43 protein-coding genes and 2 tRNA genes (2 of these 45 cut by a window edge) are annotated in these 57,671 nt (G+C 43.9%); 25 read left to right on the top strand and 20 right to left on the bottom strand.

Translation table 11 applies throughout. The features are described from left to right. From GGE08_RS13465 to gcvT, 3 genes are all read right to left on the bottom strand, one after another. Positions 1-262, bottom strand: partial view of a hypothetical protein gene (locus GGE08_RS13465; RefSeq protein ID WP_179385407.1) — the 5' end (the start) only. 1,358 nt of this gene lie to the left of the window's left edge; the window shows 262 of its 1,620 coding nt (coding positions 1-262); the start codon lies at positions 260-262; its stop codon lies off the left edge, out of view. Between the two features lie 205 nt (positions 263-467). Further along, positions 468-1,295 carry a sugar nucleotide-binding protein gene (locus GGE08_RS13460; protein ID WP_179385406.1) on the bottom strand — a complete coding sequence of 276 codons (828 nt, stop codon included), beginning with the start codon at positions 1,293-1,295 and terminating at the stop codon, positions 468-470. Positions 1,296-1,302: 7 nt separating this feature from the next. Continuing rightward, on the bottom strand, positions 1,303-2,391 hold the full coding sequence (gcvT, locus tag GGE08_RS13455) for a glycine cleavage system aminomethyltransferase GcvT (RefSeq protein ID WP_179385405.1): 1,089 nt from the start codon (positions 2,389-2,391) through the stop codon (positions 1,303-1,305). Between the two features lie 141 nt (positions 2,392-2,532). Here gcvT and GGE08_RS13450 point away from each other — a divergent pair, with 141 nt between their 5' ends. Continuing rightward, positions 2,533-4,149: an aminopeptidase P family protein gene (locus GGE08_RS13450; protein ID WP_179385404.1), complete on the top strand. Its 1,617-nt coding sequence runs from the start codon at positions 2,533-2,535 to the stop codon at positions 4,147-4,149. Here GGE08_RS13450 and thrC read toward each other — a convergent pair. The 3 genes from thrC to thrA are packed head-to-tail and all read right to left on the bottom strand — an operon-like array spanning position 4,146 to position 8,818. Continuing rightward, positions 4,146-5,441, bottom strand: a complete 1,296-nt coding sequence (gene thrC, locus GGE08_RS13445; protein WP_179385403.1) for a threonine synthase — start codon at positions 5,439-5,441, stop codon at positions 4,146-4,148. The two genes, GGE08_RS13450 and thrC, sit on opposite strands and share 4 nt — an antisense overlap. A 5-nt stretch (positions 5,442-5,446) precedes the next feature. Beyond that, entirely contained in the window at positions 5,447-6,370 is a 924-nt protein-coding gene (locus tag GGE08_RS13440; RefSeq protein ID WP_179385402.1) for a homoserine kinase, read from the bottom strand. A 3-nt stretch (positions 6,371-6,373) separates the two neighbouring features. Beyond that, positions 6,374-8,818 carry a bifunctional aspartate kinase/homoserine dehydrogenase I gene (gene thrA / locus GGE08_RS13435; protein ID WP_179385401.1) on the bottom strand — a complete coding sequence of 815 codons (2,445 nt, stop codon included), beginning with the start codon at positions 8,816-8,818 and terminating at the stop codon, positions 6,374-6,376. Positions 8,819-9,075: 257 nt separating this feature from the next. Here thrA and GGE08_RS13430 point away from each other — a divergent pair, with 257 nt between their 5' ends. Beyond that, complete coding sequence (locus GGE08_RS13430) at positions 9,076-10,611, top strand: NAD(P)H-hydrate dehydratase (protein ID WP_179385400.1); 1,536 nt, start codon at positions 9,076-9,078, stop codon at positions 10,609-10,611. 3 nt (positions 10,612-10,614) lie between these two features. Here GGE08_RS13430 and GGE08_RS13425 read toward each other — a convergent pair whose 3' ends face one another. Next, positions 10,615-11,034, bottom strand: coding sequence for an STAS/SEC14 domain-containing protein (locus GGE08_RS13425; protein ID WP_179385399.1), 420 nt, complete (start codon positions 11,032-11,034; stop codon positions 10,615-10,617). Between the two features lie 161 nt (positions 11,035-11,195). Beyond that, positions 11,196-13,751, bottom strand: coding sequence for an ATP-dependent Clp protease ATP-binding subunit (locus GGE08_RS13420; protein ID WP_179385398.1), 2,556 nt, complete (start codon positions 13,749-13,751; stop codon positions 11,196-11,198). A 261-nt stretch (positions 13,752-14,012) separates the two neighbouring features. On the opposite strand from GGE08_RS13420, the gene gyrA reads away from it, so the two are divergent. Both gyrA and GGE08_RS13410 read left to right on the top strand, forming a co-directional pair. Then, on the top strand, positions 14,013-16,535 hold the full coding sequence (gene gyrA / locus GGE08_RS13415) for a DNA gyrase subunit A (RefSeq protein WP_179385397.1): 2,523 nt from the start codon (positions 14,013-14,015) through the stop codon (positions 16,533-16,535). A gap of 57 nt (positions 16,536-16,592) precedes the next feature. Continuing rightward, a complete protein-coding gene (locus GGE08_RS13410; RefSeq protein ID WP_179385396.1) occupies positions 16,593-17,855 on the top strand; it encodes a tetratricopeptide repeat protein in 1,263 nt (420 codons plus the stop codon). Positions 17,856-17,905: 50 nt separating this feature from the next. Here the strand turns inward: GGE08_RS13410 and GGE08_RS13405 are convergent, their stop codons facing one another. Together GGE08_RS13405 and GGE08_RS13400 are read right to left on the bottom strand one after the other, a co-directional pair. Then, on the bottom strand, positions 17,906-18,658 hold the full coding sequence (locus tag GGE08_RS13405) for a C40 family peptidase (protein ID WP_179385395.1): 753 nt from the start codon (positions 18,656-18,658) through the stop codon (positions 17,906-17,908). Positions 18,659-18,678: 20 nt separating this feature from the next. Beyond that, entirely contained in the window at positions 18,679-19,854 is a 1,176-nt protein-coding gene (locus GGE08_RS13400; RefSeq protein WP_179385394.1) for an acetyl-CoA C-acyltransferase, read from the bottom strand. 111 nt (positions 19,855-19,965) lie between these two features. Here GGE08_RS13400 and GGE08_RS13395 point away from each other — a divergent pair, with 111 nt between their 5' ends. The 4 genes from GGE08_RS13395 (at position 19,966) to GGE08_RS13380 (ending at position 23,939) form a co-directional block, all read left to right on the top strand. Further along, a complete protein-coding gene (locus GGE08_RS13395) occupies positions 19,966-22,002 on the top strand; it encodes an HD family phosphohydrolase (RefSeq protein ID WP_179385393.1) in 2,037 nt (678 codons plus the stop codon). Positions 22,003-22,113: 111 nt separating this feature from the next. Then, positions 22,114-22,197, top strand: a tRNA-Ser gene (locus GGE08_RS13390). Between the two features lie 136 nt (positions 22,198-22,333). Then, positions 22,334-22,408, top strand: a tRNA-Pro gene (locus tag GGE08_RS13385). 226 nt (positions 22,409-22,634) lie between these two features. Continuing rightward, the gene (locus GGE08_RS13380) at positions 22,635-23,939 is read left to right on the top strand and encodes a site-specific integrase (protein WP_179385392.1); all 1,305 of its coding nucleotides are present in this window, start codon (positions 22,635-22,637) and stop codon (positions 23,937-23,939) included. A 238-nt stretch (positions 23,940-24,177) separates the two neighbouring features. On the opposite strand, the gene GGE08_RS13375 is transcribed toward GGE08_RS13380, so the two are convergent. Together GGE08_RS13375 and GGE08_RS13370 are read right to left on the bottom strand one after the other, a co-directional pair. After that, positions 24,178-25,035 (bottom strand): nucleotidyl transferase AbiEii/AbiGii toxin family protein, encoded by an 858-nt coding sequence (locus GGE08_RS13375; protein ID WP_179385391.1) that lies wholly within the window; start codon positions 25,033-25,035, stop codon positions 24,178-24,180. Beyond that, entirely contained in the window at positions 25,032-25,670 is a 639-nt protein-coding gene (locus tag GGE08_RS13370; RefSeq protein WP_179385390.1) for a hypothetical protein, read from the bottom strand. The genes GGE08_RS13375 and GGE08_RS13370 overlap by 4 nt, the downstream gene beginning before the upstream one ends. 931 nt (positions 25,671-26,601) lie before the next feature. On the opposite strand from GGE08_RS13370, the gene GGE08_RS13365 reads away from it, so the two are divergent. Beyond that, entirely contained in the window at positions 26,602-27,384 is a 783-nt protein-coding gene (locus GGE08_RS13365) for a membrane metalloprotease (protein ID WP_257024039.1), read from the top strand. 53 nt (positions 27,385-27,437) lie between these two features. Here GGE08_RS13365 and GGE08_RS13360 read toward each other — a convergent pair whose 3' ends face one another. Further along, the gene (locus tag GGE08_RS13360; protein ID WP_257024038.1) at positions 27,438-28,355 is read right to left on the bottom strand and encodes a DUF4382 domain-containing protein; all 918 of its coding nucleotides are present in this window, start codon (positions 28,353-28,355) and stop codon (positions 27,438-27,440) included. Between the two features lie 864 nt (positions 28,356-29,219). On the opposite strand from GGE08_RS13360, the gene GGE08_RS13355 reads away from it, so the two are divergent. Genes GGE08_RS13355 through GGE08_RS13345 form a run of 3 tightly spaced genes read left to right on the top strand, consistent with a single transcriptional unit; the run spans position 29,220 to position 31,816 of the window. After that, a complete protein-coding gene (locus GGE08_RS13355; protein ID WP_179385388.1) occupies positions 29,220-30,806 on the top strand; it encodes a PAS domain-containing protein in 1,587 nt (528 codons plus the stop codon). Between the two features lies 1 nt (position 30,807). Further along, the gene (locus GGE08_RS16205; protein WP_179385387.1) at positions 30,808-31,410 is read left to right on the top strand and encodes an ATP-binding protein; all 603 of its coding nucleotides are present in this window, start codon (positions 30,808-30,810) and stop codon (positions 31,408-31,410) included. A gap of 4 nt (positions 31,411-31,414) precedes the next feature. Next, the gene (locus GGE08_RS13345) at positions 31,415-31,816 is read left to right on the top strand and encodes a two-component system response regulator (RefSeq protein ID WP_179385386.1); all 402 of its coding nucleotides are present in this window, start codon (positions 31,415-31,417) and stop codon (positions 31,814-31,816) included. 622 nt (positions 31,817-32,438) lie between these two features. Here the strand turns inward: GGE08_RS13345 and GGE08_RS13340 are convergent. Beyond that, a complete protein-coding gene (locus tag GGE08_RS13340; protein ID WP_218847545.1) occupies positions 32,439-33,302 on the bottom strand; it encodes an alpha/beta hydrolase in 864 nt (287 codons plus the stop codon). Between the two features lie 786 nt (positions 33,303-34,088). Between GGE08_RS13340 and GGE08_RS13335 the strand changes: the two genes are divergently transcribed. The 9 genes from GGE08_RS13335 to GGE08_RS13295 all read left to right on the top strand — a co-directional run bounded on the left by GGE08_RS13335 (position 34,089) and on the right by GGE08_RS13295 (position 48,379). Continuing rightward, positions 34,089-34,643, top strand: coding sequence for an RNA polymerase sigma factor (locus GGE08_RS13335; protein WP_166250123.1), 555 nt, complete (start codon positions 34,089-34,091; stop codon positions 34,641-34,643). 154 nt (positions 34,644-34,797) lie between these two features. Beyond that, complete coding sequence (locus GGE08_RS13330) at positions 34,798-35,976, top strand: FecR family protein (RefSeq protein WP_179385385.1); 1,179 nt, start codon at positions 34,798-34,800, stop codon at positions 35,974-35,976. A 62-nt stretch (positions 35,977-36,038) separates the two neighbouring features. Beyond that, a complete protein-coding gene (locus GGE08_RS13325) occupies positions 36,039-39,560 on the top strand; it encodes a TonB-dependent receptor (RefSeq protein ID WP_179385384.1) in 3,522 nt (1,173 codons plus the stop codon). 18 nt (positions 39,561-39,578) lie between these two features. After that, positions 39,579-40,958 carry a RagB/SusD family nutrient uptake outer membrane protein gene (locus GGE08_RS13320; protein ID WP_179385383.1) on the top strand — a complete coding sequence of 460 codons (1,380 nt, stop codon included), beginning with the start codon at positions 39,579-39,581 and terminating at the stop codon, positions 40,956-40,958. A gap of 202 nt (positions 40,959-41,160) precedes the next feature. After that, complete coding sequence (locus GGE08_RS13315) at positions 41,161-42,048, top strand: PIG-L deacetylase family protein (RefSeq protein WP_179385382.1); 888 nt, start codon at positions 41,161-41,163, stop codon at positions 42,046-42,048. Positions 42,049-42,101: 53 nt separating this feature from the next. Beyond that, complete coding sequence (locus GGE08_RS13310; protein WP_179385381.1) at positions 42,102-43,358, top strand: MFS transporter; 1,257 nt, start codon at positions 42,102-42,104, stop codon at positions 43,356-43,358. Then, positions 43,358-44,203 (top strand): ROK family protein, encoded by an 846-nt coding sequence (locus GGE08_RS13305; RefSeq protein WP_179385380.1) that lies wholly within the window; start codon positions 43,358-43,360, stop codon positions 44,201-44,203. Before GGE08_RS13310 ends, GGE08_RS13305 begins: the two co-directional genes overlap by 1 nt. Before the next feature lie 18 nt (positions 44,204-44,221). Continuing rightward, positions 44,222-46,864: a hypothetical protein gene (locus tag GGE08_RS13300; protein WP_179385379.1), complete on the top strand. Its 2,643-nt coding sequence runs from the start codon at positions 44,222-44,224 to the stop codon at positions 46,862-46,864. 78 nt (positions 46,865-46,942) lie between these two features. Continuing rightward, positions 46,943-48,379, top strand: a complete 1,437-nt coding sequence (locus tag GGE08_RS13295) for a DASS family sodium-coupled anion symporter (protein WP_179385378.1) — start codon at positions 46,943-46,945, stop codon at positions 48,377-48,379. Positions 48,380-48,464: 85 nt separating this feature from the next. On the opposite strand, the gene GGE08_RS13290 is transcribed toward GGE08_RS13295, so the two are convergent. After that, positions 48,465-49,397, bottom strand: a complete 933-nt coding sequence (locus GGE08_RS13290; protein WP_179385377.1) for a nitrilase family protein — start codon at positions 49,395-49,397, stop codon at positions 48,465-48,467. Positions 49,398-49,945: 548 nt separating this feature from the next. On the opposite strand from GGE08_RS13290, the gene GGE08_RS13285 reads away from it, so the two are divergent. The 4 genes from GGE08_RS13285 to GGE08_RS13270 all read left to right on the top strand — a co-directional run bounded on the left by GGE08_RS13285 (position 49,946) and on the right by GGE08_RS13270 (position 52,318). Continuing rightward, positions 49,946-50,707, top strand: a complete 762-nt coding sequence (locus GGE08_RS13285; RefSeq protein ID WP_179385376.1) for an SOS response-associated peptidase — start codon at positions 49,946-49,948, stop codon at positions 50,705-50,707. After that, positions 50,707-50,958 (top strand): hypothetical protein, encoded by a 252-nt coding sequence (locus tag GGE08_RS13280; protein WP_179385375.1) that lies wholly within the window; start codon positions 50,707-50,709, stop codon positions 50,956-50,958. The genes GGE08_RS13285 and GGE08_RS13280 overlap by 1 nt, the downstream gene beginning before the upstream one ends. 22 nt (positions 50,959-50,980) lie before the next feature. Beyond that, positions 50,981-51,220, top strand: coding sequence for a hypothetical protein (locus GGE08_RS13275; protein ID WP_179385374.1), 240 nt, complete (start codon positions 50,981-50,983; stop codon positions 51,218-51,220). Positions 51,221-51,481: 261 nt separating this feature from the next. Then, on the top strand, positions 51,482-52,318 hold the full coding sequence (locus GGE08_RS13270) for a DUF932 domain-containing protein (protein WP_179385373.1): 837 nt from the start codon (positions 51,482-51,484) through the stop codon (positions 52,316-52,318). A gap of 271 nt (positions 52,319-52,589) precedes the next feature. Here GGE08_RS13270 and murQ read toward each other — a convergent pair whose 3' ends face one another. From murQ to GGE08_RS13245, 5 genes are all read right to left on the bottom strand, one after another. Continuing rightward, positions 52,590-53,429, bottom strand: coding sequence for an N-acetylmuramic acid 6-phosphate etherase (gene murQ / locus GGE08_RS13265; RefSeq protein ID WP_179385372.1), 840 nt, complete (start codon positions 53,427-53,429; stop codon positions 52,590-52,592). Beyond that, entirely contained in the window at positions 53,426-54,880 is a 1,455-nt protein-coding gene (locus GGE08_RS13260) for a sodium:solute symporter (RefSeq protein WP_257024037.1), read from the bottom strand. The genes murQ and GGE08_RS13260 overlap by 4 nt, the downstream gene beginning before the upstream one ends. A gap of 37 nt (positions 54,881-54,917) precedes the next feature. Next, complete coding sequence (locus tag GGE08_RS13255) at positions 54,918-55,994, bottom strand: anhydro-N-acetylmuramic acid kinase (protein ID WP_179385371.1); 1,077 nt, start codon at positions 55,992-55,994, stop codon at positions 54,918-54,920. A 1-nt stretch (position 55,995) separates the two neighbouring features. After that, a complete protein-coding gene (locus tag GGE08_RS13250; RefSeq protein ID WP_257024036.1) occupies positions 55,996-56,658 on the bottom strand; it encodes a class I SAM-dependent methyltransferase in 663 nt (220 codons plus the stop codon). Positions 56,659-56,778: 120 nt separating this feature from the next. Continuing rightward, positions 56,779-57,671, bottom strand: the 3' portion of a protein-coding gene (locus GGE08_RS13245; RefSeq protein ID WP_179385370.1) for a RagB/SusD family nutrient uptake outer membrane protein. 442 nt of this gene lie beyond the right edge of the window; only the last 893 of its 1,335 coding nucleotides appear in the window; its start codon lies off the right edge, out of view — the gene reads right to left on this strand; it ends in the stop codon at positions 56,779-56,781.

Raw genomic sequence — 57,671 nt, 5'->3', positions numbered from 1 at the left:
CGTCCAAAACATTAAAGTTATCTGATATATCAAACGATTCAGTTCCATTTGTTACTATTGCAGAAGATACTTTCCAAACTTTTAAATCTCCATTGTTTGTCAAAAAATCGACAGTTTTGTCCTGTAATTCAGATGTTGTTGGTTCGTTTTCGGTTGGTACTTCATCAGAAATAGGATCTTTAACAGGTGTGGCATCATCGGAACTACATCCATAGACAAATAACCCCAAGGTACATACAATTAAGTTTGCTTTAATTTTCATTTTTTTTGATTTAATTAATCGGGGTTATCTGCGGATGCTGGCAATTTATATTTTTCAGTTGGGATTTTTCATTCCCAATTGACGGATGCCCCTTTTCAATTGACGGATGCCCCTTTTAAATTGACGGATGAATATTTGTTTAAAATGATGTAAGAATAAAATGACCTCTTCCTTGGATTTTTATGAGTTGGAATCCATGAAGCAATTAAACATCATTTCCGGTAAAATGCTTCTCAATGATCTCCTGACAACTGATACGAAGGTTCTTGGGCAGGATATTATCCTTGGGCAAAGCGGCCAAATACCTATCCTCATTGGTAGTGTACACCCTTTTGTACACAGGATGATAATTGCCCAAGTGGGCTATAACCTCTTTGATGAACTCCTCATGCTGGATAAGGTCACTGCTCCCCAAATGATAGATTCCCGTCTTGTTCCTGTTGATCAGGTAATGGATTTGTTGGGTAAGCCTATCGTCGTTGGTCACATTGATGATCAGGTTGGGAAATACCTCAATCGGTTCATTGTTTTCAATATGTTCCTTGATTTCCCGAATTCGGGGAGAAGCGTTGCCAAATACCATGGGCACCCTTAAAATGGCCGTTTTTTCCTTGGGTAACCGCATCATCATATTTTCAATCTTGATTTTTAGCCTACCATAAACACTCAACGATAAGGTCTTGTCATATTCGTAGGATGGAAATTTACTGTAAGCATCGAACACATTGGCCGAAGAAATAAAGTAGAGTTTGGCCTTGGTCCGAATCAAATACTCCATCAAATGCTGATGCGCCTGTATCTGGGCGGGAAAGTTACCGCGAATAGCTGAAATAATTACGTCTGGGCTGACTTTCTCCAAAACCTGAAAAATGTCGTCCTCTTCCAGGTCGTAGCGCATAAACTGCTTGTTCTTGGCAAACGAACGATTGGAATAATAGGTGCCATAGGTATCAAAATAGGAGCAAAGCTCTTTGTATATGGCATTGCCCACAAATCCGCTCGCTCCTAATATCAATATCTTTTTTTTATCCAAAGGCTAACTAAGTATTTTTATAAAATGGCAGTTTTACCACCGTTGCAGGAACCTTGTTGATTCGTATTTGAATAAAAATTGGGGAGTCGACCTTGGAATGTTCCATGGTGACATAGCCCAAACCGATTCCTTTGGAAAGGGAAGGGGACATGGTACCCGAAGTCACCTTGCCAATTTGATTGCCCTCGCTATCCAGAATCGGATATCCAGCCCTTGGAATCCCCCGTTCCTCCATCTGGAAGGCAACGAGCTTTCTTTTGGATCCATCGGCTTTTTCTTTGGACAAGTTTTCACTGTTCACGAATTCCTTGGTGAATTTGGTGATCCAGCCCAACCCAGCTTCAAAAGGGGAGGTGGTATCGTCAATGTCGTTTCCGTAAAGGCAGTAGCCCATTTCCAAACGTAGCGTATCCCGTGCCGCCAAACCAATAGGTTTGATTCCAAAGCTGGCCCCGGCCTCCAGTACCTTGTCCCATACCTGCTGTACTTCGGAGTTTTTGCAATAAATCTCAAAACCGCCAGAACCCGTGTAGCCGGTCGCAGAAATGATGACATGCTCGATGCCGGCAAAATCGCCGACGACAAAACTGTAAAAGTTGATGGAAGCCAAATCGACCGAAGTCAAACTTTGCATCGCCTCCACCGCCTTTGGACCTTGAATGGCCAAAAGTGAATACTCGTCTGAGATATTTCTCATGTCGGCACCAATGGCCTCGTTGTATTTGGAAATATGGTCCCAGTCCTTATCAATGTTGGATGCGTTCACCACTAAAAGATAAGTTTCTTCCTTGACTCGATAAATGATTAAGTCGTCCACAATACCCCCCGTTTCGTTGGGCATGCAACTGTACTGCGCCTTGCCGACGGTCAATTTGGAAGCGTCGTTGGTCGTCACTTTCTGGATCAGTTCCAAAGCTTTGGGCCCTTCGACCAAAAACTCGCCCATATGTGACACATCGAACACCCCTACCGCCTTGCGAACGGTTTCATGTTCCACATTTACACCTTCATAAGAAACGGGCATGTTATAACCCGCAAAGGGCACCATTTTGGCTCCCAACGCTTTGTGCGTTTCGGTAAGTGCAGTATTTTTCATTGACTCTAATTTTACGATGGGCAAATTTATAGAATTAATTAAGGATACCCTTATTTTCGGGTATTATGATTTTGCTAAAACTGACTTCATATTGGATATATCGTATGTCCAAAATTTGTATTTTCATCAAAATATGTAATCATGTCAAAAATCAAATGGAGCCTTTTGTCGGCTATTTTATTCATAACCGCTGGGATTTCCCAGGATTTGCCCACTGACTATCTTCCGGCCGATTTTCATAAGGATAGAAGGGATGCCGTAAGAGCTAAACTACCTCCTAATACCGCAGTAGTGCTTTTTGCCAACGCAGAACGCAATCGGGCAAACGATGTGGACTACGTGTACCATCAGGACCCCAATTTTTACTATTTGACAGGGTACAAGGAGCCGAATGCCGTGCTGATTCTTTTCTCCGAACCCCAGACCGATGCCTCCGGAAATACGTTTGATGAAATATTTTATGTGCAAGAGCGAAATGCAAGAGCCGAGCAATGGACCGGAAAACGCTTGGGTGTTGAAGGCGTCAAGGAAAAGCTGGGTTTCAATATGGTTTTTAATGGTAGTGAATTCGAGAATTTCCCCTTGGATTTTGAATCTTTTGATAATGTTTCCTTCGTTGATTTTCATAACGACTATCGTGATAAACCGGGAACGGCAGATTTGTTTGATTTGGTCAAAACCTTCAAGATAAAGGCAAACTACCCTGCCGATTATAACCCTATACGAAACCAGTTGTACAAAAGAATTGCTGGGGCAACCGCCGATAATTCCGCTGAGGTCGCTGAAACTATCCAAAGATTTATGGAGCGGAATCCCGAATTGCAAGAAGATGATTTGCTCAACGATTTCGTGGAGGCGAATTCCGATGAGATCCGCGATGAAATCAAAAACAAAGTGCTCGTAGTCCAAAGATCTTCCAATCTGGATTCCAGCATCCTGCCTTCGGTGATGGCCGAATTGCGACAGGACAAAACCCCAGAGGAATTGAAATTGCTCAAAAAGGCCATCGAAATTTCCGCAGTCGGTCAAATAGAGGTGATGAAGGCCATGCACCCCAATATGTCCGAGACCGAGATACAGGGCGTTCACGAATATGTGTACAAAAGGTATGGTGCCGAGTATGAAGGCTATCCCTCCATTGTGGGTGGTGGACACAACGGCTGCATTCTTCATTACATTGAGAACAATAAGACGAAGGTGGGAGACGATTTGGTACTGATGGATTTGGGAGCGGAATATCACGGGTATACTGCTGATGTGACCCGTACCATCCCTGCCAACGGCAAATTTTCACCGGAGCAAAAGGCCATCTACGATATCGTCTATGATGCGCAGGAAGCAGGGATCGCCGCAAGTGTGGTCGGCGCATCCTTCGGAGAGCCACATAAAGCCGCTTTGGAAGTGGTGACCCAAGGCTTGTTGGACCTTGGAATCATTAAGGATGCCAAAGAGGCCCGGACCTACTTTCCACACGGAACTTCCCATTACTTGGGATTGGATGTGCATGATGCAGGTACGTACCAGGCCTTTAAGCCCAACCAAGTAATTACTGTTGAGCCAGGAATTTATATACCCGAAAACAGTGCCTGTGATGAAAAGTGGTGGGGCATTGCTGTCCGAATCGAAGATGATATCTTGATTACGGAAGATGGGCCTGTCAACCTTTCCGGCATGGCACCACGTACCACTGAGGCCATCGAGGAAGTGATGAAGCAGCCTAGTCCGTTGGACAGTTTTAAACTGCCCAAATTAGATTAATGCTGAAGCAAGTGCTGTTTCAGCTCTTCGTAACTCGTAATTCGATGTGACTTTTTATCCTTGTCCATCACTTTCATGATTTGTGGTGGAATTTCTGGACGTACTTCCAATGTGTCTTCGACCACATCCAAAAATTTAACGGGATGCGCCGTTTCCAAGAAAATACCAAAGGTATCGGGCTGTGATTTTTGATATTCCTTTAACCCAAGATACCCCACTGCACCGTGGGGGTCCATTAGGTAGCCTGTTTTGGCATACACCTCTTGCATGATTTGTTTGGTTGCCGTATCCGAAAAGGAATAGGAGGAGAGGTTGTTTTGTAGTGTTTCCAGGTTGTTTTGGTATAACTGCCTGATGCGAACAAAATTACTTGGGTCTCCCACATCCATAGCGTTGGAAATGGTCGCTACGGAAGGCATGGGTTCATATACCCCTTTTTTCATGTATTTGGGAACCACATCGTTTACATTGGTAGATGCCACAAAATGTTTGACGGGCATGCCCAATTTTTGGGCCACCATCCCGGCACAGATATTTCCAAAATTACCCGAAGGCACAGAAAATACAATATTCTTTCCCTTTGATTTGGCTTGCTTGTAGGCAAATAAAAAGTAAAACAGTTGGGGCAGCCATCGGGCCACATTGATGCTGTTTGCCGAGGTCAATTTTTTATGGTCCGTGATTTCAGTATCCAAAAACGCTGTCTTCACCATACGCTGGCAATCGTCAAAAACACCATCCACTTCCATGGCCTCGATATTTTGGCCCAAGGTGGTCAGTTGTTTTTCTTGGATTTCACTCACCTTGCCGCTGGGGTAGAGGATAACCACTTTTACCCCATCAACCCCTAAAAAGCCATTGGCAACGGCACCGCCGGTATCTCCAGAAGTAGCCACCAATACCGTAACATCCTGTTTTTGCCCTTGTGAAAAGTAGCCCAAACAATTCGCCATAAAACGGGCACCAACGTCCTTAAAGGCCATGGTTGGCCCATGGAAAAGTTCCAAGGCCGCCACATTTTCCTCAATCTCCACCACGGGAAAATCAAAATCCAAGGTGTTGGCTATGATTTCTTTCAGGACTTCATCGGGAATATCGTCGCTCACAAACTGATGAATGGCTTTGAAAGCTATTTCGTGATTGGAAATCTTTTCAATATTCTCAAAAAAATCGGGATTGAGTGGTGTAATTTTCTCCGGAAAGTATAGCCCCTTGTCGGGTGCAATTCCTGCTATGACCGCCTCTTTGAACGATGCCTGTATGTCCTTATCGTTTAGACTGTAAAACTTCATGGGATTTAGGTTATTTTTTTTACGCCTTGGCTGTTGACTTTCGAAATATGGATATCGAAATCGATGCCTATATTTTGATATGTTTCCTTCATGGATGCTGCCACTTGTTGGGCTATCGTTTCACCTTTGCTCAAGGCAAAAATAGAGGGTCCGGAGCCTGAAATACCACTGCCGAGTGCCCCTGCGCTGAGAGCATTGGCCTTGATGTCATCAAAAGCGGGAATCAAAATGGAACGGATGGGTTCTACGATATGGTCCTCCAAGGAACGACTTATCAAATCATAATCATTCTGAAAAAGCCCAGCGATGAGTCCGCCCAAATTGCCCCATTGCCGAATGCCTTGTTGCATGGAAATGGTCGTCTTCAAAATTTTTCGGGAATCGGATGTCTTGATTTCAATTTGCGGGTGGATTACCGTTGCGTACAATTCCGAAGGTGTCGGTATGGGGACAATGTCCAAAGGTTCGTAGCTCCGGACCAACGTAAAACCACCATAAATGGCCGGGGCCACATTATCGGCGTGGGCCACATCGCTTGCCAGTTTTTCTCCCTGCATGGCAAACTCGACCAATTCGAGCTTTGAAAAGGGCTTCCCTAAGAGTTCGTTCATGGCCCAAACCGCTCCAGTGGAGCTGGCTGCGCTGCTGCCAATACCGCTCCCAGGTTTGATGCGCTTATCAATTTCAATCTCAAATCCGCCCTCGTAATCACTTTTGTCCAAAAGCGCCAAACCAGCAACACCTGCAACATTTTTTTCAGCTTCCAAAGGAAGGTCTTGCCCCATAATCTTTGAAATACGAATCCCTTTTTCGGGAATCTTGCGAACCGTCATTGCATCACCCACCGAATCCAACGCCAAACCGAGCACATCAAATCCGCAGGATACGTTGGCTATGGTCGCTGGGCAAAATACCTTGATTTCTTCCATGGGTTAAAAGTTTCCGATTCGTACAATATCTGCAAAGATACCCGATGCAGTCACATCTGCCCCCGCTCCGGCACCTTTTATGATCAAGGGTTGGTTCACATAACGGTCGGTAAAGAACAAAACGATATTGTCACTGCCTTCCAAATTATAAAAATCGTGCCCCTTGGGAATTTGCTGTAGGCCCACTTTCGCCTTTCCATCCTCAAACTGTGCAACATATTTTAATTTGCAGTCCTTCGCAGCTGCGTCGCTGTACAATTTTTGGAAATCGTCCTCATATTTTTTCAAGCTTTCAAAAAAGGCTTCATTGGAATCGGTATCCAAGCTTTCTTTCGGCAGAAAGGATTCATTTTCAATGTCATCGATATCCAATTGATGGCCGCTCTCCCTAGCCAATATCAAAATCTTTCGCATCACGTCCACGCCGCTCAAGTCGATGGTCGGGTCCGGTTCGGTGTACCCTTGTTCCTGTGCCTGTTTTACCACATCGTGAAAGGTGGTGGAATCATCGAAGGTGTTAAAGACAAAATTGAGACTGCCCGATAACACAGCCTGTATTTTTCTGACCCTGTCCCCGGAGGCAATCAAATGCTTTAAGGTGTCGATGATGGGCAATCCCGCACCAACATTGGTCTCAAAGAGGTAGGGGGCATTATACTGTTTGGCCAATTGTTTCAACTCCTTGTAGTAGGCATAGTCCGAAGAAGAGGCAATTTTATTGCAAGTCACCACCGAAATGCTGTTCTTGAGATAGCTCGCATAACTTTTCGAGACTTCTTCGCTCGCCGTGTTGTCCACAAAAATACTGTTGCGGTAGTTCAAGGTATTGATGCGGTCGAAAAATTTCTGCTTGTCCGCCGGTTCGCCTTGCTCCAAGATGCTTTCCCAGTCCTTGAGGGAAATCCCGTTTTCATCAAACGCCATGGTTCTGGAGTTGCTCATGCCGATGACGCGTACATTCAGTTTTAGCTCTTCTTTTAAATATTTTTTCTGCTGACGGATTTGTGCCAGGAATTTGGAGCCTACGTTTCCAACGCCCATTACAAAAAGGTTGAGCTGCTTGATGTTTTCCTCAAAAAAGGTCTCATGAAGCGAATTGAGCGCCTTTTTGACGTCCTCTTTTTTGATGACCGCCGATATGTTTCGCTCGGATGCTCCTTGTGCAATGGCCCGAATGTTCACGTTGTTTTTGCCCAAGGTGCTGAACATTTTACCGCTCAGTCCTTGATGGCTCTTCATATTATCACCGACCAAGGCTACAATGGTAAGGTCTTTTTCAACGATGACCGGCTTTATCTTTTTGGTGGAAATCTCGAATTCGAAAGTTTCGTTTACGGCCTCCGCTGCCACATCCACATCTTGGTCGGCAATACCTACGCAGATGGAATGTTCGGATGAGGCTTGGGTAATCAGCACAATACTGATGTTCTTGACCGAAAGCGTCTCAAAAAAGCGTTTGGAGATGCCCGGAATTCCAATCATCCCGGGACCTTCAAGCGATAATAGACTAATGTTGCCCACATGACTGATGCCTCGGACGGTTTTGCCATTTCCATTGGTGTTTTTGGCCACTAGCGTACCTGGATTTTCAGGGTCGAAAGTGTTTTTTATGGCTATCGGTATTTCCCTGCCCAATACGGGTTGAATGGTAGGCGGATAGAGTACCTTGGCCCCAAAATGGGAAAGTTCCATCGCCTCTTGATAGCTGATGTGGGCCACGCACTTCGCCTGTTTCACCAACTTGGGGTTGGCCGTGTACATTCCGCTTACATCGGTCCATATTTCCAGCATATCGGCATCCACAGCGGCGGCGATGATGGCAGCCGTGTAGTCGGAACCTCCCCTGCCCAAAGTAGTCAAATTGCCACTTTTACTGGAAGCGACAAAGCCGGGCAATAGGGTGATTTGATGTTCGGCGGATTCAAAATAGGCCTTGCAATTGGCATTGGTGGTTACAAAGTCAACATTGGCCTTGCCAAAATGGTTGTCGGTTTTGATGAGTTCCCTACTGTCCTTGTAAACTGCATCCAATCCTTCGGATTTCAAAAATTCACTGATGATAAATGAGGAAAGGAGTTCCCCATAGCTGACGATTTTATCGGAAAGTTTTGGCGTTATCTCCCCAATCAAAAAAGAACCTTCCAAAAGGGTTTCCAGTACGTTCAGCTCGCTTTTTACCTTGCTCAACGCCGCACTTTGTGACTTGACGGGAATCAGTTCGCGAATGGCCGATATGTGCCGGTCCTCAATCGCCTTGAGGCTATTTTTATAGTTGATATCTTGTTGGGAAGCCGCTTGAGAGGCGTTAAGAAGCACGTCGGTCACCCCTCCAAAGGCGGAAACGACTACCGCAATTTGCTGCTCTTTCTGTTGGGCCAAGATAGATTTGACCTTATTGATGTTTTCTGGATTGGCTACGGAAGTGCCTCCAAATTTTAGAACTTTCATAAATAAAAGGTGTTGAAAAAAGTTGTAAACAGATTAAAAAACGGACGGATTGATATATAGCAGACTTACCCCAAAGGGGTGGTAATGTTAATGGTGAAGATAGATGAACTAGTATTCATCAAATTCCAGTTGTTATCCGTTTGTTTTATCTCCATTGCTCACAATTGAGGTGTTAAATGTAGTATTTTTGATAACCGCATCAAATCATACGAGTTGGTTTTGCGAAATCTGTATTAATACACCATATTTTTTGCTGAATGAAAATATTTTCTGCCAATCAAATCTATCAAGCTGATAAATCCACAATTGAAAAAGAACAGATAAAGAGCGAGGAGCTTATGGAACACGCTGCTACACAACTTTTTGAATGGTTGCATTCCCGTTTGCGGGGCACCCAAGTAAATATTCAATTGTTTTGCGGCATTGGTAACAATGGTGGCGATGGTTTGGTACTGGCTCGGATGTTGGAGCAACATGGTTATTCCATCAAGGTACATGTGGTGAATTATAGCGATAAGCGTTCGGAGGATTTTCTGCTGAATCTGAAACGCTTAAAAGAGAGCAAAGTCTGGCCCAATGTGATCGCTGAGGAAAGTGATCTGCCTGAACTATCGGCCAATGACATAATTGTAGATGCTATTTTTGGAATAGGTCTCAACCGTGCCCCAGATGATTGGGTGGGAAATTTGATTGCCCATATCAATGCTTCCCAGGCCTTTGTTTTATCCGTTGATATTCCCTCGGGGTTGCCTGTGGACAAAGCTCCATGGAAACCCGAATACGTGATACAGGCCAGTTATGTGCTTAGTTTCCAATTTCCAAAGTTGGTGTTCTTTTTGCCAGAGACAGGTGTGTATCTCAACCAATGGGAAATTTTGGATATAGGTCTTGATGCTGATTACATTGCCAAGACCGAAACTGCGTTTGAATTGATTGGCAGACCAGAGGTTTTGCCGCTTTATCGACCTCGATTAAAATTTTCACATAAGGGAAATTATGGCCATTCGGTCATTATAGGAGGAAGTTATGGGAAAATTGGGGCCGTTCAATTGGCGAGCAATGCCTGTTTGAGTGTTGGTAGCGGCTTGGTTACGGCCTTTGTGCCCAAATGCGGTTACGATTCCCTACAAACTGCGGTTCCAGAGCTTATGGTTTTGACAGGTTCCCGTGAAAAGTATATTTCAGATATTGAAATCCCTTTTGAGGCCACCGTTATTGGGGTAGGTATGGGAATGGGCATGGACGATGATACGGTTTCGGCCTACGCCAGTTTTTTGAAGAGTTCCGACGCGCCCATGGTAATCGATGCCGATGGGTTGAACATTTTGTCCCAAAACCCGGAAATGTTGAATGATGTGCCGAAAATGTCGGTACTGACCCCCCATCCGAAAGAATTGGCTCGCCTAATGGGCTATTGGAATTCAGATTTTGAAAAATTGGAAAAAGCCATGGCCTTTTCGGCGAAGTATGACGTGGTCCTTGTACTTAAAGAGGCGCATACGATTACCGTATACAAGGATAAAGGCTATGTAAACACTACGGGGAATCCCGGTATGGCAACCGCTGGTTCGGGAGATGTGCTCACTGGAATGATCACGGGTCTTATCGCGCAAGGATACGAATCCTTAGAAGCTGCGATGTTTGGTGTTTACCTGCACGGCTTGGCGGGAGATTTGGCGGTGTCTGTAAAAGGATATGAGGCCATGAAGGCATCCGATTTAGTGGAACATATCGGGAACGCTTATAAGGAGCTATTTCGTCAACCCGAAGTGGAACAAAAGGACAATGCTTGAGGATTAAGCGCTGTTCCGGCCTTTTTTGAGACCTAGTCTTTTTTGTACCCAAGCCAGGGCATTGTCATATTCGATAAAAAACTCCATGGGTTTTTTGTAGAACATCTTTTCAATATTGAAATTGTGCATATCAATTTCTTTCTTGGAAACGATGGCGAAGGCCTTGAGGTTGTCCAACCCCCTCAAATAATTGTACACGGTAGGGTCTATCGCATAGGAATTCTTTCTCAGGCTGATGTAACCAAAGTCCTTGTCCCTAAAATGTATTTCCGAAATACCAATGATTTGATAGGTCCTCTCCAGTGTTATGGTGGCACCTTCATCGAAAGAAGCGACCATGTAGTTGTCAAAGACCTGCACGGTTCCCACCTCCAGCTGATACTCGCGTACCACCACAGTCTTCTTATTAGAAGTTATTTTCATCCCCAAGTGTAATTATAGTGTCTCGCTCACGAAAGTATGTGCGGATCACACTTAACGAAAAAATAATAGATTAAACGCTAAAATATCGTATGTACGGTAATTACGGGCATAAAAAAAAGCTGACGACTGTCAGCTTTCTTTTTTATCATCATCCTATGAAGTTACTTTTCGGCTTCAGGTGATTTCTCTGCTTTTTTAATCTCGATGGTGAGTTCCTCTTTTTTCTCGTCAAGTTCCATAAAGATGCTATCACCCTCTTCCAATTTGGAATTTACGATTTCTTCCGCCAGAGCATCCTCAATATACTTTTGGATGGCTCTCTTTAGCGGTCGTGCCCCATATTGTTTATCGAAACCTTTGTCAGCAATATAATCCTTGGCTTCATCGGATAGTTTTAGTTCGTAACCAATATCCTTGATGCGCTGGTACAGTTTGTTGAGTTCGATATCGATGATTTTGTGGATATCCTCCCGCTCCAACGGGTTGAAGACCACTACATCGTCTATTCTATTCAAGAATTCAGGGGCAAAAGCTTTTTTCAGGGCGTTTTCAATGACACTTTTCTGGTGGGTGTCGGCCTGCGCTTTTTTGGCAGCTGTTCCGAAACCAACGCCTTGCCCGAAATCCTTCAGCTGTCTGGCCCCAATATTGGAGGTCATGATGATGATGGTATTCCTAAAATCGATTTTGCGCCCAAGGCTATCCGTTAGGAAGCCATCGTCCAATACCTGCAGCAACATATTGAATACATCCGGGTGTGCTTTTTCCACCTCATCGAGTAGCACAACGGAGTATGGCTTGCGACGAACTTTTTCCGTCAATTGTCCACCTTCTTCGTAGCCTACGTATCCGGGAGGCGCTCCCACCAATCGCGATATGGCGAACTTTTCCATGTACTCGCTCATATCGATTCTTATAAGGGCATCTTCGGAGTCAAAGAGTTCCTTGGCCAAGATTTTGGCCAGCTGGGTCTTACCGACACCGGTCTGTCCCAAGAAAATGAACGAACCTATGGGTTTGTTCGGGTCTTTAAGTCCTGCTCTGTTCCGTTGTATGGCCCTGGCAACCTTGGATACCGCTTCATCTTGACCGATAACAAAACCTTTGATGAGGTTGGGCAGTTCGGCCAGTTTGTTGCTTTCGGTTTGTGCAATTCTATTTACGGGAATTCCGCTCATCATGGAAACTACATCGGCCACATTGTCTTCGGTAACGGTTTCCCGGTGCAGTTTGCTTTCTTCTTCCCAGCGTTCCTGAGCGGTGGCCAATTCCTTTTCAAGACGTTTTTCGTCGTCCCTCAGTTTGGCCGCCTCTTCGTATTTCTGTTTTTTGACGACACTGTTCTTTAGTTCGCGCACATCTTCCAATTGGCTTTCCAGCTCCAAGATTTGTTTGGGAACATCCATATTGACGATGTGTACACGCGAACCAGCTTCATCCAAGGCGTCTATGGCCTTGTCTGGTAGAAAACGGTCGGTCATATATCTGTTGGTCAATTTGACACAGGCCAAAATGGCTTCGTCCGTGTAATTGACATTGTGGTGCTCTTCGTACTTGGCCTTGATGTTCATCAAGATTTCGATAGTTTCCTCCACAGAGGTGGGCTCAACCATTACCTTTTGGAAACGACGTTCCAAGGCACCGTCTTTTTCAATGTACTGTCTGTACTCGTCCAGTGTGGTGGCACCGATACATTGTATTTCGCCCCTTGCCAATGCAGGCTTGAACATGTTGGAAGCATCCAAACTGCCCGTTGCCCCACCGGCTCCTACGATGGTATGAATCTCATCAATGAAAAGTATGATGTCATCGTTTTTCTCCAATTCGTTCATCACGGCTTTCATCCGCTCCTCGAACTGTCCACGATATTTGGTTCCAGCTACCAGAGAGGCCAAATCCAAGGTCACAACTCTTTTGTTGTACAGGATTCGGGAAACCTTTTTGTTGATAATGCGCAATGCCAATCCTTCGGCGATGGCACTTTTACCCACACCGGGCTCACCAATAAGGAGTGGATTGTTCTTTTTGCGCCTGCTCAATATTTGGGAAACGCGCTCAATTTCCTTTTCCCTGCCCACAACGGGGTCCAATTTGTTTTCCTCGGCCAAGCGGGTAAGGTCCCGTCCAAAATTGTCCAGAACCGGGGTCTTGGACTTTTTGCTTCCTTTTTGGGAAGCACCGGAGCCAAAGGAACTTTCTTTGCTATCTCCCATATCGTCTGTGTCCCCAGGGAAAGATTCCGCTTGGGGTGTGTCTATATAATCATCGTCGCTGGTGATCATGGATTTGAATTGTTCCTTGACATTATCGTAATCCACTTTCAGTTTGTGCAACAGCTTGGTAGTCGGATCGTTCTCGTTACGCAGAATACAGAGCAACAGGTGCGCTGTGTTGATGGAAGAACTCTGGAAAAGCTTTGCTTCCAGAAAAGTGGTCTTCAACGCCCGTTCCGCTTGGCGGGTGAGGTGAAGGTTCTTCTTATCTTTCTGCATAGTGCCCGTATTTGGGTTTGCCGGGCTCAGGATTTCCACCTTTCTACGCAGGTGGTCCAAGTCCACATCGAGTGCATCCAATATATTTATGGCTTTGCCATTTCCGTCTCTTAAAAGACCAAGCATCAAGTGTTCCGTGCCAATAAAGTCATGGCCCAGTCTGAGGGCTTCCTCCTTGCTGTATGCTATAACGTCCTTTACGCGGGGGGAAAAATTATCGTCCATACGTTTCTCTTTCAGCAATTAAAATTAATAAAAGTATTGTTATGGTGGTCAAATACCGTACCCTTATTCGATAAAGTAATGGTAAATGTCGGAATAATTAATGTTTTTTGGCGATTTAACAAACCTTTATTATGGCAACTTCCGCAATAGCCCAACTGTTGATAATTTTTTTAATAAAGTATTCGCAAAGGGCTATAAAGGCTGCTATTTTCTGTATATTGCCATGATAATTTAACCACAAAATAACAATACAAAATAAGGATGGCGGAAGGAGAAAAGTTAATTCCTATCAACATTGAGGATGAGATGAAATCTGCCTACATTGATTATTCAATGTCGGTCATTGTGTCACGTGCCCTGCCAGATGTTCGTGATGGTTTAAAACCGGTCCACCGAAGAGTGCTCTACGGAATGCACGATTTAGGGGTAAGGGCCAATAGTTCGCACAAAAAATCGGCCCGTATTGTAGGGGAGGTTTTGGGTAAGTATCACCCACATGGTGATTCTTCCGTTTATGATACCATGGTCCGTATGGCCCAGGAATGGAGCCTTAGGTATATGTTGGTCGATGGCCAAGGTAACTTTGGTTCCGTGGACGGTGACAGTCCAGCGGCCATGCGTTACACCGAGGCCAAAATGCGCAAGATCGCCGAAGAGATGTTGGCCGATATCGATAAGGATACCGTAGATCATCAGCTCAATTTTGATGATACCATTGAGGAGCCCACAGTACTGCCTACCCGTATTCCCAACCTTTTGGTAAATGGTGCTTCGGGTATTGCCGTAGGTATGGCCACCAATATGCCGCCCCACAATCTTTCCGAAGTGGTGGACGGTACCGTTGCCTATATTGATAACAATGACATCGAAATCGATGAATTGATTACGCACATCAAAGCTCCCGATTTCCCAACAGGGGGAATCATTTATGGGTATGATGGTGTAAAAGAGGCCTTCCATACTGGCCGCGGTCGCGTAGTGATGCGTGCCAAAGCCAATATCGAAGAGGTGCAAGGAAAGGAATGTATCGTTGTTACCGAGATTCCTTATCAGGTCAACAAGGCGGATATGATCAAAAAAACCGCGGACCTGGTCAACGAAAAGAAAATAGAAGGCATATCCAACATTCGTGATGAGTCCGACAGGAACGGAATGCGTATCGTTTACATTCTAAAGCGCGACGCGATTCCGAACATTGTGCTCAACATGTTGTACAAGTACACGGCGCTTCAGTCCTCTTTTAGTGTGAACAATATCGCACTTGTCAACGGAAGGCCAGAATTGTTGAATCTCAAGGACATTATCTACCATTTTGTAGAGCACAGGCATGAGGTTGTTGTAAGACGTACCAAATTCGAGCTGAAGAAAGCTGAAGACAGGGCCCATATCTTGGAAGGACTAATCATAGCCTCCGATAACATAGATGAGGTCATAGCCATCATCCGAGGGTCGGCCAATGTGGAAGAAGCCCGAAACAGTTTGATGGAGCGTTTCAAGTTGACAGAAGTCCAAGCCAAGGCCATTGTGGAAATGCGTTTGCGTCAATTGACAGGTCTGGAACAGGACAAACTGCGCGAAGAACATGCCGAATTGTTGAAAACCATTGAAGACCTTAAGGACATTCTGGAGAAGAAAGAGCGCAGAATGCAGATCATCAAAGATGAACTTTTGGAAATCAAGGATAAATACGGTGACAACAGAAGGTCTGAAATCAATTATGCCGGTGGAGATTTGAGCATTGAGGACATGATTCCTGATGAACAAGTGGTCATTACCATTTCCCACGCAGGTTATATCAAAAGAACACCACTTTCCGAATACAAGACCCAAAACAGGGGAGGAGTGGGGCAAAAAGCCTCATCCACCCGTAATGAGGACTTTTTGGAACACCTATTTGTGGGTACCAACCACCAGTATATGCTGTTCTTTACCCAAAAAGGAAAGTGTTTCTGGATGCGTGTTTTCGAAATACCGGAAGGAAGCAGGACATCCAAGGGTAGGGCCATCCAAAACTTGATCAATATTGAGCAGGATGATAAGGTGAAAGCCTTTATCTGTACCCAAGACCTAAAGGACGAGGAGTATGTGAACAGTCATTTTGTGATTATGGCCACCAAGAAGGGTACGGTCAAAAAGACATCTTTGGAGCAGTATTCCAGACCACGACAAAATGGTATCAATGCCATCACCATTCGTGAGGATGATGAGCTTTTGGAAGCTAAACTGACCACAGGTACCAGTCAGATATTCCTTGGTCTTAAATCAGGGAAAGCCATTCGCTTTGAGGAATCCAAGACAAGGCCAATGGGCAGGAATGCATCCGGAGTTCGTGGTATTACCTTGGCCGATGACAACGATGAAGTTGTAGGTATGGTTTCGGTACACAATTTTGAGGACGATATCTTGGTGGTTTCCGAAAGAGGCTACGGGAAACGTTCCAATATAGAGGATTACCGTATTACCAACCGTGGCGGAAAAGGAGTGAAAACCATTTCCATTACCGAGAAAACTGGCGGTTTGGTCGCCATTAAGAATGTGACGGATACGGATGACCTGATGATCATCAACAAATCGGGAATTGCCATACGAATGGGGGTTGAGGACCTAAGAGTTATGGGAAGGGCTACCCAAGGGGTGCGCTTGATCAATCTTAAGGATAACGATTCCATCGCCGCAGTGGCCAAAGTCGTTAAGGAAGACGATGATGTCGATGAGGTCGATATACGTGACATCGAGGTAAAAGGAGAAGATGGCACGGCTATTGATGAAAATAGGGACGAATAACAATAATTTGTATATTAAGGAGTAATCGATAAACACTAAATAATTTCAATTTTAAACATGAAAACAAGATTATTAATACTAACAGCCATAGGAGTATCCGCAATGGGTTTTGCCCAAAAGGATGAGATGAAGACGGCGGAAAAGGCGTTAAAGGACGGTGATGCCGCAGCAGCAAAAGCTGCATTGGTAAGTGCTGCTTCTACCATTGATTCGGCCAAGGAAAAAGATCAGGCCGAGTATTATGCCCTTTTGGGAAATGCCAACTACGAATTGGCCAAAAAAGGCGACGTAGCCTCCTTCCAATCCGCTTTGGATGCCTATAAAAAGGTGATCGCCGTGGAAGAAGCCAGCGGAAAGGAAAAGTATACTTCTGTTGCCCGGGAGAAAATGGGACAAATGACCGCTGATTTGGTCAACGCCGCCGTTGAGGACAACAACAACCAAAAGTTTGCCGAAGCTGCCGAAAAGTTGTACATGGGTTATAAACTTAGCCCTCGCGATACCGTGTATCTATACTACGCGGCCAGTAGTGCCGTGAATGGACAACACTACGATGAAGCCCTTAAATACTATAAGGAGCTTAAGGACCTCGGTTATAACGGTGAATCTGTGACCTACACAGCAGTGAATGTGGAAACTGGAGAAACAGAGACCATGGACAAGTCGACCCGAGACCTTTATGTAAAAGCGGGAACGCACAAGGATCCCAAAGAAGAAGTGAATCCATCCAAAAAGCCAGAAATCGTTAAAAATATCGCGTTGATCTACCAACAAATGGGAGAAAATGAAAAAGCGATTGCAGCTTATGCCGATGCAAGGGCGGAAAATCCGGACGATGTCAACTTGGTTTTGGGCGAGGCTAACTTGCACTACACCATGGGCGATAAGGAGAAGTTTAAGGAATTGATGGGACAGGCATCTGCCATGGCCCCGGACAATCCAGATTTGCTCTACAATATTGGTGTAATCAACATGGAGCAAGGCAATTTGGAAGATGCAAGGGATGCCTATAAAAAAGCATTGGCCATTGATCCTGGATACATCAATGCATTGTTGAACCTTTCCACAACCTACGTAAACGAAGGTAACGGCCTTATCGACGAAATGAACGCTTTAGGTACTTCCAAGGCCGATATTGCCAAGTATGACGAGCTTAAAGATAAAAAGGACAGCCTGTTTAGGGAAGGTGCTACCGTTTTGGAAGATGCGCTACAATCCAATCCAGACAACGAAAGCATCCTTACTCAATTGAAGAATATCTACGGCGCCTTGGGCGACAATGAAAACTTCATGAGGATTAAAAAGCTATTGGGAGAGTAGTCATCATCCCAAAGATTATAAAAAGAAAGCCCCATATGTTGGGGCTTTTTTTATATCACTTTTTTAATGACCCTAAGTTGATGGGTGTACAGTTTTTCCTCGGTATTGAATATGCCAGTATGGTCTATTCTGTCAATCCGGACATGACCGTTCACATGGATAATGTAGTTGTCCTTCAATATGATGCCTACATGGTCGATAATCCCTTCGTTATCATCAAAAAAGGCTAAATCTCCCGGTTCACTCTCCTCTATAAAACTCAACGCTTCGCCTTGCTTGGATTGTTCCACGGCCTTTCTGGCCAGCGTATATCCATTTATTTTATAAACCATTTGCGTAAAGCCCGAGCAGTCTATCCCAAAAGGGGTCTTACCTCCGGCCAAAAAGGGGGCCTTTAGGTATAAGGTGGCCGTGTCGACCAAACTCTCTTTCGATTTTTTACCATGGCATACGCTGCCCTCAAAGGAATGTTGCAGTAAAGTCGGCGCATTGACCATGGAGCCTATTAAAATGGGCAATAACATGCCATCATGCGTGCAGATATGGGAAATTAGGTCGGAACAGACTTTTTGGGTCTCCAAGCCCTCCAATTCATGGTAAACAGGTTCGGAAATGAACGTTAGCTGATTATTGGCTATCCAACCTTCAAATTTATCATAAGCGGTCCGTATACGGCTCCATTTTTTTCGACTTTCCAAAACTTTGAAATGCTCCCCATATAATAATTGGGATGACATTTCGGCACCATCGTCCGGATTTGTTCGAATAGGAACAACGCTTAGAGGACAAATTCCATATTGCATTTACGGTACGGATTGAATCACTAATTTCTTTCCAGAACAATGGACGACGCACCACCACCACCATTGCAAATGGCTGCAGCTCCCAATTTGGCATTGTTCTGTTCCAATATGTTCAAAAGGGTAATGGTTATCCGGGCACCTGAGCATCCCAATGGGTGACCTAGGGAAACCGCACCACCATTAACGTTAACGTTGGCATCGGTGAGGCCTAGAATTTTCATGTTGGCCAATCCCACTACCGAGAAGGCTTCGTTGAACTCAAAATAATCAATATCCTCAATGGAAACTCCCGCTCGGTCCAGTGCTTTAGGCAATGCCTTTGCCGGTGCAGTGGTAAACCATTCCGGCTCGTGGGCAGCATCGGCATACCCTTTTATCGTGGCCAATGGGGTAAGTCCCAGTTCCTTGGCTTTCTCTTCGCTCATAAGCACTACTGCCGCTGCCCCGTCGTTGATGGTGGAAGCATTTGCGGCGGTCACCGTTCCATCCTTGGTGAAAGCAGGCCTTAATGCGGGTACTTTTTCCAATTTTATATTCTTGAACTCCTCGTCCTCGCTAACTATAATGGGCTCTCCTCTGCGTTGGGGCACCTCTACGGGTACTACCTCATTATTGAACTTTCCGGCTTTCCAGGCCTCGGCAGATCTTTTGTAGGATTGGATGGCATAGGCATCCTGATCTTCCCTGCTAAACTTGTATTCGGTGGCGCAGGCATCGGCGCATACACCCATCGCATTTTGGTCGTAGGCATCCACAAGACCATCTTTTTGCATACCATCCACCAAAGTGGAAGGACCAAATTTGGTACTTGTTCGCATGTAGGCATAGTGCGGTATCAAACTCATATTTTCCATCCCCCCGGCCACAACAATGGAATTTTCGCCCAAAGCAATGGATTGTGCCCCTTGCATGATCGATTTCATGCCCGAAGAACACACCTTGTTCACCGTGGTACAGGGAACAGTGTTCGGAATTCCGGCAAAAATAGCGGCCTGTCTCGCTGGGGCCTGTCCAGTTCCGGCCTGTACCACGTTTCCCATCAATACTTCTTCAACCAGTTCTGGCTTAAGACCAATCTTGTCCAAAGCGCCTTTTATGGCCACAGCGCCCAATTTTGGGGCAGGAACGGTAGATAAGGCTCCCATAAAGCTCCCAATTGGGGTTCTTGCGGCGGATACGATTACTACTTTTTTCATATGTGCATTTTTACTCCTGCGAAAATACTAAATTTAAATGCAAACCATAAGAAGGCAAGCCAACCGACTTGTGATATATATTTTCTATTTTTGAGGTTAACAGCATAAGGAATGGGAAAAACACTGGATAACGTATACAAGCACCAATCACTGGTCTATAAATATTTCCTGTATGTGGTTTCGGTAGCCTTGATTGTGTTCTTTTTCCCAAAGGGCGGAAAGTTCAAATACGAGTTTCAGAGAGGAAAGCCATGGCAATATGAAAATCTGTACGCCCCAATCGACTTTTCCATTCAGAAGACTCCCGAAGAAATAGAAGCCGAGAAGTCCGCCATCCGAAAAAACAAAACGGATTACTTTACCTACAATACGGCTACGGTTTCCGATGTGCAAACGGAAGTGGCCCAAGAATTGAACCTGCTTTTTCAATCGGAACCCTACAGTTCGTCACAGCGCCAAGCGCTCAGAAATTTAGCCGAGGAAATCATCAATGAAATCTACGATAACGGCATATTCCAAAATTTACCGGAATCCGAGCTTGCCGTGGTGGTGAAGAACAATGAGGCACAACCCATTTCACCCGGTGATTACCTGAATGTGGACCAGGCCAAAAAAGACATTTCCCAGCGCTTGAACGACTCGGGAATTTCCGGCGCCACATCTTTGCAGACAATCATAAAGAATACGGTAAGGGCCAATTTGTTTTATGACGAAGTATTGACCGATAGCGCACTAAATGATGAACTTTCCAAAGTTTCCTATACCCGGGGGGAGGTGAATCAGGGGCAATTGATTATTGCCAAGGGAGAAATTGTGGAATCGGAGGACTTTAAAATATTGAACTCGCTCAAGAGTGAATACGAATCTGAGCTCTGGATGGGCAGTAATTTCTATTTCATCCTGCTGGGTTATACGATTTTGGTGGCCTTGGTGCTGATTATGCTATTTCTTTTTTTGAAAAGGTACAGGAACGAAATCTTTCAGAACAACAACAAGGTAACCTTTATTTTCTTCAACATACTGTTGATGGTGGTCGCTACTACCTTGATGGTCAAGCATTATGAGAACTATGTGTACATGGTCCCACTCTGTATTTTACCATTGGTGCTCAAGAACTTTTTTGATGCTAGATTGGGACTGTTCGTTCATGTATTGACCGTGTTGATCCTTGGCTTTGTGGTGCCCAACAGTTTTGAATACATCTTTTTGCAGATCATTGCGGGCATTGTGACCATTTTGACCGCTTCTGAGCTCTACAAAAGGGCAAATCTGTTCATTTCGGTAGGTCAGATTACCCTAATCTATATTATCGGATATTTTGCATTCCACGCCATCCACGAGGGTAATTTGGAGAACATAGAATGGATATTGTTCGGGGTCTTTGTGCTGAACGGTTTGTTGACCCTTTTTGCACAACCCTTGATTTATATGTTCGAAAAACTCTTTGGGCTGGTTTCGGATGTGTCGCTCTTGGAACTGTCCGATACTAATTCCAAGCTGCTCAAGGAGCTGTCGGACAAAGCACCGGGAACATTCCATCATTCCCTGCAGGTGGCCAATTTGGCCGAGGCAGCGGCGAACGAAATTGGTGCTAACGCGATGTTGGTTAGGGTAGGGGCATTGTATCACGATATTGGTAAGATGGAGCAGCCTACCTACTTTACGGAAAACCAGATCACCAATGTGAACCCACATGATGATTTGCCCCCCAAGGAAAGTGCAAAGATTATTATAGACCACGTGATCAATGGAATAGAAATCGCGAGAAAAAACAATTTACCAGACCGTATAATCGATTTTATCCGTACCCACCATGGGACCACGGTGGTCTATTATTTTTATAAGAAACAGCAGGAATTGGAAAAAGAGGTGGATATGGAGAGTTTTCAATATCCCGGACCTATTCCATTTTCCAAGGAAACGGCTATTTTGATGATGTCCGATGCCGTTGAGGCAGCATCAAAGAGCCTTAAAAACCCCACCTTTGCCATTATTGATGAGTTTGTCGAGAAAATCGTAAAAGGACAGATGCAAGCCGATCAGTACTTGAATGCGAATATCACTTTAAAGGAAATTGAGATGGTAAAGAAAGTTCTGAAGCAAAAGCTTACTAATATCTATCATTTGCGGGTGGAATATCCTGAATAGCAGGGCAGTTGGAAAAGTTCCATCAAAAAAATGGAAAAATAGTTGCGATCTTGTAACTGAAAAGGTACATTTGCATCCGCATTTTCAGAATGCACGTTCATAAGAAATAAAGGAGAGGTGCCGGAGTGGTAACGGAGCAGATTGCTAATCTGTCAGCGCGTAAGTGCTGCCTGGGTTCGAGTCCCAGTCTCTCCGCTTTTTCCAAATACAATTCGGGGTGTAGCACCTCGACTTAGCTCGGCACAGGCTCCGCCCGAGCGGTCTACTCAACGAGTATGCCATTTGATATGAGGAGTTTTGTATTGAAAGTTACAGTTTTTGAAACTGTTTTCGGGGTGTAGCGTAGCCCGGTTATCGCGCCTGCTTTGGGAGCAGGAGGTCGCAGGTTCGAATCCTGCCACCCCGACAACCTATCAACTAGGTAAAATTAAAGTACTGTTAATCATTTGATTTTCAGTGCTTTTTGTTTTTAGTGCATTCATCTGATATCATTTAAAATCAACCAATAGGTGTGTAATCAGGTGCGTAATTCGGTGTACGCCTATTCGCTTAAATTGTACTATCTTTAAAGGGCTTTTGTAACTGATTTGACTTTCGATTCAACAGGAATTGTTTAACCAAAGTCATGCAAAATGAAAGCAAAAAACACCTTCGCGGTAAGTTTCTATACCAGAAAATCAAAGCGCAGTGCCGATCAATTAGCCCTTTATGTACGCATAACGGTGGATAAAAAACGATCGGAAATCAGTCTAAAGCGTACCGTGTTCACGAAAAATTGGGACACCAACAGAAACAAGGTCAGGGGAAGTTCAGCTCACATCAGGGAGTTGAACGCCTATCTGGACAGTGTATATGGTGCATTATTGGTGTGCCATAGGGAACTCTTGGAAGAGCATAGGGTGGTTTCCGCCAATGCCATCAAATCACGCTATCTTGGCGAGGATGATACCGGCAAGACATTAAGGGACCTGGTCGGTTACCATAATGAGAAGATGTCCGTTATCCTGAAACCAGGGACCATGAAGAACTATTATACAACGGAAAGGTACATTCATCGATTTTTATCGGAACAATTAAATGTGAACGATGTTTTACTCAAACAATTGAATTATGCCTTTGTAACGCAATTTGAACATTTCCTGCGTGGATACCGGGACGCCAACAATAAGCTCTCACTGGGCAACAACGGGGTGATGAAGCATTTGGAACGATTCAAGAAAATACTCAACCTGGCGATAAAAATGGAGTGGATGGAGAAGAACCCTTTTGACCAGATACAATTTAGGTATTTAAAGTTCGATAGGCAGTTTTTGGATGAAGAGGAACTTCACCGATTGGAAGGAACCGTGCTTACAAATCAACGTTTGGAGCGGATTCGGGATTGTTTTGTCTTCTCCTGTTACACTGGACTGTCCTATGTGGATGTAAAGGACCTGAACAAGGCAAACATTATCAAGGGCTTTGACGGAAACCGTTGGATCAGTACCAAACGTGAAAAAACAGACGTTGCGGTAAAGGTTCCCTTGATCCCCCAGGCCTGGGCCATTTTGGAAAAATACTGGGATGAAAAGGATTCCCCGGGGGAAGGACTTCTTCCCATTTGTTCCAACCAGAAGACAAACGCCTATCTGAAGGAAATAGCCAGGGCGTGCGGAATCGATAAATACCTCACTTTCCATGTGGCCCGACATACCTTTGCCACTACGGTGATGCTGAACAATAATGTTCCCATTGAGACAGTTTCCAAACTGTTGGGCCATTCCAAACTATCAACTACACAGATATATGCAAGGGTCGTGGATAAGAAAATCAGTATGGACATGTCGAAACTAATGAAAGCCTTAAACGGTCCAAAAGATGGTGGTCAAGCGTTGGGGACTGAACCAGCTGATACAAGTACTCCTGAAAGAAATGGGCATTTAAGAGTGATTAAATAGAATTGGTAAGAGGATGGAGGAGAAGGAGGATTTAGAATCTATCTCTGGAAGCCTAGATGGATAAAGGTTTTCAAGCCTTCTAAAATATTCTGCTCACCGAATAAGCTATCTCAGTTTAACTATTCGATAAGCAGTTACATCAAATTCAGACTTGAATTATTGAAATATTGAGGTGTTGATTTTTCAATCTCAAATTTCCAACTTCATCATAGTATCAATAGGTAAAGGAGAATTGACTTTATTCGTTTTTGAATTTGATTTTCCCAACTAGATCATGGAAATATTCTGGGCTCCAAATCGTTAAAATAGTATCATCTTTAATAAATCGAACAACATCTTCTTTAATGTTTTTAAATGATACCACTTCAATTTTTTTTTGGAGCAGTTCAATTATCTCTTCAGGAGAAATATTTTCCGATTGCCAGTCGTTTGTGTCCTTTGCCCTTGCCAAAAAATGGCTCAGGTCCAAAGAAATTCCCTTCTTGATATACCACTCTAAATCGTACCAGTCTCGGCCTTTAACCCTATTCTTCCATTTTCTAAATAATAATGCGTGTACTTTACCAGCAAACAGGCTAGGTCCTGTAAAACACTTTACATAAAAAGAAAATGGCTTAAGCAATAGCTTTTCTTCTGTAGTAAAGTTAAGTGGTGGGCGTCGGTCCACTTCTATTTTTATTTTCAGGGTCCTATTGGAACGTACCCCGGTTTGTTTAATGATATCTTCAAGTACAATTTCTTGCCATATGGTTTCAGCTTTCAAAAAAGCAGAGTCTATCGCTGATTCTTTTGTCTTTTTCTTTTCCTTGATACTTACATTTAGTCCCAATGATTTGAATTCATCCAGAATTGCTTTGAAATAGGGTTCGATCGAAAAATTTGAATCTGGTTGAAGTAAGGAGAAGTCCAGATCTTCTGAATACCTGTCCAACCCATAGAAAATTCTGAGAGCGGTCCCACCGTAAAAAGCTGCATTTTCAAAAAAATCGGTCCTCGATAAACCAGCCAATGTGATTTCCTGCATTATTTCACGCAGTGCGGACAATATCTCTTCTTCATTTCTTGGATTATATTCCTCTATCCATTCTTTGATCATAATAACCTCAATGTTTTGATAAGCATTTTTAAACTGTTTTTTTTAGGTGCGTTTTCAATCCAAGTTTCCATAATCTCCGGATTCAATGTATTCAATATTTCACTATCCATTCGAAGATCGTCCAATAGAAATTGTTGCGTTTGCTTGATACTTCTGAGATTGACCCTTGGTGTCAACACGATTTTATCGCACAACGCCTTTTCAGGAGAAGCGATCAGTGCTGTTTGTTTAGGGGAGTATGCTATACTTTTTATTCCATAAGAGTAATACGGTGGCTTTAGTTGATGGTAGCTAAATCTTCCAACTGGGGTTTTATAGGTTTTTGAGGTTTTTATAGTTGCCGAACTTATCTCATAAATTCTCTCCGGGATTAAGTTCCAGTAGAATAGTGCAGCTTCCAGTGAAACATAACTGGGTCCTCTTAGGTGATTTGCTATGAGAAAAGGTTCCGGTGACGGCAGATCCATTTCAGGTCCAATTACATAGAGCCCCCTTCGAATGGATATGAGCTCGTTTTTTTTAATCAGCTCACTGATTTTATCGTTAGGGCGATCGTAATCACTAAGTAATTCCAAAATTAGATGTCTGGAAATAGGTCCTTCTGTATAATCCTTTATTTTCGTTCGAAAATCCATATTGTAACTATATGACTAGATAATCGGATATTTTCCGATTTAGTGGTTCAAAAGTAACAATAAAATGTAAAATATTTGATAAATAATCGGATATTTTCCAATTATGTATGCTTTTTGTAACAATTGTATGGAGGGTAGTTACAAGTGAATACTAGAAAGGGATGTGTTTGATGTATGCGAACATGGGATTTATGCTACTAGGTGGTTTTTCCATTTTATAGAATAAGCTTTTTAACGAAGGCCATTTAACTTATTTCTGGAAGCCTAGATGGATAAAGGTTTTCAAGCCTTTTGTAATATTATCAATTAAATAGGGTTCATAATGACCAAATTGGTAAGGTCTAACGTATTGGTCCTTTTTAAAAACTGTCTGTTCACACTGGTATGGACAATCTGTTCATTAGTAAGCTTTGGATGGAATTACGATTATACCGTATTTTTCCAGCTGGTCAATTTTTTAAAACAAGGATTTGGCAAAATGAATATCTCATAAAATTACTGTTATAGCAGTATAATTTAACTGTTATACTAGCTTAACTCGAGAACTCGATATTTATATATAAAATTACTGTTATAGCAGTAAAAATGATAATATTTATTGCTTTTATAACTGAATTTTAAAAAGAAACAGAAAAAGTACGTCCAGTAAGAAAAAATAAATGGTTTCCTGATGGGGCAGGGCGGTTTGATTTCGTTAGGGGATTTGCGCTTTCGAGCACATTGCCAGTATTCCTTTGAGGAATGGCTTCAGGGAAATCCGCCCATTGCGTTCATTTGCCAATAAAAATAGAACGCATGATCTTTTAAAGGGCGATGATGTCCTATGTAATTTCATTTTATCGGTTGGCTGCCCTCGTCCAAAAATGATTGTTTTCCATTGCAATGAATTGCGATATTAACGTTATGGTACTATAACATAAGTATGATGGATATGTCAAGAAAATACTTTATTTGGGTATTCTTTGTTTTTAGTTTGAGCTGTTCTTCTGATGGAGATTCTGGTGGGGACAATCAGCCCATAGGGGAAACTGTGGATAAAACCCCCAATCAGCAAGCTGTAGGTGATACCGCACAGGATTTATTGGTTGATGAGACCTTTACCTCATTGTACCTAGAACTATATTATGTGGAGGGACTGAGGCCCAGCTCCGAAACGATTGACCATTTTACGGACTTTTTGGAGCGTCGTCTAAACAAACCCCAAGGCATACGCATTGAACTCTTTGAAATGACATCCCCAGGTCAGGAAAGCTATAGCGTTGCGGATATCCGCACCATAGAGGATGATATCAGGACGGCATATAACGATGGTTCAGCGCTCAAGGCGTTCGGGCTATTTTTGGATGGAGCATATGCGGAGAATACAGAAAATGGCTCTGTCTTGGGCATAGCCTATAGAAATACTTCCTTTGTGCTGTTTTCAGAAACCATACGGGAGTTTAGTGGACAGCCATTGGCACCCAGTACAACCGTGTTGGAAAGTACGGTGCTGGACCATGAATTTGGTCATCTTTTGGGGCTGGTAAACGCGGGAACACCGCTACAGAGCCAGCATCAAGACGTGGAGTATGGAAGGCATTGTACCGCTGAAGACTGTTTGATGTATTGGACAGCTGAGACCGGGGAAGGCTTGGTCAATATGATCAGTGGAGGGGCCGTACCTCCTTTGGATCAAGCATGTCTTGACGACCTCAGGGCCTTCGGTGGAAAATAGCTAAAAAAAGCCCCGTTTCCGGGGCTTTTTAGAACCATAGCTGGATATGTAGACTAGGAGGAAGTGCCGATGACCGTTACATTGGCGCTCAATTGAATTGCGGAGGTAACCTCCAATGCACCCAAGTCAAGTCCTGTTGTGGACTCCACCTCCAAGGTGGAGTTGAAATAAAATTGATTGCCGTCCTTGGTATAGGATACAAAGATGAGCTCATATTCTCCGGTCGCCAAAAAATTGAGGCTGTACGAGTTATTAATACCTCCTACCTCAGCACTTGTCACGGCATTGGCAAACCTTATATTGCTTTCGCCCTGCCCTTGCGTTTCCACTTCGGCATTGTAAGTGCCCTTTTCGTAGGCGTAGACCACGATTTTGTCCGAGGTGTCCTGTGTGTCGTTGACCGTTCCCTTAATTTCGCCCGTGGTCTCTTTGTTCACGGTTCTTAGACCGGCACTCAATTCAGAGGTGCTGACAAAATTAAAGTCGCTTTCCAATGTACCTTCTTCTTCCTTAAGGGTTTTTCTCAAATCAAAATCAATGATAATTTCATTGGTATTGGTTGCAAATACCTCAAAGCTATCGGTAACATTAATGGTTTGCGAAGCGGATTCGATCTTATCCTTGGTTCCATCCGCCATTTCGACATAACATCCAGGCGCATTCCCGTCCACATCGGCCTCATAGTCCAATACCAATTCGATAGTGCTGTAGGACCCAGCTTCCATTTGAAGGTCCCCTAAGGTCTTGGTCTGTCCGTTGACCAAGGCTGATAGATCAAATGTGGTCTTGGTAAAGCCCTCCAGGGAGGTACCGTCCACCCTTACATCGGATACGGTCACAAAAACGGCTTCGATTTCCGCATGGTCGACAGGGGCATCGGTGATCTTGTAGGTGGCATTGTATGTTTCACCTTCTGGATTTTCAGTTGCATTATCCTCACTACAGGAGAACATCATGATGACTGTTCCCATTGTAATTCCAACATTTTTCAAAAAAGGTTTCATAAAAATTAAGATTTTGAGATTTGTTAATACTTGTATTGATATAACAATGTTCAGAACGGATACCCTACTTTAAAATTGTAGGAATAGACTTATTAATATCATTTGTTTATGATTGTCAGGGCCTTATAGTTTAAAAGATTTTCCTTTGTCGGGAAGTGATGGACTAGACGGTAGGGGTGATTTGGGATAGGGATTCGGAGCATAAGCGAACCTGATGATTACCCTAATGAGAAGGTGTCCCTTATCCTGAAACCAGCGACCATGAAGAACTATAATGAAACGGAAAAGTACCTTCATCGATTTTTATCGGAAGACAAGGAAAGTGAACGATGTTTTTCTCAAACAAGCGAACTCTTCCTTTGTAACAGAATTTGAACATTTCTTTGGTGGATACTGGGACACCAACAATAAGCTCCCATTGGTGATAAATCGATAATGCTGAGCAATCATATTTACATTGGAACGGCGTCCAAACCGATGGGCCTTCGTTCTCAACGACCCAGTCAGGGCAAGGAAGTTTTATAAGAGAATCAGTAAGGTAATCAGTAATCTTTTGATTCGCTTTGAGGATTGGAAAACACCAAAAACGTGTAACCTTATTACAAACCACCTTACCTCAAAATCATATGGTATATGGCTGTTCTTGTCAAAAATTGAGATTGGGTTGACTTGTTTTTATTATAAGTCGAGCACCTTTAAATATTATAAAAGCAGAAGCCTTTCAAGGCTGATTCGACAATAATACTATCCCTTTTCTTCTCTTTTTTGTAGGTATCTACAACAGTTTTTATTTTATTAGCTTAAATTTAAGCTGCTACCGAAAGTATTTCAATGACCATACCACATACTCGCTTTAGAAAAATACCTGTACCATTGGCCCTTTTAAGTACAACTTTTGAGATTATTGATGTTTCTGAAAAGTGGTTGGGCCATTTCAATCTATCTGAGGACATTATAGGCAAGAACCTTTTCAGTAGTATGCCCGATTTGCCCGAGGAATTGGTTTTGGATATCAGAAATTGCTCATCAACAGGTAACTATAGTTCGCAGAGGGCACCGGTCGTTTTGAAAAACGGGGAAATAATTTGGTACGAATGGAAAGTTGATGTTCTGGAATCCGATAACTCAAATATAAATGAAGTCCTTTTGGTATTGGAGGATATTACCGAGAAAAAACTGGATGAAGCTTTATCATTGAAGTCCGAACAAGTTGCCAGAATTGGAGGATGGGAAGTTGACTTGATTCACAACACCATTTATTGGTCAAAAATTACTAGGGAGATACATGAAGTCGAAGATGACTATATACCAACCCTGGAGCAAGGTATCTCCTTTTATAAAGAAGGTGACAGTAGGGATACTATAACAAGGCTTGTCCAAAATGGGATGGACAAAGGGGAGCCATGGGATGTGGAACTTCAGATAGTAACCTTTAAAGGCAAGGATCTTTGGGTAAGGGCCATCGGCGAACCTGAAATAATCAATGGACAATGTGTTAGAATAACAGGAACCTTTCAGGATATCGATAGAAGAAAAAAAGCTGAGATCGAATATAAGAAAGTAAGTGATCGATTGATGTTGGCCACGGACAAATCCCGGATCGGAATTTGGGAGCTGGACGTAACCAACGACGAGCTTTTATGGGATTCCAACATGTTCAATTTATACGGAATCAAAGAATCCGATTTTATAGGCGGTTACAAGGCATGGGAAACTTGTGTCCTTCCAGAGGATTTGGAGAGAACTACAAAAGAGGTTCAGGATGCCATTGAAGGCAAGAAAACATTGGACACCAGTTTTAGGATAACATGGTCCAATGGTGAGATACGATGGATAAAGGCTGAAGCGACAGTTATCAGGGATGTAAAGGGAAACGCCTTGAAGATGATAGGCATCAATCAAGATATTTCTGAATTAAAGACCACCCAGTTGCAGCTCGAAAAAAGTGAAGAGTCCCTTCAGGGTGCATTTGAGAACTCTTCGGTGGGCATGGCTTTGGTGGCACTCGACGGTAAATTCATCAGTGTAAATCAGAGTCTTTGCCGAAGTTTGGGTTATGCTGAAAATGAACTCCTAGAACTGACTTTTCAAGACATTACACATCCAGACGATCTACAAATTGATTTATCACTTTTGCATCAGGTCATTGAAGGAAAGAGAAGGACGTATCAGATCGAAAAGCGATATTTCGACAAAAATGGACAAATTGTATACGTACTTTTAACAGTTACAGCTGTTAAAAACTGGCAAGGTGAAATCTCTCACTTTATATCACAAATAGTAGACATATCGGCACGAATCGAAGCCGAAAAAAAAATTAAAGAGCATACTTCAGGTAACCACCGACCAGAACAAAAGTCTTCTGAACTTTGCCCACATCGTTTCGCACAATCTTCGTTCCCATGCCGCAAATCTTAGTATGATAAGCAGTTTTCTCCTGGATGGAGAGTTAACCGAGGAAGAACAAAAGGATACCATGGGAATGTTGGGTAGGGCTTCCGAGGGACTGAACGAAACCATTGGCCATCTCAATGAAGTCGTTCAGGTAAAACTGGGCATAGAAAAAGAGCTTAGTACCATATCTTTAAAGAAAGTGGTCAGTAAAATAATCACGGATATTTCAGCTTTGATCCAAGAGAATAAGGTGGTGGTAGATATCATGATCCCCACTTCTTTTAAAGTGCAGGGGGTTCCTGCTTATATAGAAAGCATTATACTCAATTTGGTGACCAATGCGATCAAATATCGCGACCCTGACAAGAGAGCCAGTATTACCATTGAAGCCAGTTTGGAGGAAGAATATGTGAAGTTGTCCATAAAGGATAATGGTATGGGAATCGATTTGGACAAATATGGAGAGAAACTTTTTGGGATGTACAAAACCTTCCACGGAAATAAGGATGCCAAAGGAATCGGTCTTTTTATCACTAAAAACCAAATCGAATCCATCGGAGGGAGAATAGCGGTTGAAAGCCAGGTTGGTGTCGGGACAAATTTTATGGTCAAACTATTAAAAGCGTAGTATTATGAATCAATTGGAAAGTTCTTACATTGTGGATGACGACCCTATCCATCAGTTCGGAATGAAAATGTTGATGAGAAAACTGGGGTTCTCAAAAGAGGTTATGGTATTCAACAACGGGCAAGAGGCCATTGAGGCCCTATGGGATTTGGTACAAGCCAAACTACCGTTTCCCAACGTCATCTTTTTGGACTTAAATATGCCTATAAAGGATGGTTGGGGTTTTCTTGACGAGTTTGTTCAAATTCCCCATCGTAATCGGGAAAAGGTATTATTGTATGTCGTTAGTTCGTCTATAAATCCATGTGATAGGGAAAAGGCTAAGGAATATTCCGTGGTTAGTAACTATATGGTCAAGCCCATTAAGGAAAGCGAGCTAAAAGACGTTTTGAATCTTTTAAGATGACATTTAAAAAATCTAGAAACTTTTTTAGAATCTATTCATCCTCCGGTCAGTAATTGTTCCATGGCGTAAAACTTCCAATGGAGTGCTAATGGAGAAGTATAAAAATGTTCTTTAAGTCTCCCCATCTTTTTTAACAAGTCCGATTGCATGGTAATCCCGTGTTTACTGACATCAATGTGAATTTCTTTGTGCTTTTACCAAAAAGAATATCCCTTGCCAAACCGTTCCAACTCCTTCAGTATACCTATATAATGGGGAAGGCCTCTCTACGCGGATATTCTATCTGTAATTGTAAAGTACATACTTTCGCTTTTGGTATTGACTATCTGGGTGAGCTTTACCATCAAAAACACGATGTTTATGTGATGTCACCGTAATGGTTTGAAGATGGTCACGTTTCAAAAGGTCTCAACTCCGAAACTGTAGCCACCATGGGACATTTTGACTTACCGTCTAAACTTCTTTTTTTATTTACCCATCTTTTTTTCGGAATTGGTATGAAATGAACTCATATAATGGTTACACATTTTAAGAAAAATAAGGGCAAGGATTACTTTTACCATTTCCCCAAAAAGTACTTGGTTGGAAGGATTTTGTAGAAAGCTTATTCAGGGAGTTTGAACTATTTCCAAAAAGAATCACTTATAAACTTTAGGCCCACGGGTAAGGACTCACGCCAATACGGCCAGGTATGTGCACCATCACGGACCCTGTACTCGTGAGGTATCTGCCTAACTACAAGCTCCTTGTGCAGCTGGGCATTTCCGAGCGTAAGAAAATCGTCATCCCCACAATCAAAATATATTTTTACTGTTTTTAGTAGTTCCGGGTCCTTGTTTTTTACCCATTGAAGCACATCATATTCTTTATAGCTTTTATTTAGTCTATTTTTTCCTTTTGTGCCCACCATATCGGGCATAGCTATAGAGATATATCCATCCATGGATTCTTGGTCCGAAGAAGTAACGGATTCCTCGGTAAATATGGCAGAGCTATAGGCGGCACAGGCTCCAAAATATTGATCATATTTTAATGCCAATCGCAAGGCTCCTGCCCCGCCCATGGAAAGGCCGCTGATACCTGTATATCGCTTTGTTTTACGAACACGGTAATTGCTTTGGATATAAGGGAGCAATTCTTTCATGAACATATCCTCATATGGATAGGTGCCATCCGTTCTGTTCATATAGAGCCGGTCATCCCCATCTGGCATTACAATCACCATTTTCTGGATATTTCCCTGCTCGATCTCACGATCGACTATTCGTTGCATTCCCCCCGATTCAATCCAACTTGTTTCATCACCGGTATAACCGTTTAAAAGATAAACTACGGGGTAATGACGTTCGGAATAGTCATAGCCATCTGGCAAATAAATGGAATACTTGACCTCTGTTTTTAAAAGATCACTCTTCATAACTTGGCTTTCCAAGATTTTACTTTGACCTAATAGTGCAGTATGGATGGCCAGCCAAAAAAGTAGCATTGCATATGTTTTCATAACTATGGATATCCTTAATTGATTAGGGTATATAGACCACTATTCATTGTAAACGTCCGATGGTCTGCAAAAAACACTGATGTAAGATAACAAAAAGCGATAAATAATGGACATGAACTAGTAGATCCTTTGTTGATAAAACGTACTGGTACCATGGGCAAAATATGCAGGGAACACTTGGTTCACTATTCCTTTTATAATGTCGCAAATCGATCTACAGGGGTGAAATGTGCAAAAGCGCGCACCTAAGTTCGTGGGAACTGTTGACGATGGTTAATACCGATTACAAATATTTTTTACAATCTATTCAGGCCGAATTCCAAGGTAGTTTTGTCAATTTCTTAAACGGGTATAGGACCGAAGCGGGCAAACGACCAATACTGGATGTGAGCCGCTCCATGGAAGTTGCTTGTTCGACGCAGGTGCCCACTACTGAATCGGCAAAGAGACCATAGCTTTTTTACATTAAAGTCAAAAAAATAATCAGGTTTAAAGATTTTTTTATAATTTGTTAACGTTTTTTGGAAATAATATTATTGGTTTTTACACATGCTATTGTGAAATGCCCATTCCTTTAGATTGGATAAATCTTTCCATACAAAGGGATTGTCTCTTCTTCATAAGGCACATTTTTCGTTTATGATTTAAGCTGATCGAGAATATCGATGTAAATGTCTTAGGTTATGAAACAAAGCGTTCTGTGCAAACAGTAAGAATTCGATTCCACCGAAACCTTACCAGTACAGGAGCGCTTAAAAGAAAGGCGAAAAAATGGATCGACATAGCTTTACCAAAGAATCCTATCTATTGGAGCACTTAAAAAGAGGCTCTACGGCTGCCTATGAGCATCTATTTACACTATACCATAAAGAACTCTGTAATTATCTGTCGGCAATTACCGGAAACCCCAAGGTTGCCGAAGATATTGCCCAACAAACCTTTATCAAGATATGGGACAATCGCGAGAAGTTACAGGTCGAGGATAACAAACTTAAGCGATACCTATTTAAAGTGGCCTATAACCTTTTCATCGATGTACAACGAAAGAGAAAAAAGGAATTTAAGCTGCTCGAGAAATTAAAACAGGAGGCTTATCTCGACCTCACCGATGTGGATACTTCCCTTTTCGAAGAAAGGCTCAGGAAAGTTGAAAAGGAAATCGACAACCTCCCTGAACAGTGCAAGAAAGTGTTCATCCTAAGTAAGCGAGAGGGGCTTAAGTACCGAGAAATCTCCGAACAACTTCAAATTTCCATAAAGACCGTGGAAGTACATATGGCCAAAGCCATGAAGCGGCTTAGGGCCCAGCTCACCAGTTTACTCTAATTTTCACCATTCCATTATTGCTTTATCGTGGTTGGATTTCCACAATAAGTGGGTTATATATGTACTTTCTCCATTTAAAATGTTAAAATTTTAGGTTTCTATAAGGGTTTTTTGAAAAAGTTACGTCTCTTGATAAAGTGACAAAATACATCAAATGACCAAACTTGATATTAGAAGAATCATCACTAGGTATATCAACCAAGAGGCTTCCCAGGAAGAATTGGCCATTTTATATGAATGGGTAAAGAAAGGAAACAACAAAGAAGTCTTTAAAAAGTTGGTACAAGCCGACTATCTGGTCAATTACGAGGATAGGCCATGGGATACCGAGGTGGCCTTTGAGCAGTTCCTGCATACCATTAAGAGCAAGGAAAATGGAAAGGTGAAAGGCCTTTACAGCCGTCCTTACCTCTGGAAATATGCTGCAATTGCGGTTATTTTCTTGGGGTCCTCATTATACTTTCTTCTAAATCAGCAACTATTTGAAAAGGTTCCTCTGAATGTAGGTCCCGACCAGATTACCTTGGAACTGGACAATGGAGAGGTACTGGTCTTGAAACCATCATCAAACAATACCGTTAAAAGCAAAAATGGAACTACGGAGGTCTCAGTGATCAACGGGGTGTTGACACAAAGGGACAACGGAAAAACCAGTGGGTCTACACGCAAAAACACTTTAAGTGTACCCATAGGTGAGCGTCTATCGGTAACACTGGACGATGGTTCCGTTGTAATGCTCAATGCGGGCTCGACCATGACATACCCATCAAGTTTTGAAGGTGCTGACCGGAGAGAGGTGCTTGTAACAGGAGAAGCCTATTTCGAGGTGGCCAAGAACCCGAATAAACCATTTATTGTACGGACCTCCAAAATGTATACCCAGGTCTATGGTACAGTTTTCAATGTTTCGGCCTACCCAGAAGATGAAATCAATGAGGTGGTCTTGGTTGAAGGTTCAGTTGGGGTAGGAACACTTTTCAGGGAGTCGCTGGAAGGAGAGCAAATGCTCAAACCTTCCCAAAAGGCCTCCAGTAATCCAAGGGAAGGCAACGAATTTCTTATCGAAGATGTCGATGTTTCCCCCTACATCTCATGGACCAAGGGAATCCTTGTTTTTGAGAACGAGCCCATGGGCAAAATCATCAAAAGGTTGGAACGACATTACGGCATCCAGATAGACAATAGATTTGAACAGCTTGAAGAAAGACGTTTTACGGGTATGTTCGATGAAGAAAATATTGATCGCGTCCTTAGAACCATACAGGCGCATACCCAATTTAGTTATTACCTAAAAAATGAAATGATAATAATAAATGAACCTCATAAACAATAGTGCCTATGAAGTAAAAACCAATAACCAAAAAACAATTACTAACTAACTACACTAATTCAATTATGAAAAAAACCATAACTAAAGGTGCATCATGCCCAAAATTGGGCAAAAACATGCTGTACGGCCTATTTCTGATCCTCTTTTTTGGTCAGGTCAATGCAGCTTCCTGTGCACAGTACGACAAGGTGGACAAAAGCTTTTTCGATACCAAACTGAGCGAAGTTTTTGAGACCGTCACCCAAACAACAGGGTACAAGTTTTTTTATGAGGCTTCGGAGGTGGACCTGGACCGAAAAGTTACCGTTCTTGGTAAAAATCGCTGTGTAGCCGACTTTTTTGAGGAGGTTTTTAAGGGTACAGACCTTACTTTTAAGATCATTGCAAGGCAGATAGTCATTAAGAAAAAGACTGAATCCTTGCCCAACTTGGTCCCACAACGAAAGGTTGAACAGGATAACCCACAATCCACCTTGACCGGTCTGGTGTTGGATGAGTCCGGGATTCCTTTGGCAGGCGCCAGTATTATTGCAAAAGGAACCACTGTAGGTGTTACTACCGATTTTGATGGTAATTTTGAAATTAACTTGCCCTCGGGAGTGACAGTGATCCAGGTCTCCTACATAGGATTTAGGCCTAAAGAGGTGAATGTTGCCGGTCTTACTACGGTAACCGTTACTATGGAAGAAGACGCTGCCTCATTGGATGAGGTGGTCGTTGTCGGTTACGGTACTTTGGCAAAAAAGAAAGTTACCGGGTCAGTAATCTCCGTCAGTTCCGAGACCATTACCGAGGTTCCGGCCCTTACTCCAGAAGCCGCACTCATTGGTCAGGTGACCGGTGTTCAAGTACAGGAGGTGTCGGGTGAGCCCGGCGCCGCTCCCAATATCAGGGTACGGGGTTCAGGTTCCATTTCGGCGGGAAATGACCCACTATTTGTTGTGGACGGGATTCCTATTTCACGGAACCTTACCTCCTCCAGCCAATTGGGTGGGGTGTCAAACAGGCGATCGGCCTTTCAGCCACCAACGATCAATCCACTGGCCACGCTAAACCCTAACGATATTGAATCCATTCAGGTCTTGAAAGATGCCAGTGCCGCTGCTATCTATGGCTCTAGGGGTGGCAATGGGGTTTTATTGATTACCACCAAAAAAGGTTCTAATGGAGATGAAGGGGTGTTTTCCTTTGATTCATTCTTAAGCCTCCAATCTGTGGCCAATAAGCTTGATCTAATGAACGCACCGGAGTTGATCGATTTTACAAGGGATGCCAGGAACAACGCCTATCTTCAGTCGGTGGACGGAGCGTCCATAGATGACCCCATTGGTCCTGGCGACAGAGGTAACACCAATTACGAAATGCCTGAATCTTTTATCAACTGGGATGGCACGGATACAGATTGGCAAGATTTACTTTTTAAAACAGGTATTGTACAGAGTTATAATTTTTCCTATGCCTCACCGATACGAAACAAGACCAGTTTTTATCTTTCCTCGGGATATTTTTCACAAACAGGAATTATTGATAAGGCCAAGTTTGAGCGTTATACAGTTTTGCTTAATCTCAATTCCCAATTGACAGAAAAATTGAACTTGGATGTGCGTTTGGCCCCAACAGTGACCGAAAATCAAAGGGTACCGGCATCTGCACCTTATTTTGCAACCCCTCCAGGAATCGTTTATTCCGGTATCGTACACTCGCCAACCGTAAGCCCTTACAATCCAGATGGTACGATCAATCAATTGAACAATCAATCGTATTTGGGCGGTGGTACCACAACGGCTAGTAACCCTTTGGCTATCATAGAGGCTGTGGATGACCAGATATTCCAATTCCAGACAAGGGGAACCCTTGGATTGACCTATGACATCCTACCGGAATTGAGTTTTAAAACGTTTGGGGGTGTTTATATCAATCTCTTCAACCAAGACTTTTACCGGGCAAGCTCCCTATTGTTCCGAAATTCAGCGGATGGTAACCCATACGGTCAAGCGTCCTCTTCCACAGAGACCAATTGGCTCTGGGAAAACACCTTGAATTTTAAAAAGGAATATGGGGATCATTATGTCGATGCGGTACTCGGTTATACCGCTCAAAAGGATAACCTGACCTTAAAACAGGTACTTGCCAATAATTACCCGGATGATTTGGTCCCGACCATTAGTGGGGGGCAGGTATTTGGCGGAACCTCTATACAGGAACAGTGGTCCTTGTTGTCTGCCCTTTTTAGGGTGAATTATAGCTACAAGGACAAATACTTGTTCACTGGAACGATTCGTTCAGATAAGTCCTCACGATTTGGTAAAAACAATCAGACCGGCTACTTCCCATCCTTTTCTGTAGGTTGGCGATTGAACGAGGAGACATTTTTAAGGGATTCAGAATCCATATCTGAGTTAAAGCTCCGCCTTAGCTGGGGTCAGACTGGAAACTTTGAGATTCCCAACTACGGTGCCGTAGGGCTTCTTGCGCCTCAAAACTATAATCTCGGGGGCAACCAGATCAATGGACTGGTACAAAGCACCATACCCAATCCTAACTTGACCTGGGAAAAATCCGAGCAGATCAATGCAGGTATCGAATTGGGCTTGTTCAATAACAGGGTCTTCGTTTTGGCGGACTATTATGATACGCGCACAAAGGATTTATTGTTGAATGTGGCCATTTCTTCCGTATCTGGATTTGAGACCAACTTGAGAAATCTGGGAGAAGTAAAAAACTCAGGTTTTGAAATCGCCCTGAGCACCAAGAATTTTGTAGGCGACTTTACTTGGAATACGGATGTCAATTTTGCAACCAATAAAAATGAAGTACTGTCATTGAATGTAGACAATGAGCCCATATTCTCTTCCGGAAGTGCAGGCGTAAGGCACGTCACCCAGGTAGGGGATCCTATCGGCAGTTATTATGGATATGTGGTAGATGGTATCTATCAGTCGCAAGAGGAAATCGCCAATGCACCGGTCGATACCCAAGCTCCCGATCCAGCACCGGGTGACTTTAGGTTCAAGGATATCAACGGGGATGGACAGATCACCCCGGACGACAGGACCGTTACCGGTAGTTATTTCCCTGATTTTATTTGGGGTATCAACAATCGACTGACTTTCAAAAACATTGATTTTAGCTTTTTGATTCAAGGAACGGAGGGCAATGAAATATTGAACCTGACCTCCCGGCACATGAAGAACGGAGAGGCCAATTTCAATTCCTACGCAGTTTTCAACGAACGTTGGAGATCCCCTTCCGACCCGGGGAACGGGTCCATTCCCAGGGCGGATAGATTGTCCGGGAACCATGGGAACAATAACAGGCCCTCTTCTTTTCAAGTTGAGGATGGGTCTTACGTACGTTTGCGTAACGTGACCCTGGGTTATACGCTGCCAACGGATAATTTTTTTGGAAGTAAGATCCAGAGACTTAGGTTCTATGTTACCGCCACCAACCTCTTTACCATAACCGATTATCTTGGCTATAACCCAGAGGTGAGCAGTATTACAACGAACAGTTTGACACCTGGGGAGGACTATGGGGCATTTCCATTGACCAAATCCTTTACCATGGGCGTAAACCTTAAGTTCTAACCTAAAAACCTCAGAAAGATGAAACGAATTTTATATATGATGCTATGTACGGCTTTATTGACCGGGTGTAGTGAAGAATTTACTGATCTTGCCCCAATTTCCAACAGAAATGAGGCAGACTTTTACAATGCCCCGGAAGACTTTGAGGTGGCCATTAATGCCAGCTATGCAGGCCTACAGAGTACGGGTATCTACGGACGGGGTTATTGGACGATGTTCGAGATGCGCAGCGACAATACCGACCAAGGCCCGGATGCCACTGGTTTGGCGAGGCAGTATACTGAAATCAATTCCTTTACGGAGGATGCGCTCAATGAACAGATTACCGCAGCTTGGAGCGAGTCATATCGGGTAATTGCCAACTGCAATGTCATTTTAGATCGTATACCTCCCATCGAATTGGATGCGGAACTCAAAAATAGGATTACAGGGGAAGCCTTGTTCATTCGATCGTTGGTCTATTATCACATGGCCATCGGTTTTGGAAATATTCCGCTGCAACTGACCCCTTTTGTTAGCGGTGATGAATTGGTGCAGGTCGATGAGACCACCATATTGCAACAATTGGTGACAGATTTGACCGAGGCGGAGGCAAACCTTCCCGTTTCCTACTCAGGGAACGAGGTGGGAAAAGCGACCAAAGGCGCTGCCGCAACCTTACTGGCCAAAGTACTGCTGACCTTGGGCAACAATTCGGAAGCGGAAACCGTCTTAAGACGCATTATTGGGAACTATGGCTACGAACTGTTGCCCAATTATGCCGATTTATGGGGCGTTGCCAATGAAAATAATGCCGAGTCGATATTTGAAGTGCAATATATCAGTGGTGGAATTGGCCAAGGAAGCGTTTTCACCAATGATTTTTCACCAAGTACCGATTTGCAGACCGGAGCTGGGTTTGGACGTAACCGTCCTACCATTTCCATGCAAGAGGCCTATGAGGACGGGGACTTGAGATATGAGGTATCCATGGGTGCCACCTATATCAACGCGGAAGGAGAGGTGGTCGAAGCCAGGCATGTCCGAAAATACCAATCCGATTTGGCCATTGAAAACGACTCCGATATCAATTTTGTGGTCTTTCGATATGCTGATGTGCTCCTCATGCTGGCAGAAGCCTTGGGGGAAAGCTCGGAGAGTTACGACCTAATCAACGAGGTAAGGAACAGAGCAGGGCTTCCGGATATCGATGCTTCGACACCAGGGACTTTTCAAGACAAGTTGCTACAGGAAAGAAGGGTAGAGCTCGCTTTTGAGAATCACCGATGGCCCGACCTCAAACGCTTTGGTGCCGTAAATAAGGTCCTAGAGGCAGAGGACTTCATAACGGATACCCGTGAGTACTTCTTTATCCCGCAAAGGGAAATTGACATCAATCCAAACTTTGTACAGAACTAAATAAGCAAAGACATTAAAAACAAGTGCATGTTTTCATTCATTAGGTTAGTTTGATTGATCCCAAACCGTGAATTTCCTACTTATTGCTTTAGGTGAATCACCGAATTAATCGCTTTAAAACATGTCACCGTGATAGTTGTCCCTTGCGGGACGACCAGACCTTGAACTGAAAAATTTTAATGAACCATTTATCCAAAACAACATGAAAAAATTAGTACTGGCCATTTGTCTATGCTTTGCATTTTCAACCATTCAGGCCCAACAAAAAAAAGTATTGAACATTTTAGCCATTGGAGCACATCCGGATGATTGCGACTCCAAATTTGGGGGCACGGCGGCCTTGTTTGCAAAAATGGGCCATAATGTGAAGTTTTTGTCCTTGACCAATGGTGATGCAGGTCATTATGCGATGGGAGGTGGAGTTTTGGCCAAAAAACGCAGGCAAGAGGCCAAGGACGCTGCAAAAGCGTTGGGGATATCCGAGTATGAGGTATTGGACAATCACGATGGCGAATTGTTCCCGACCCTTAATGTGAGATTGGAGGTAATTCGCAGGATTAGGGACTGGGATGCCGATATCGTTTTGGGACTAAGGCCAAACGATTACCACCCAGATCATAGAAATGCCGGTTCGGTAGTACAGGATGCAGCGTACATGAACATTGTACCCAATGTCGCACCCGATACCCCTCCCCTTAAAAAGAACCCGGTGTTTTTGTATATGAGCGATCACTTTAAAAAGCCCTATCCCTTCCAAAAGGATATTGCGGTCATTGTTGATGATGTCATCGATACCAAAGTCAAAGGATTGGCTGCCCACGATTCACAAATGTTCGAATGGTTGCCATGGACAAGGGGAGTAGACGTCTCTACCATACCCACAGAGGAAAAGGCAAGATTGGCTTGGTTAAAGGAGGCTTGGATGAACAGGGCACCTGATGCCAGTACTTTGGAGGCCGTAAAAAAATGGTACCCAGGTGTCGATGTTTCCCAAGTGAAACAAGTGGAGTTCTTTGAAATCTGCGAGTATGGAAAACAGCCGTCGGATGAAGAAATAAAAATGTTGTTTCCCATGTTGGGAACCAAATAATGGTAAAGAAAACCCCAGGTAGCATCCAAAAATAAATAACCAACCCACCACCCATGGATATTAGCAAGCCCAAGACCAAAAGATACGTCCATATTATCGCATTGGTGATGATCGTTTTCTTTGTGATCTCATTTATCACCAATATTCTCAACTCCATCATAGTGGATGTCAAGGATAGTTTTGATCTAAGCCTGACCTTAACAGGCCTATTACCGTTCACTTTCTTTATAGCCTATGGCATCATGTCCATACCGGCGGGCTTTTTATCCGAAAGATATGGTGAGCGATCATTGCTTTCCATTTCATTTTTGGTCATGGGCCTTGCTTCCCTGGGGTTTGCCATTTTCCCCCAATATGCGGTCTTTAGCGTTACGTTATTTGTGTTGGGCTGTTGTATGGCTGTTTTACAGGTCATCATCAATCCAATGCTACGGGTCGCCGGTGGCGAGGAGCATTTTGCGTTCAACTCGGTGTTGGCGCAATTGGTCTTCGGTGCCGCTTCCTTCCTTAGTCCCTATTTGTACAAGTATCTGGTAAGCAAGGACAATACCGATGATACCATAGCCGAAATGCTACGGGGATGGGTGCCAAAAGAGTTTCCTTGGGTTTCCTTGTACATCGTATTTGCGGCCATTTCATTCCTATTGTTTGTTTATGTCTTTTTGACAAAGTATCCCAGATTTGAAAAGACCGAGGAAGAAAGGGCAGGGGATAAGGGCTCTTATTGGGACCTGTTGAAGAACAAATGGACGCTATTGTATTTTCTGGGTATCTTTTGCTATGTGGGAACGGAACAAGGAGTCGGAAACTGGATTTCCCAATTCCTGAACCAATACCATGGCCTTGACCCACAGACCATAGGAGCCGATACCGTTTCCTATTTCTGGGCCATGTTGACCGTAGGTTGTTTACTGGGCCTTTTGCTTCTCAGGTTTATGGATAGCAGAAAACTGCTCATTCTTACAACGGCCATTACCATGCTGTGTTTGATTTTGGCCCTTACCGGAACGGCACAACTGGCGTTGATCGGTTTTCCTGCAGTGGGATTCTTTATATCCGTTATGTATTCCATCATATTTTCTCTGGCACTTAACTCGGTCAAGGAACATCATGGTTCTTTATCCGGTATACTTTGTACGGGCATTGCAGGCGGTGCCGTAATCCCATTTATAGTAGGCGGTTTGGGCGAATTGATGTCCTTGAAATCAGGAATGTTCTTTTTACTGGTTCCCTTGGCCTTTATCCTGACCATAGGATTTTGGGCCAAACCTTTGGTGAACAATAAGACGATACGTTTAAAAAAGGATTAGTGGAAAAGGAAAACAGGACTGTTGTCGGGGTCGATATAGGAGGTACCAAAATTAAATCGGGAAGGGTTATGGGTACGAAAGTGGAACAGACCGGATATTCCATGGTGGTGAAAACGGATCCACTGGAAAACTCCCTATCCAAATTATACGATACCATTGAAGAAGTAATGACGGAGTCCGTGACCGCCATCGGTGTTGGGGTGCCAGCAGTGGTAGACAAAGATTCCGGAGTTGTTTTTGATGTGCAGAACATTCCGTCCTGGAAAACGGTGCCCTTAAAACAACTCTTGGAGGATCGGTTCAACGTACCCGCTTTTTTGAACAACGACGCCAACTGTTTCGCTTTGGGGGAAAAGCATTTCGGAAAAGCAAGGCATTATGCAAACTGTGTTGCCCTTTCCTTGGGAACAGGGCTTGGTATGGGAATCATAATAGAGAATAAATTATATAGCGGAGTTTTATGCGGTGCCGGAGAAGTTGGAATGCTATCCTACAAAGATGGTATTCTGGAAGAATATACGGGCAGTTTCTTTTTTGAAAAGGTCTATGGTACATCAGCAAAAACGCTTTACGGGAGAGCATTGAAAAATGATGCGCAAGCTCTCGCTGCCTTCGCGGAATATGGTGTGCATTTAGGGGAGGCGATAAAGAACATACTGTATTTGTTTGCCCCCGAAGCCATCATTTTAGGAGGCTCCATTAGTAGGGCACATCCATTTTTTACATCTGCAATGGATGGGGCACTCAAAACATTCGCATACCAAAAGCAATTAGAAAATTTTAAAATAGAAATCTCGGATTTGGTGGACACGCCCATCTTGGGGGCTGCCGCACTTTGTCTTTAAAAATTAACCTTACTGAACATGAGAATATTACTATCAGTAATTCTGGTAAGCTTGTTACTTCAATCCTGTACCCAACCAAAGGCGACAGGAAACCAGCTAGCCATTACCGTTGAAAACAACATAAAAGGGGCGCCCATTACCTTAGGGATACCTTTTCCGAAAGGAGCATTAAATTCAGTGGACCATATTCGTTTACTGACATCCGATGGTATGGAAATCCCTTGCCAGACCACAGAGGTAAGTACCTGGGACCCTATCGATGATAGCATTAAATGGGTATGGGTATTTTTCTTCTCCGAAGAAACAACGGATTATGTATTGGAGTATGGCAAAGGAGTGGTCCCAATGGGGCCTAAGGAAAAAATCATATCGGCCAACAATATGCGGCCAGGTGGTGGGATCGAAGTAAATACCGGGGAGATATCCTTCACTATCGATAAAAAGGGTGACGGGTTTTTGGACAAGGTATTTTTGGATTCCGACAACGATGGTAAGTATTCGGAAAAAGAGCTGATCGCATCTTCCCCTGGAAGTCATAGGGGATCCTTCTTCGATTTGCTCGATGATGCCGGAGTTGATACATCCAAAGCATTTATCCATGAAGTATTCCGGGAGAAAGGATCAGGCCCCATGCATTCCATTTTTAGAATAGAGGGGACATATACCTATAGTAGGGAAGATAACAACATTTCCCCTTTTACCATTTGGTTGCATACCTACGCAGGAAAAAGCTACATAAAAGTATTGCATACCATGACCTATACGGGGATTCCCGATAAACACAAAATTCAGGAAGGGGAGCATGCTAATATTGCGACCCAAAATAAAAAAATCATTTCGGAGAACACAGCGGACGATCCGGGTTGGATGCAGCCCAACGATCAAATAGCTGGGATTGGCCTCCAACTTAAATACCATCTTGACGATAATTCATTGGTTTCCATGCCATTGCAACAGGGTTCATGGAAGAAGGATAAAGCACCAACCGCCTTGCAAGAAGTTAGTCTTGATGATTCCTCCGTTCAATTACTGCAAAAGGGACCGGCTAAAAAAAGTCCACCGACCTTGAGGGATGTCTATCTCAACCAATTGGACGAAAACAGTGATGGGAACATCAACAATGACAAGGAATTCCAAGCAACCGTTACCCTTGGAGAAGACGATGTGGCCACGTCACAAAGGGCCAAAGGTTGGTTGAACGTGACCGATGGAAAAAGGGGGATCGGCGTAGGAATCCGAAACTTTATGAAAGAATATCCCAAAGGGATAAAATTAGACCCGGTCAACCATATACTTTTGGGAAGCATTTGGCCAGAGGAGAACGGACCGATGAGTTTTGAAAGGCACCACACTGCAATGGACGGCGGCATGTTGTCCAATTTTGCCCAAGGGATAACCAAAACGACCGAATTCATTTATTATTTCCACGATAACAAGAGCGATGTTGCCGAAACTATGGATTATGTTGTGGAAAGTCCTGTTGCGCATGCTGCACCGGAATGGTACACCAATTCCAAAGTGTACGGTAACATGGCACCGGCCTCTTCCGAGCATACCGAGTTCGAAAATGCACTTCAATATCGATATCAATGGTGGGCCTACAACCAAAAGAACCAACCCTGGTATGGCATGTTCAACTATGGTGATGGAAAGACCTATTATTATAACGGACATTGGGTACAGTGGACCAACAATGAGCCCACCGTTGATTTTATGCTCTGGACCAATTTTATGCGTACGGGAGATCCACAATATTTTGAGATGGCCCAGGCCATGAGCAGACATACCATGGATGTGGACAATGTACACTGGCCCAAAAAACGAACGTATTATGGTCAGATCAACGATGCCATAGACTTTTGGGATTTCAAGGACGAGCCGGAATCCACACCCTACCTGGGAATTGGAAGGAGACATGCCGCAGAACATTGGTATTCCTTATTGAGCGCGCACGTTTGGATCCAGGGTTGGATTGCGGACTACTATCTAACAGGCGACCATAGGGCTTTGGAAGTAGCTAAAATGACCGGTGATACCTATATCAACCGTATATGGGGCGAGCATGATCTACGGGGTAGAAGATTGTATTTGTCCGTACTTAATATGGTGGAGTTATACGATGCCACCAAATTGCAGAAATATAAGGATGAACTGGACGATAGGGTACGATTGATACTTGAATTCCAAGAGCGTCAAGGAGGAAACCTGGTGTTGGATAGATATGGTTATTCCCAGCCCTATGTGGCACAGGGACTTTATAAGTATCAACAGATCACCGGGGATGAAGAAGTGCGCAAAGCCTTGTTGAGGCACGCAAGATGGGTTCGCGATGTGCCACCGTTGAACCACGAGATGGAATCTTATTTAGCAACCATATCTCCATTGTTGTTAGGATATGAGTTTAGTGGCGAAAAGAGCTATCTGGACGAAGCCTTGGCGAGGGCAGAAATGCTCAAGGTAGGTGAGTTGCCAAAATCACCGGATGACTATAAAACATCTGAAGAATATAGCAAGGACCTTTTGGGAATATCCAATCTGCCCATGAGCAAGGGGCGCTTCACGAATTGGCAGACCAATCAAGGACTCCGGGTATTTGGTTGGACACATGGCTACAATATTCCATACCTGCTCTATTGGATGGATGAGGCCAATATCAAGTAAAACGTGTAATCTTCGGAAAAGGGATGGCCAAACCTTCGGGAGCCGTCCCTTTTTTATGCCAAATTGGAATGACTGGATATGAGCTATAAAAGACTGGGCTTGGTATTGGGACCGTTGCTCTTCGTATTGGTAAGGTGCTGTTTTGAGCCCCAAGGCCTTTCCCATGAGGGACGTGACGTGCTGGCGGCTACCCTTTGGATCGCTGTTTGGTGGGTGTTTGAGGTCATCCCGATTGCGGTTACCGCTTTGTTGCCCATCGTTCTGTTTCCCCTTATGGATACCCTTCCATTGGGGGATACCACCGCAAGCTATGGCCATAAGTATGTGTTCCTGTACATGGGAGGTTTTATATTGGCCATGGCCATCGAAAAATGGAACCTCCACAAAAGAATAGCGTTGCATATCATAAGGGTCATTGGTACCAATATGTACCGTATTGTGCTGGGCTTTATGGTAGCAACCGCTTTTTTGTCCATGTGGATATCCAATACCGCGACCACGGTAATGGTATTGCCGATGGCCATTTCCATTGTCAAGCAATTAAAGGACAACCCAAATACCCCTGTGGATGAAAACACCGTGTTCAGTAAGTTGTTGATGTTGGCCATCGCTTATGCCGCTTCCATCGGTGGTATTGCCACTTTGATAGGAACGCCACCAAATCTGGTATTCGCGGGATTTGTCCAAAAGGCCTATGGCTGGGATGTGGGGTTTTGGGATTGGATGAAGTTCGGTCTGCCCTTATCATCCATCCTATTGGTATTGGGATGGCTTTATTTGACCCGTGTAGCCTTTCCTTTAAGAAATGCTGTTTTTCCTGGGGGAAAAAGGGAGATCGAGCGATTGTTGAACGAACTGGGCCCTCTGCAAAAGGAAGAAAAAAGAGTGCTCTTGGTTTTTGTGCTCACTGCGCTGTGCTGGATTTTCAGGTCTTTTTTGCTGCAAAGGTTCATTCCACATATTGACGATACGATTATTGCCATAACCTCGGCGGTGCTATTATTTCTGGTACCGGCAAACCAAACAGGGCGTCCGTTGATCAATTGGAAGGAAGCGGTTCGCATACCATGGGGCATCATTTTACTGTTCGGTGGGGGCATGGCTATCGCCAAAGGATTTCAAGATACCGGTCTGGCCTCTTTTCTGGGTGCACAGATGACGTTCTTTGAGGGTCTTCCACTGCTTTTGCTTTTACTTTTGATCATTGCCTCTGTCAACTTTTTGACCGAGGTCACATCAAACTTGGCCACCACAGCCATGTTGCTCCCTGTTTTGGCACCCTTGGCCCTTACCTTGGACATGGACCCACTCATGCTGTTGGTGGCCTGTACCACTGCTGCATCGTGCGCCTTCATGTTGCCCGTGGCAACCCCTCCCAACGCAGTTGTTTTTGGTTCGGGCTATTTGCGCATTCCCGATATGGTACGTGCTGGATTTTTTATGAATTTGCTATCCATCGTCTTGGTTTCGCTGTTCATTTATTGGATGGTCCCCTTGTTAATGGGTCCGTTTTGAAATCAATCGGTGAAGTCTTGCATAGCGTAAAGACCTGACTACATTAACCGGGCATTGTTACCTCGTTCCATGGACCGGTCCGGTGCTACTTCATCCAGATGGGACTTGTATCTGAGCGATGGTCGGCTCCCAAGATATCCTTATAGAGCTCCGGTCTTCGGGCATTTTTATAGCGCCAACCACCGGACAACTGTATTTTGTCTTTTGTGATTTTTGATACGGTTATTTCGTCTTCAAACGACCGTATCTCGGACAGGACCTCGCCATAGGGGTCCAAGATCATAGAGTTCCCATTTTTAAGGTGCTCACCATCATAGCCAATTGGATTCGAGAAGGCATAATAAACACCATTGTCATAGGCCCTGGCAGGTAGCCACCGCATCAACCAGCGCCTTCCTTTAGGGCCATCAAATTCCATGCGAAGGGAAACAGGGTCATTCAAGCGATTGTCCCAGTATTTTTGGTCTACATAGCCCCGGTGTGGCAGGGAGGATGGTGTGCAGCCAGTGACATGTGGGGCAAATATGATCTCTGCTCCCAAAAGACTTGTAGCGCGTACATTTTCAATGACATTGTTATCATAACAAATCAGGATACCACATTTCCAACCCAGTAGGTCGAATACACAATATTGGTTGCCAGCGGACAAGTGTGCATTGATGAACGGATGGATTTTACGGTATTTGGCTACCACCCCTTCGGCCGTAACGCAGACGTAGGTATTGTACAATTTTCCTTCTGCCTTTTCCACCAGACCGGCAAGGATTGGGATGCCCAGTTCAGCTGAGATGGATATGAGTTCCTTTGTGCTTTTACCGTTCGGGATATCTTCTGCCAAACTGTTCAAATCCTCTCGGTCCAGGTCCTTGGTGAAGGTGTATCCGGTCACGCACATTTCATGAAAACTGATTACATCTGCTCCTTTGGCACGGGCCTTTTTGGCAAGTTTGTGGATGATGGAAAGATTATAGGCCTTATCGCCGTCCTTGGGCTCAAATTGTGCTACTGCTATGGTCATGCTATATAAAGGTCGATTTATGTCAATATTTAATTTATGTATACTGCTTTATAGGGTTGTTTTAATCGAGGTTTTAAAATAAGGTTATTTATCCGAACGGCATTGGAACAGGGACACAAATGTGGTGCTATGGCATACCTTTTTTACGCTCAATGGTTGATTTGAAATAATGAACTAAAATAGGGCATTTATCGAAGCATTTGTTTACCTTCATAAAGAAGTAGGCCTCTCTAAGTCGATGTCCCAATTGGATTCGTTGTGGACAATCCATTTGCTTATATGGATATTTTGGCCAAGGTGAAGGTGATAATTGAAATCAGGCTTTGAATGAGCACCATATGGGAATCATTATTGAAAAGTAGCGTAAATGTAATGGAGCTATTTTTCAATACGTGCTGTAACAACCCCAAATGGGGCAGTCATTATCGATCGTTAGCACAGCATTATTTTGAAATGTGATTAGCCCCGCTTCAGCTATATGGGGCTAAACACTTGGTAGTATACATTGGATTCACTACATTAAAGATTAGTTTCAGACAACCTCAATTATGTGCTACGATGTCAATGCCCAGCTTGAAACCCAGCTCAAAAGGACCATGCGGGACGCCGATGAACACGCCATCCGTGAAATCCGGGAAAAAATGGTCAGGGAGACCGACCTGCCACTGTTCCATGTGACAGGTTTCCAACATCCCAAAATGATTATTTATACCAATGAAAACCCTAATGTACCTATAGTGTCCCAATGGGGCTTGGTACCTTTTTGGGCCAAGGATAAAAAGGCGATTTGGAACAAGACGCTCAATGCAAGAGGGGAGACCATTTTTGAGAAGAATTCCTTCAAAACTTCCGCAAAGGACAAGCGATGCCTCATTTATATCGATGGGTTCTATGAACACCACCACCATGGTAAGGCGACCGTTCCTTACTACATCTCTCGAAAGGACCATGAACCCATAGCCTTGGCCGGTCTATGGAACGAGTGGACCGACCCCGAGACCGGGGAAATCCTCAATACTTTTTCCATTGTGACCACCGAAGGCAATCCCATGATGGCTGAGATCCATAACAATCCCAAGATGGAGGGACCGCGTATGCCGGTGATCTTGCCCGATGGATTGGAAGATGAATGGTTGAAACCGTATCGGGACGAACTGGACCAAAAACAGCTGGAAGAGCTATTACGACCGTACCCTGAATCGGAACTGGCGGCCCATACCGTCGGGAAATTGAGGGGCAAGGATGCCGTGGGCAATGTACCCGAGGCCATGGTCCCCGTGGCCTATGACAATGTTAAAACGACCTATTGATGCGGATATACGACTATTTGGCACTGTCCAAGGAAGAGCAATGGGAGACCCTATGGGACGATGCGGTCTATGTGGCTTCCTTCAGATCCATCGACTGTTGTTTTCAACTGTATGCCATGGACCGATTTTTTATCGAATTGGAACTTTGCCCGCAACAAGGTTCCATACTGAACATGGGTGTGTTCGTGCATGGTAAGAAAATGGACAAATATACCGATACGGTCTATCAGGACATTTTGGGTTTTCTATAATCAAGAATTAACTGTTCGGTATATGAAGAACCTAGTGCGCGGTATGGACCTTCCCTATAAATTTGCCCATCGGATCCAGGCTTCCGATGATTTCAATGCACTCTTGCTGCAGCACTACATCCTGTTCAGTGATGGGGCCACTATGGTGGACTATGCCATTAGGGAAAAGGCCCATCTTTGCTCCGGGACCTACGGGGTTGAGGATTATCACGGAAAGGTCAGTGCCTATATCGCATTTCTCGATCGCCTTATCCAAGGCTGACCTCACCTAAAGACCTTCTTTCAATTGCTGTCATCCTGGTTCATTCCAAAAACACATTGGACCAACCGCTTTCCCTGTTATCCAATACCTACACAAGGTAAACGTCGCATCCCGGTATCGGACAAGGGACGGCATAAAGCCCCGGCTGTGGCCATCTCCTGCCCTTGGGCAGGCCTATTTATTCCGTTTCCTCGCCGCTCAACGTGCTGCCTTCCGTTTGTAGACCACTGTAATTATTGTTTAACCTAAAATCACAAAAAGATGTATGTAGACAACTTACAGCAGGATGAGGTATTTGTGCCGGTACAGATCAGACCTCTAAACGAATTGACCGGTATGCCCGTACGAAAGGGCTTGGAACAGGCCGTGGTCAGCAACGGCAAGATCGTGAACATGGTGTCCCAGCGCTACGGGCATATTCCCAACCAACTATTTTTCAAAAAGGCGGAGCAATTGCTCATCGATGCGGGCCTGGAATACTCCCGTCAGAGCATTAACCGCTCGGACCGTAGTTTCAGCGTGGACTTTGTCCTTACCGACACTACCCAGTTCTCGGTAGGGCAAGGTGAGGACGTCATTTTACCGATGCTGCGGTTTACCAATGCCTACGATGGGAGCGAACGTACCGCAGGCCATTTTGGGTTCTACCGAAAAGTCTGTTCCAATGGCCTGCACGTGGCCCGGACGGAAATTGGCTTTTCCATCAAGCACCACAAAAACGCGGTGCAGCTCATCATGCCCGGGCTCCAAGGACTGTTCCGCAGATTCCTCGACAATGAGTTCTACAGTATTTCCGGTAGGTTCCATCAGATGATGACCGTGGAACTGCTGGATACCAAGGATTTTGTCAGGGAAGTGCTGGAGCGGACCCAACTGTTCCGCTATGAGTGCAGCGATACCAATGATGCACCCTCCAAAAAGGCCCGAGAGGTCCTTGAGATCCTTGATGCAGAGGCATTGCAACTGGGCAGTACCCCAAACCTCTGGTTGGGCTATAATGCCTTCAACGCAGTATTGCACAGTAACCTCAAGAAGGGCTTTGCCAAACAGCAACAGTTGGACAGGCAACTGTTCGAGACCGTTTATGAAATGGCCTAACATTCCAAAGGGCCGCTCCGGTGCCTGTCCAAACCGGAGTTTTGCCACCGATTACACTACAACCTTTATAGTATTTCCCCTTATTTACCAACTCAAGATTCAAAACAGAATCGTTTGAACATTAGGTACCCACTATTAGCAAGGCATTCGAGATGTTTGTTTTGGTACAATTTAAGTTCAGGGACAGATTGCTATTGTAGGTACATTTAAAATCAACCGTTTAATGCCGCGCAAAGGTGATGTCTTGCAGCTCAGTCGCTGTTCTTTCAATTTACGAATCCATTCTTTTTTTCATTTGGGAGTCATAAGAGTCCAGCACCTTTCTGATATTCTTATGCTTTTCCAACAATTGACCGGCCAGTTTTTCATCAATATCCAATTCCTCCATTAACATTCTTTTGCCGCGGTCGACCAACTTTTTATTGGACAATTGCATATCCACCATCTTGTTCCCGCGTACCCTGCCCAACTGGATCATAATGGAGGTGGAAATCATGTTCAAGGCAAGCTTTTGTGCTGTACCGGCTTTCATCCGTGTACTGCCGGTGACAAATTCAGGCCCCACGACCAACTCTATGGGATAATCGGATAGCTTAGAAAGGGGCGCATGGGCATTACAGGATATACTTCCTGTCAAAATCGAATGTTCCTTGGACTTTCGTATTCCTCCTATGACATAGGGCGTAGTACCTGAGGCCGCTATTCCCAGCACAATATCCTTTTCGCTGATATTGAATGTTTGAAGGTCTTTCCAAGCTTGATCGAAATCATCTTCAGCGTTTTCCACGGCTTTGCGCAAGGCCTTATCGCCCCCGGCAATAAGACCGATGATCCAATCATCGGACACCCCAAAGGTAGGGGGGCATTCTGAGGCGTCCAAGACACCGAGTCTTCCACTGGTACCTGCGCCAATATAAAAGAGTCTACCCCCTTTTTTCATTTTGGCGACCGCATGATCGACAAATTTCTTTATTTGCGGTATGGCCTTTTCCGTCACCAAAGGAACGCCCTTATCCTCATGGTTGATATTGGTCAACAATTCGAAGGTATCCATCTTTTCGAGACCATCATAATTCGAAGGTTGCTCGGTCATATACTTGTTTTTGCTCATTTCTTTCTTTTAATTAAAATCAATCCCAAAAAAGTTAAGCCCCCGTTGACGGCAATATTGATAAAACCCATATCGAAATCATAGGTGTCCTTGAGAAACAGGCTTAAAAGATAGGTCGCTATGGGAGCTAAAATACATATAATCGGGACCACTTGGTCCTTGATTTTTATAGTGGTAAACATCCCAAAAACATAGAGGCCCAGTAAAGGACCATAGGTATATCCGGCCACATTGAAGATCAAGGAAATTACATCGCCCCTGCTACTTGAAAATAGCATGATGATCCCAAAAACCAGTATTGAAAAGCCAAACAATACGATGTTCTTTATTCGTTTGGGATTTTTAACGGTTTTGTTTGAGATATCCAAGAAATCGTAGGTGAAGGACGTGGTCAGTGCCGTCAAGGCGGAATCGACACTTGAAAAAGAAGCTGCAATGATACCTAACAAAAAAAAGATTCCGGCCATAGGGTTTAAATGGTTCAAAGCAATATTCGGGAATAGTGTATCCGTGTCCAATAGCGTGCCGTTTGCAGCAACGGGTAACTCCAATCTTATATGTTCGGCATAGATGTACAGTAAAATGCCCAGCCCCATAAACAGAAACTGGGTTACGGCCAATATGGAACTATAGCTCAGTGTATTTTTTTGTGCCTCCCATACATTTCTGCAGCTTAGGGTCTTTTGCATCATATTCTGGTCCAATCCGATCATCGCTATCGCTACCAATATCCCTGCAATGAACTGTTTGAAAAAGTTATTGTCCGACTTGGGTTCCCAGTTGAAAACATCAAAATAGGGATGATTGACCATCTCATTTATCGATGCTGTAAGTGTGAGGTTCAATGAAGTAATTACATAGTAACAAGTGATCAAGGCACCTAAGATCAAAAAGATGGTTTGAAGGGTATCCGTCCAAACAATGGTTTTGATGCCGGACTTATAGGAATACAGCCAAACCATCAACAAAATGACGATAACGGTGATTGGAAACGGGCTTCCTATCTTTTCAAAAAACACAAATTGAAGGATTTTCGCTGCCAACAATAACCGCAGCGAAGTACCAAAGGACTGGGAAATCAGAAAAAACAATGAACCTGTTTTATAGGCCCTATTGCCAAACCGTTCCCGTAAATAGGAATAAATGGATACCAACCTTAGCCGATAGTACAACGGGATGAGCACAAAAGTGATAAAGAGATACCCAACGACATTACCCAGTATGAATTGGAAGAAGTGGAAATTATTATTTCCCACCATCCCGGGCAACGACACATAGGTTACGCCCGAAAGTCCGGCACCTATCATACCAAAGGCGACCAAAAACCAAGGGGATTGACGGTCCCCGGTAAAGTAGGTCTCATCGCCACTGTGTCTGGAAGTAACATATGAAATGGCCATGAGTACCAGAAAATAACACAGAATAACGAAAAAGATCAGGGTAAGGTCCAACTAAAACGGTTTTTGTGGTTCAACGATAAGCTACTGGCTATTTCGGTTCGTAAATGATGCCGGAGGAGGAATCCTTGGATGCTCCTGTAACGGAGCCCAACACATTGGTTTCATGTACCATTTTTAGCACGCCCATTAATGCAAATACCAGGGCTTCCTTGAAGGCTATGATTTCCTCAGGCGGGATGACCAATTTCACCTTCGCCCCTAACTGCTCCTGCAGGACCCTCATCAAATAGCTGTTTATTGCACCTCCACCGGTGACCAGCATACCGGCCTCCCTTTTGGAGCAGTTTGAATTGACCTGTACAGCGATCTGTTCGGATATGTGATGGATACAGGTGTGCAACAAATCCGCTGTATCATTATCATAGTTATCCAAAATAGGGACTACTTGCTCCATGAACCATTCAAATCCAGTTGATTTAGGAAAGGGTTGCCGATAATATGCTAGCGCGTTCAAATCCCTTAACAGTTCCGGAATGAGTGTTCCTTTTTGCGCCAGTTGTCCTCCATCGTCATAAGGTAATCCGATCTTCGCAGTGATGTGATTCAATACCATGTTCGCGAGACCAATATCGTAAGCAATGCGATGGCCCTTGTGCTCAAAAGAGATATTGCTGATTCCTCCCAAGTTCAGGCAGAAGTCGTATGCATGGAAGAAGTGGCTATCCCCTATGGGGACCAGGGGAGCGCCTTGGCCTCCCAAGGAGATATCCTTATTCCTGAAATCACAAATAACTTTATGCCCAGCGGTATTGGCGAGATACTGTCCAGAGCCCAACTGATGGGTAAAGCCAAGTTCGGGTCGGTGATGGCTGGTATGACCATGATTCGCAATAAAGTCTACTTCAATTCCCTCACTTTGAATAAAATCCTTTACCCTTTCACCCAGCCAAATACCATATTTCACATCAAAAGCCAGAAGTTCACTGGCAGTTAGATATATGGATTTCCTAAGCTGTTCTTTCAATCCATTGTCATACGGTATGCCTTTGGTCTTCTTTATCTCAAAATCCCACTTGTCTCCCGTCCTCCAGATATGACAATAAGCGATATCCAAGCCATCCAAGGAGGTTCCCGACATTAAACCAATTACCTTAAATATCTTCATGTCAGTTGATTTTCAATATCAGGGAAATCGGTTTGCCCTCCGAATTCAAAACTTCTTTGATGCTGTTCAGCTGTAGGGATGATTCCCCAATAATGTTGACCCAATCCTCAAAAGTCCGCGCATACCACTCGTGGCCGTCCCTAAAATTACCGGGTAGCCCCTTCCATGAATCGGAAATCAGTTGACTTTTATAGTCCAGTCCATTGTCGAACATAAAAAAGGGATGCAGCGTTTGGATCACGATCTTGCCTCCTGTATGCAACTGATTTTTTGTGGCACGTAACAGATTGGCAAGACCCTCTTTTTGATAGAGACAAAAGTTAAATACGGCGATATCGAAGGGAGCTTCTGGAATGGGTTTTCCCTCCATGAGCTCTTCATAGGACATTTGATAATAGGATTCAGGCCCTTTCGATCGGGCTGCAACCAATAGCGGTTCGATGGCATCCATACCCACCGCGTTTTTTCCCATTTCCGTTATGGACCTTGTAAGCCACCCCTCTCCACAGCCTATATCGATTACCTTATCCCCAGCAAGGCTCTTTAGTTCTCCAACAATGGCCTTATTGGTAAATCTCCTTGAGCCGATTTCATCGTTGGCAATGACTTTAATCCACTCTTCGGCGTTTTTGTTCCAAGAGTCTATAATCCTTTGGTTCATCATATCATTCAATTCTATTACTAATCAAGTGTAAACTACGACTGTACATAAAAGGCCTACAACATAACAGAGGTTGTAGGCCTAGTAAACTAAAACTAACTCAAACCGCTACATTATACGTATTTATATACTCGGGTCATCCGGGGTATTCGGATTACTGTTTCTCTCCAGATCGGGATACGGATAGAAGTTGCGGTTTCTTTCTTCCGTGTAGATCATTGATGTCCCACTGGGTTCCGGTCTACCGAATCTCCTGCTGTCTTCCAAGCTCATACCTGTCAAGAAGAGCTCTGCTCTTCGATTTTTATATACTTCCATCAAAATGGCCTCTGATGTTGACGCACCGGCATAAGGGCCTACATTGGCATTGATTCCGAAAGGATCGTCGGTATCGGTAAGCACTTCGTTCAAGGCGGCCACGGCAGCACCAAGGTCAGGACCAGACTTTCTGATATTTGCCTCCGCCACTATCAAATTCATCTCATCCGGAATGTACACCGGTATGGAACCCGTATTTACGTTGAAAAAGCCCGCTAAGTCCTCAATCGGCAATCCGTTTTGATTGGTTTCGTCCAAGGGTACCAAATAGAAAGCGGTACGCCCATCGGCAGGATCGAAGACAAATTCGGACGGGAGGCCAAAATTATCCCTTGGCTTAAAGTTGGGTGCATTGTTCAGAAAGACACGGCTCCAAATGGGATTCAAATTGATGGCATCATACTCAAACGTGGACGTGCTTGTAAGGTCCACGCTGTTTGCAGCGGTTATTGCGGCTTCATAATTTCCCGCGAACAGATTGTATCGGGCGAGCAACGCATTGATGGCGTTGCGGACATCGATATTCCCCAAGGTTACGGCATTGATGAATTCCTGTGAAACGGGATTCTCATCGATGGCACTTTTTGCTTCGTTCAACAAAGTAATCGCCGTTTCATAGCCAGTGGCCCTTGGGACAAATTCAGCCTGATTATCCGTATTGGAGACAACGATGACCTGTTCAAAATTCTGGGCCAGAT

Source organism: Allomuricauda sp. ARW1Y1, from assembly GCF_013407935.1.
Classification (GTDB): Bacteria; Bacteroidota; Bacteroidia; order Flavobacteriales; family Flavobacteriaceae; genus Flagellimonas.
Note: the sequence above shows the minus strand (reverse complement) of the source record. Positions and strands in the feature narration are given on the sequence as shown.

Coding starts and splice junctions, on each gene's coding strand:
- gcvT (WP_179385405.1), bottom strand. CDS start 2,391: ATGAAAAATACTGCACTTACCGAAACGCACAAAGCGTTGGGAGCCAAA.
- GGE08_RS13450 (WP_179385404.1), top strand. CDS start 2,533: ATGTCAAAAATCAAATGGAGCCTTTTGTCGGCTATTTTATTCATAACC.
- thrC (WP_179385403.1), bottom strand. CDS start 5,441: ATGAAGTTTTACAGTCTAAACGATAAGGACATACAGGCATCGTTCAAA.
- GGE08_RS13440 (WP_179385402.1), bottom strand. CDS start 6,370: ATGGAAGAAATCAAGGTATTTTGCCCAGCGACCATAGCCAACGTATCC.
- thrA (WP_179385401.1), bottom strand. CDS start 8,818: ATGAAAGTTCTAAAATTTGGAGGCACTTCCGTAGCCAATCCAGAAAAC.
- GGE08_RS13430 (WP_179385400.1), top strand. CDS start 9,076: ATGAAAATATTTTCTGCCAATCAAATCTATCAAGCTGATAAATCCACA.
- GGE08_RS13425 (WP_179385399.1), bottom strand. CDS start 11,034: ATGAAAATAACTTCTAATAAGAAGACTGTGGTGGTACGCGAGTATCAG.
- GGE08_RS13420 (WP_179385398.1), bottom strand. CDS start 13,751: ATGGACGATAATTTTTCCCCCCGCGTAAAGGACGTTATAGCATACAGC.
- gyrA (WP_179385397.1), top strand. CDS start 14,013: ATGGCGGAAGGAGAAAAGTTAATTCCTATCAACATTGAGGATGAGATG.
- GGE08_RS13410 (WP_179385396.1), top strand. CDS start 16,593: ATGAAAACAAGATTATTAATACTAACAGCCATAGGAGTATCCGCAATG.
- GGE08_RS13405 (WP_179385395.1), bottom strand. CDS start 18,658: ATGCAATATGGAATTTGTCCTCTAAGCGTTGTTCCTATTCGAACAAAT.
- GGE08_RS13400 (WP_179385394.1), bottom strand. CDS start 19,854: ATGAAAAAAGTAGTAATCGTATCCGCCGCAAGAACCCCAATTGGGAGC.
- GGE08_RS13395 (WP_179385393.1), top strand. CDS start 19,966: ATGGGAAAAACACTGGATAACGTATACAAGCACCAATCACTGGTCTAT.
- GGE08_RS13380 (WP_179385392.1), top strand. CDS start 22,635: ATGAAAGCAAAAAACACCTTCGCGGTAAGTTTCTATACCAGAAAATCA.
- GGE08_RS13375 (WP_179385391.1), bottom strand. CDS start 25,035: ATGATCAAAGAATGGATAGAGGAATATAATCCAAGAAATGAAGAAGAG.
- GGE08_RS13370 (WP_179385390.1), bottom strand. CDS start 25,670: ATGGATTTTCGAACGAAAATAAAGGATTATACAGAAGGACCTATTTCC.
- GGE08_RS13365 (WP_257024039.1), top strand. CDS start 26,602: ATGTCAAGAAAATACTTTATTTGGGTATTCTTTGTTTTTAGTTTGAGC.
- GGE08_RS13360 (WP_257024038.1), bottom strand. CDS start 28,355: ATGGGAACAGTCATCATGATGTTCTCCTGTAGTGAGGATAATGCAACT.
- GGE08_RS13355 (WP_179385388.1), top strand. CDS start 29,220: ATGACCATACCACATACTCGCTTTAGAAAAATACCTGTACCATTGGCC.
- GGE08_RS16205 (WP_179385387.1), top strand. CDS start 30,808: ATGATAAGCAGTTTTCTCCTGGATGGAGAGTTAACCGAGGAAGAACAA.
- GGE08_RS13345 (WP_179385386.1), top strand. CDS start 31,415: ATGAATCAATTGGAAAGTTCTTACATTGTGGATGACGACCCTATCCAT.
- GGE08_RS13340 (WP_218847545.1), bottom strand. CDS start 33,302: ATGCTACTTTTTTGGCTGGCCATCCATACTGCACTATTAGGTCAAAGT.
- GGE08_RS13335 (WP_166250123.1), top strand. CDS start 34,089: ATGGATCGACATAGCTTTACCAAAGAATCCTATCTATTGGAGCACTTA.
- GGE08_RS13330 (WP_179385385.1), top strand. CDS start 34,798: ATGACCAAACTTGATATTAGAAGAATCATCACTAGGTATATCAACCAA.
- GGE08_RS13325 (WP_179385384.1), top strand. CDS start 36,039: ATGAAAAAAACCATAACTAAAGGTGCATCATGCCCAAAATTGGGCAAA.
- GGE08_RS13320 (WP_179385383.1), top strand. CDS start 39,579: ATGAAACGAATTTTATATATGATGCTATGTACGGCTTTATTGACCGGG.
- GGE08_RS13315 (WP_179385382.1), top strand. CDS start 41,161: ATGAAAAAATTAGTACTGGCCATTTGTCTATGCTTTGCATTTTCAACC.
- GGE08_RS13310 (WP_179385381.1), top strand. CDS start 42,102: ATGGATATTAGCAAGCCCAAGACCAAAAGATACGTCCATATTATCGCA.
- GGE08_RS13300 (WP_179385379.1), top strand. CDS start 44,222: ATGAGAATATTACTATCAGTAATTCTGGTAAGCTTGTTACTTCAATCC.
- GGE08_RS13295 (WP_179385378.1), top strand. CDS start 46,943: ATGAGCTATAAAAGACTGGGCTTGGTATTGGGACCGTTGCTCTTCGTA.
- GGE08_RS13290 (WP_179385377.1), bottom strand. CDS start 49,397: ATGACCATAGCAGTAGCACAATTTGAGCCCAAGGACGGCGATAAGGCC.
- GGE08_RS13285 (WP_179385376.1), top strand. CDS start 49,946: ATGTGCTACGATGTCAATGCCCAGCTTGAAACCCAGCTCAAAAGGACC.
- GGE08_RS13280 (WP_179385375.1), top strand. CDS start 50,707: ATGCGGATATACGACTATTTGGCACTGTCCAAGGAAGAGCAATGGGAG.
- GGE08_RS13275 (WP_179385374.1), top strand. CDS start 50,981: ATGAAGAACCTAGTGCGCGGTATGGACCTTCCCTATAAATTTGCCCAT.
- GGE08_RS13270 (WP_179385373.1), top strand. CDS start 51,482: ATGTATGTAGACAACTTACAGCAGGATGAGGTATTTGTGCCGGTACAG.
- murQ (WP_179385372.1), bottom strand. CDS start 53,429: ATGAGCAAAAACAAGTATATGACCGAGCAACCTTCGAATTATGATGGT.
- GGE08_RS13255 (WP_179385371.1), bottom strand. CDS start 55,994: ATGAAGATATTTAAGGTAATTGGTTTAATGTCGGGAACCTCCTTGGAT.
- GGE08_RS13250 (WP_257024036.1), bottom strand. CDS start 56,658: ATGATGAACCAAAGGATTATAGACTCTTGGAACAAAAACGCCGAAGAG.